Raw genomic sequence first — 45,964 nt, 5'->3', positions numbered from 1 at the left:
ACAATAAATATTCCTTACATGTCAAGTGCAGTAAGGCTTATAAAAATAATTTGATACACTTAATTACATTTTTTAATCTTTAAATTTAATAGTTTAGCATAACAGGTACTGAAGAACCAAACACAATTAGAAAAATCAGAAATATGATTTCATATAATTGTGTAGGATGGCGACTAATCCCATCGCCAAAATCGACACCCCAAGGTAATGTAGTGGCGATTCCATAAGTGCGATCGCTTAACCCCGTCAGAAAGCAACCAATCCGGCCAACCGCTGTCCCCACAATCAACGGATAAACAAACACATCACCAGTAGACTGACGAACACCAATGATTTTTTTGGTGATTTCCACACCAATCAACCCACCCAACAGCGCCCCAACTACAGTTTTCCCTTGCAGGAATAATAATAGTAATTGCTGGGGATTTTGCCAGATTAAATCAAGATGTTGCAGCCCCACCAACACCTTAGCACCAATTAAAGCGCCCACCATCCCGCCAACCATCACAGAACTGCGTTGACTGGGTGCAATTAAATCTTTTTTACCAACATTACGCAATAATAAACGCAAGGCGACAGTATAAGCCAAAGACTCAAATAAGATATGCGGATGAATTCGCCAGGAACCCAACCAAAAATAAAGGGGAAAATTCACAAGTTCCTTAGTTTCAGCTACTAGTGTTGATTTCTCAGCTATAAACCAGAAGTTTAACTCAAAATTAAACTGCAAAATTAAACCCCTTAACATAACTATTTAGCGGACTTGATATTATTCCACTTCCTCACAGCGAATCAACAGTTTTTCCATCGCCTCAGCTAAAGAAATCAACTCTGTCCAAGAAGAACCACTCACTAAATTTTGAGCGTGAGCTAATTGGTTTCGCAAGTGTTCCGCCAACTTGAGAAAACGTTCACCAGAGCGCTTTGACTTTAGTCCTAATTGCTGGAAAAGTTCAGGTTGATTTAAAACTAAATCGCGCTTATCACAAAATTGTAGATAATCTAACAAATCTGTAGCTTCGTTTCTTTCTCTACTTTCTCGCCATAACTTTTGAGCAGCTTCTAAACGTTCCGGTTTCAGGACTTTTTGCCAACAATCTTGGGGATAATAAAGCCTTACCAGTCGTAAGAGATTCATCTCTAGTAACGTCACCAAGCCAAACAGCAGCATTCGTACTGGTGCTTTTTGCAAATCACCACAGGTAATAATGCCAGTCACCTGATTACAATCTAAAACAAATAATCGCGGAGTTTGTTGCAAGATGGGTAACAACTTAATCAGTGGCGTAGAAATGGCAACGAGTTCTTTAGTATTAAACACCCGTTGATAGTCGCTGCACTTGCCAGAGTTGGCTAGCATCAAAGTAGAGCGTTCTACATAACCGCTGATACTATCTCCCGACTCCACACCAACAACATCAAAATCTTGTAGCTGCATCCAAGAGAGTACCTCTGTTACCTGTGCATCAGCTGACACAGCTTTTAGGGGTTCGGCCACATATTCAATTGTGATATTGTTCTCGAACAGGCTTCGCAAATCTTGAGAACGGGATTTTAGCTGTTTCATCTGCCCTTAGATATAAAATACAGCAGAATTAGTATTTCATAGAAGCCTGATTTGTGGCTGTGCAAGCTTTGTACTTCTAAAAGAAAATTAATACTTGATTAATTGGTTATAAAACTTCAAACGCCCGGACTCTAGGAGCCTGGGCGCTTGAATATTAGGTTGCAGAAAAACTTCTGCTGGTTAATGAAATTAAACAGGCATCATTTGCATAGCTCTACAAGATTCTGCACAATTGCGGCAGGCGGCAGCACATTGCATCATTTTGGCGTCATCGCTCATTTGTTCACAAGCCATCGCACAGCGATCGCACATTTCAGCACAAAGCATACAAGTGCGTCCCATGAACTCAGAACCACCCATCATCATGCTCATGCACATCATGCACATTTCTGAGCAATCGCGCATCATGCTCATCATGCTCATGTCCATCTGCTTACCGCCTTTGCTCATGCAGTAAGTCATGGTTTCCAGGCACATCTTGTGACACTCCATGCAAGCATTCATACAAGTTTGCATTTCAGTGGTCATGGTTTCAGTCATCATCATCATCATAGGAATTACCTCTTGATTTTCTGATGTGTAGATGGTGTCCTTGGCAGGACTACTTATAACAGTAATCATATCTTTTTAAAGAGTCAATGTCATTTTTTTCTTGGCAATTTATAAGCCAACAATTCCGATATATTTACCGTAAATTGGTTGGTGTTAATTCCACATAATTTAGTGCGATTTTTGGAGAAATCATTGCTAATTAAGGGCTAAAATATCCCCTAGGGAGGTGGGTATTTTTCAAACCTGTAAGTTTTGGGATTAAAGTCCAAAATCCAGGCTGATATTTGCTAAAAAGACAATGTTATGATTTGCTGACAAATGCCTCATGAATAACATTTATGAAGTTCTATTAAGACATTATTGGTTAACTTCTATCAAACTTCTTGAAAAAATATATTTATCTACCATTCCCAGCGATGTGTAGACGCGATTGGCTCATTGATGGCTTTTGCTTATATGCTAATTTTTGAGGATAATTCCGGCTTTTTGGAGAGATTATAGGTTTAGTTAAGTCTAAACTCAACTTTTGAGATGAGTTATTCCTCTAGCGCCCGAATTTATCTGTTTTCTAAATAAACCTCAAATAGGGTTGTGGCAAAAACAGTCTTTTCTGCGTTTTGTGTCTTAGTTATTCAACTCATTCAGAAAATCAAATAACACTCTATGATGGTAGTTAGTAGCAGAACTTGACCTTTCCCCCATCCAGTCTTTGGTGAAATAGCTCATGTTCACGCCCATCGATTAAATAAAATTAAGCCTTAAGCAAGTAAGAACAACCTTCTGGTGCGTCCGCTAGGCGAACGGCGCGAAAAACTACCCTAGTACAGAGCAATCCCGCCATTGTCGTGATATCCGCCAGTTGTGCGGAACACTTAAAGGGCAAATAATGGCAGGATGGGGAGCCAAGAAGGACTCAAAAAGCGCGATTTCAGCGAGAACTGTTTGAGTGGGTAGAGGCATTTTTGATTATGCCGTTGTCACCTGAAAAGGTTGGCAATAATCCCCGTCTCTTTAGGGCTGGGGAGTATCAATGATTAACCTAGTTGGAGAACGCTCATGTCGAAGGAACAAAAAGGTAATAGAGAAACTAAAAAACCTAAAAAAGATGCCAAGGATAAAAAGGAGAAAAAAGATCCAAACAGATATGACGGTTTAGGTAAATAACTGTAGCAATCCGTAACTCTTCCATTCCCCTAAGCAAGGTGCTTTCGGTGCGTTAGCGACAGCGTAACGCACCCTAACAAACACAGTCCTTTTAATGGTTCGCCTATCTACTAAGGCGGTAAAAGATAAGCCACACAGGAATGTACGGTAAAACAATCAAACTGCCTATGGAAGATGGGCGGCTGCCTGTGGATGCGGTGTAAGACCATGATCGGGTTTAGTCCCGAACTCCTAGCAATAGGAATCCCTAACGTGGCAACAGCGGATGAGACGGGAAACCCGAAAGACGAATAAGACCGTCATTGTTGTAGTTGAAATTGGAAGCCCCTTTTTCAGCGAAGCAAAAAGGGGTACTTCACGACAGAGCATTTTCTAAATCAGCTTGCAAATCTAGGGAATGCTCAATTCCTACGGAAAGACGAACTAAATTATCCTTAATTCCGCGTTTTAGTCTTTCTGTTGGCGGTAGAGAACCGTGAGTCATTTTGGCGGGATAGCAAAGCAGCGATTCCACCCCTCCTAAACTCTCCGCTAATAAAAATAGCTGGATGCGGGATGCAAAGCGTTCCACTTCAGCGAAACCACCTTTTAATTCCAAACTAATCATCCCCCCAAAGCCAGACATTTGCTCTTTTGCTAGTTGATGTTGTTCATGACTAGGCAAACCTGGATAATAAATTTTCTCTACTTTGGGATGCTTGGCTAAAAATTCTGCCAAAAACAAAGCATTTTTTTCGTGTTCGCGCATTCTCACGGCTAAGGTTTTAATACCTCGCAGAACCAACCAACTATCAAAAGGACTGGGAACCGCTCCAATGGCATTTTGATAAAACTTGAGTTCTGTGTATAGTTGTTCATTAGAGGTAACAACTGCGCCGCCAATAACATCGCTATGTCCCCCTAGATATTTGGTGGTGCTGTGAACCACAATATCAGCACCTAATTCTAATGGTTTTTGAAAGTAAGGGCTAGCAAAGGTATTATCAACCACTAGAATAATATTGTTTTTCCGGGCAAGATTCGCCAGGGAGACAATATCAATAATTTTCAACAGTGGATTTGTAGGAGTTTCAATCCAAATCAACTTGGTATTGGGTTGAATGGCTGTTTCAAATTCAGGGATATTATCTATATCTATGTATGTTGTCTTCACACCCCAATTATTTACCACCTTTTCTAATAAGCGATAAGTCCCACCATACAAATCATCACCAGCAACAATATGATCGCCAGTTTTAAGTAAACTTAATACAGTAGTTGTGGCAGCTAACCCAGAGGCAAATGCTAAACCAAATTTACCGTTTTCAATAGAGGCTAAAGATTGTTCTAGGGCATTGCGGGTGGGGTTCCCTGTGCGGGAATATTCATAACCTTTGTGTTGCCCTATTGCTTCTTGTTGATATGTAGAAGTTAAGTAAATCGGTACAATTACAGCGCCTGTTTGGGGGTCTGGTTGTTGTCCTTCATGAATTGCTCTAGTTTCAAATTGCATTTTCTTCCTGGTTTGAACTAATCCAATATCTGATTAAATCGGCTCTGGTAATTAAGCCTATGGGGACTTTGTGCCGTGTGATAATAATTCCTGTTGTGCCTGATAATAGCACTCGATAAGCTTCGGAAATATCGACTTCTTCATCAAGACTCGGCAAGGGTTTACCCATGACTGCGGAAACTTCTTGATTAGAAAAGTTGATGCCATCATGGAGGAATTTCATTAAAGATGCTTCGTTGAGGCTGCCTAGTACATGGTTGTTATCTATTACTGGTAGCTGGGAAATATTTAACTTTTGCAGTAAGTTTGTGGCTTTGCTTAGGGTGTCACGGGGACTAACAGCAATCAGAGAGGGAAAATCTGTTTTCTGTAGTAGAATTTCACCAATTTTTATTGGTCTGACGGTTGTCCCTTCCCAAAACCCGGTTTCTTGCATCCAGGCATCGGAATAGATTTTATTGATGTAGTTTCTGCCTGTATCTGGTAACAGCACAACTATATATTTAGGTTGTGATAATCGGGCTGTATACTTGAGGGCTGCGGCTACTGCTGTACCACAGGAACTTCCCACTAATAAGCCTTCTTCTCGTGCGAGGCGGCGAGCCATGTTAAAGGATTCTTTATCACTAACGCGAACCATTTCATCGACTAGTTGCCGATTAAATGTTTTAGGGATAAAGTCTTCGCCAATTCCTTCAACTTTGTAAGATTTAGGACTATCGCCGGAAAGAATTGAACCTTCTGGGTCTGCACCAACAATTATAATATTTGGGTTTTGTTCTTTGAGATATTTGGCTACTCCGGAGATTGTGCCACCTGTGCCCATACCAGCTACAAATACATCTATTTTTCCCTGACTATCTGACCAAATTTCTGGGCCTGTGGTGAGGTAATGGGCTAAGGGATTATTTGGGTTTTCAAATTGATTTGGTCTGTATGCACCGGGGATTTCTTTGGCTAGTCTTTCGGCTACGCCGTTATAACTTTCTGGTGCGTCTGGTGCTACTGATGTGGGAGTGACTACTACTTCGGCTCCATAAGCTTTGAGTAGGTTGATTTTATCTTGGCTCATTTTATCGGGCATGACGAAGATACACCGATATTTTTTGACTGCGGCAATTAGTGCTAGTCCGACTCCTGTATTGCCTGCGGTGGCTTCGATGATGGTGCCACCAGGTTGCAAGTGTCCTGCTGCTTCTGCGGCTTCTATCATGGAGAGGGCTATTCTATCTTTGGTGCTGCCGCCAGGATTAAGATATTCTACTTTGGTATAGATGCTGGAGGGGATGTTTTCGGTAATGCGGTTGAGTCTGACTAATGGTGTTCTGCCGATTGTTTGCAAAATGTTGTTGTAGGTTGCCATGGTTCCGCTGGGGGTTTTTCATTTTGGGATGTTGAAGTGAAGAGGAAGGAACCGCAAAGGACGCTGCATAGAGCGAAGGGAAGAGGGAAGAGAAGAAATTACTATATGTTGATTGGTTAACCGTAGTATATTTGTCAGTCGCAAATCTACAGTAAATTCCACATTTGTTTGGATGTAGAATTATTGATATTGATACAAAATAATTGAAGGTATTAAGCCAGAATTGCTATGAAATCTCTGCACCGTCTTGATCTCTACGGCTGGTCTACTTTCAATCCTGCAAGAAATATTGATTTTAATGGTGTTGCCTGGATTCGTCCAGAGGGCAATATCTTGATTGACCCAGTAGCTTTATCAAATCATGATTGGAATCATCTGAAATCCCTCGGCGGTGTGGTTTGGATTGTGCTGACTAATTCTGATCATCTGCGGGCGGCTAAGGAAATTGCTGATCAAACTTATGCGAAGATAGCGGCGCCGGCGGCGGAAAAGGAATCTTTCCCTCTATTTTGCGATCGGTGGTTGGCTGATGGTGATGAGTTGGTTCCAGGACTGAAAACTATTGAACTCAAAGGCTCAAAAACTCCGGGTGAATTGGCGCTGCTGCTGGAAGAGACGACTTTGATTGTCGGAGATTTGGTGCGGGCATATCAAGCGGGGAAGTTGACAATATTGCCAGATGAAAAGCTGTGGAATCGGGAAGAGGCGATCGCATCTGTTCGCAGATTAGCGGAGTTGGAGAAGGTTGAGGCGTTACTGCTGGGTGATGGTTGGTCTGTTTTTCGTGATGGATGCGATCGCTTAAAGGAGCTTGTGGCGAGTTTGGGTTGATTGACTCGCTGGAGTGTTAAAAAATTGAGGCATTTATGACGATGAAAACTAAAGCTCCTTTACCCCACGATTTTCTCAAAAACCAAAAAGTATCAGCCATTGTTGAAGCGTATTTTGAGTTCAATCATCTCAAACAACTCTATCGCCAAGGTTGGTTGCAACGTGGTCTTCCCTCTCAGAATTGCGAGAGTGTTGCTGAACATTCATTTTGCGTCACCCTATTGGCACTATTTTTGGTGGAGTCTTACTTTCCTGAATTGGATAAGTGGAAAGTGATTTGCATGGCGTTATTACATGACCTTGGAGAAATCCATGCAGGCGACTTTACGCCTCTAGATAATGTGGAGGCATCAGAAAAACACCGTCTCGAATATCAATCTGTGGAAAAAGTTCTATCAAAACTGCCTGGTGGTTCAACTCACTTAGCGTTGTGGAAAGAGTATGAAGCAGGGACATCACCAGAAGCTCGCTTTATCCATGAGATTGATTGTTTAGAGATGGGTTTGCAAGCCAGTGTTTATAAGCAACAAAATCTGGTTGATCCAAAAAGCTTCTTTGCCTCAGCCCAGAAGGTTCTTTGTGACTCCAGGCTTCTACAGATATTGAAAGAATTAGAGTTTATCCTAAGTTGACAATTTACTAGACAAACCTGTACAGTCGTGGTCATATACTGACAAATGTCTGATGTATAAACAAGAGTGAATTTGCCAAAAAAATAGGGATCTCTGAACTACAGTTTGGAGACAGCAGATTATTAACTCAGAGGAATCGTCACCACAAACTCTGCACCCTCTCCTGGTGCTGAAAAACACTGCAATTGCCCTTTGTGTTTTTCTACAACAATTTGGTAGCTAATGGATAGCCCTATACCAGTTCCTTTACCCACAGGTTTTGTAGTGAAGAAGGGGTCAAATAGGCGGCTTTGGACTTGTGGACTCATCCCGTGACCGTTGTCAGCTATGCTGATTATGAGGCGATCGCCATTTTCGATCAGAGTGCGAATGCGAATTTTGGGTTTTTCAGTCATTTTGCCCATGACAAATGACTCCTCCAAGGCATCGATGGCATTAACCAACAGATTCATAAACACTTGATTCAACTGTGCGGCATAACAATTGACCGCTGGTAGGTTGCCGTATTCTTTGCTGACCTTGATTTCCGAACATCCTACTTTAGCTTTGAGGCGATTTTGCAACAGCAGTAAGGTATTATCAAGTCCTTCATGGATATCAACTGGCTTCATCCCAGCTTCATCCAGGCGGGAGAAGTTGCGTAAAGATAGAACAATCTGCCGAATACGTTCGGCACCTATATTCATCGACTCCAGGATTTTCGGTAAATCTTCGCTGAGAAAATCTAAATCAATCGCTTTGATTTGCTTTTCAACTTCTGGTACTGGTAAATAGTGCCGTTGATAGAGTTTAATCAAGTGCAGTAAATCGCTAATATATTCACTGGCATGGCTAATATTGCCGTAGATGAAATTGACTGGATTATTGATTTCGTGAGCAACACCCGCCACCAAATGTCCCAAACTAGACATTTTTTCAGTTTGAATTAGTTGCGCTTGAGTAGAAGAAAGTTCCTGTAAAGCTGCTTCTAGCTGCTTTGCTTTCTCTTGGGCAATTTGAGCAGCCGTGCGACTTTGTTGATAGAGTTTGGCTTGGTCAATGGCGATCGCTAGTTGAACTATAACCGCTTCTAGCAATTCCACTTCACTTTCTTCCCAAGGTCGGAAGCCGCTACAATAACTACATGTAAATGCACCAATTTCACCACATTGAGTATGTACAGGTAGTGACATAAAAGCAGTGAAGCCAAGTTCAGTAAAAAACTTCCGTGCGATGGAATCATTCTCAGTAGCAACATTATCAATCTGAATAATTTCTTTATTCAAGGATTTTGTGGCTATTGGCCCAATTTCACTACTAGTCGGTTTGAAACCTAGCAGACTGTTTAGGTGGGGATATTTAGCCTCCGAGACAACCTCCCAGTAGGGTACATCAGTGTTTTGTCGATACCAAACAAAGCCGCAGTGATCAATATTGAATATTTTGTGGATCTCTTGGACAGCAGTTTCTAAAATCGAATTAAGTTCCAAGGAAGCTCGGATCTGATTGGCAATACGATTAATCAGTGCTTCCCTTTGGGCCAGGATTTGAAATTTGGCTACTGATGCTTGTGTACTTTCGTTCAGATCACGAATAAGAACGATGATTTGTTCCCATGGCAATGGTGATAAACTGGCTTGAAAATGACTATTGTCAAATGGCAGCGGTAAGACATAGTCAAAACTGACTGAAGATTTAGTCACCAGTACTTGAGTTATTGCTTTTTGAAAGCGAATTGCCACCGCAGGCGGTAGGTATTCCAGTATCTGCTGGACTTGAACAACTTCTGAGAGGCTGGGTAGATTATGCGTCTTTCCCGCCTTGAAATCTAGGACAGTACCATCAGCATCAAGACGAAAGTATAAATCGGGCAGCACCTGTAAAATTGCCGCCAGTTCTGAAGTTTTTTGGCGTAACTGTTCTTCAACTTGGCAGCGTTGTGCGATTTCACCTTGCAGTTGTTCAAATACTGTTTCTAACTCTATTGCCTGTTTCTCGACAGTCACTTTTAGGTTTTGATTTTCTACTTCTAGTGCAATTTGTGCCAATTTTCGCTCAGTACTAACTTCACTATCGTGAGTTGGTATTTTTTCTATTTCAACATCTGTAACATCCACAAGATAACCTATATAACCAAGAAAGCTACCATCCGTTGCAAACCGTGGGGCAGCCGTATCTAAAATCCAGCGATACTTACCATCGGCACGGCGTAGGCGATATTGCCTCTGAAAAGAATCATGCAACGGAAATGCGCTGTAATATATATCTTCACACCCCTTTATATCTTCTGGATGGACGCTACTAGCCCAAGTGTTGCGGTTATCCTCTACTGAAGCACTTCCATTGCGATCTGTTTTCAGACATTGCCCCGTAAATTCCCACCAAACTGCATTGAAATATTGGTAAAGTGTATCGCTTCCAGCTATCCAAATCATCAGAGGTTGTGTATCTGCCTGTTGGCAAAGTAGTTGCTCCGACCGTTGTATTTCTGCCCCTACAACCAAAATTTGGTCGATCAAGTCTGACACTATTTCCGTAAACACTTTTACCTGCCTGTTTTGCAGAAGTTTTTAATGGAAGTTTCAATAATTGTCTAAAGAAATATATAGAGGTAAATTCTTTACTTAATTCTCATTAAGTAGAGAAGTTCTTTACATAATTACAACTAGATTATTTTGTTTTCTCTTCTAGAGAAATGGTGAAATTACTGAAGTTAGAATTACTTATAACTCCCCAGCTATGGATATCTGAATAGTCTTTTAGAATACTTTAGATAGATGCAAAATCAGGAAATTAGTGCTGCTACCTGTCCGAAAGAAACTTATAGCTATGTCTGCCTCAAAAATTACAGCACTCAGTGATCTAAAATACATCATGAATTTGATTCTCTAACACATTTAAACTATAAGAGTATGAAATTATGGCAAAATTTACTAATAAATTATAAACTTATTGTGAAGTAAAAAATATATAAATTAAATAAAATGAGACTGAAAAAATATAAACAATAACTTACTGAGAAGTTCATCCTAATTCTGGGGCTTCATTAAAGTTATCCTTTCATTGGTGGTTCCTGATCCAAAATCTACTCGTTAGATGGGTAAACTCAGTGCGCAGCGAGGCATCACCCAAGATTTTGGGTGAAAACGAGATTCTCCAAGCTGCCTTCCTTGCATTGGCTGACCAATTTTGGATAGGTTTTTCCCAAGGGTTATGCTTACCGAATCTGATTTACCTTTACGGGTAAATATTGACTGATTTTTGACCTTTGCCCCTGAAACTATCTTTTTGAGGGTGCTATCAGCTCTTAAAACTCACTCAACCTAAAATAGCAAATAGCCCCAGAGCGATAGAAGATGGGCTATCTACTGTTGCATGACTAGTAGTTGTTCGCATTTTTTATGTTATAAAACTCACAGAAAATTATCTGAGGGAGAAAACTACTTTATGGAAATAGAAAAACTGGGCCGTTTTCAGGAGTACGGCGAATTCATTCTCCGAAAAATAGACTCAGTACCCCAACAGCCTTCTCAACAAGAAGACTGGGTTCCTACTAGCCTTGATAACTGCCTAGTTCGCCTGCGGGAAACTGCCGAGAAAACTGTAGAACTTGCCACTTCACCAGTCAAAATTGGCGTGATGGGAGAATTCAGTAGCGGTAAAACTTTGCTTTTAGGTAGCCTGATTGGCTATGCAGACGCCTTACCAGTTAGTGAAAATCCCACTACAGGTAACGTCACCGCCATTCATATCCGACTGCAAGAAGGCTTTGCGACTACACAAGTAGACAATTACACTGTAGATTATTTGTCTCATGAAGGGGTGAAAGATTGCCTCAATTTCATGTTAGAGGAAGCTAACCGACGGACAATAGCGGCTGGACTCCCCCCCCTACCACAGGCATTGATCAAAACTGGGCAAGATATTCTCAACTGGTGTGAGGAAGCATGGAAAAGCAGTAATAATTTAGAGCTACGTTATCTACTGCGGGAGTTGGTGTTGTTTCTGCGCGCTTATCAGGCCTATGGGGAAGCTATGTGCGGGAACAGCTATGAAATTGATGCTACTACTGCCCGTGAAGGATTACAGCTAGCCGAAATGCCTGCTGCTATTCAAACTCTCAATTTTGAGGATCTCCCACCAGCCCATATCCGGTTACCAAGTGCACCCCAGCAATTAGCGACTAAGTTATTGCAAAAGAGCTTTTTACTCATCCGTCGGGTTGATATTGAGGTAAAAGTATCACGAGAAATTTGGGATGTGGCGGGTATTTCTGAATTTATGCTCTTAGACTTTCCCGGTTTGGGGGCGGCGAATTCCAGCGCACGGGATACATTTTTATCTCTGCGGGAATTGGTAGAAGTGCAAACAATTCTCGTGCTGCTCAATGGTAAATCGCCGGGAAGCGATCGCGCCAATAAAATTTTTACGATGATGCAGCAGCAGCGGCCAGGACAAGACCTCAAGGATCTGATTCTCGTTGGTGTCGGTCGCTTTGATCAACTACCCCTAGAAAATGAGGGCGGTGAAAAAGAACTTGATCACCTGATTGAGGATAATGTCACTCCCAATGCTTTGCAGGTGAACACTGTTTTCCAAAAACTCAAAGTGCTGCAAACTATTATTGATGGGGCTGAAGCTTTTACCACCAAAAAAGAGCGGATTGTTCTGCTGTCGCCGCTGTTAGGATTAGCTGAGTTGGCAAAGCGTTCGAGTACAATTAAAGCAGGCTCACCAGAGTTTTTGGCTAATTTAGATTATCCTAATTACTTGGAACAATCTAAACGACTGCAACAAAAATGGGGACGGTTAAGCGAACTGTTGCAAGAGTCTGATGCCCGCAACTATCTTGGTAGACAACTAGGTTACTTTGCTCAAGATGGGGGTATTGGCAAACTGCGAGAATTGATTCAAACTCACGTCGCTACTCATGGTCTCAAGCAATTGCATGAAGATACTCGTAGGTCTGCTGATGCGGTGCGTCAACAACAAGATCACCTGAAGCAGATTTTAGAAGAAATTCACGAGCAAGGGATACCCACGGCAGACAGTCCAGCTTTAAGCGAATTGCGCTTGGTAATTGAAAGCTTGGATAAAACTTACAGAAATTTTCAAAAAGATTTAGGCAAAGAACCACTCAAAGACCGGCGGGGATTGGTGGTCAGCGATGTGGTCAAAGATGAACTAACATTTAGAATACTTAACTGGAGCCAGTGGACTTTGCTTTTCAATAAAGCCAACAATGGCACAATTGCTTTAGCAGAATCTAAAGGTGCAGCGGGGAAACTATTTGACCGGGGCAAAAGAGTTAATAATTCTCTGCCGACAAAGAGCGATGATTTTTATCCAATTTTTGAAAAAACTGTTCAGGAATTAGAAAATTTTGCCCGTGACCTCATGGGGCAGGCAGTTACAGATTGGTTGAGCAAATTATCAACTCAAGTAGTTGTAGAACGGGAACATTTGCAGACTCTGCTTAACCCAGAAATGGAACCAGATATTGAATCTAAATTTGGTTTAGAAGCAGCCGACCTTTTTTATAAACTGCTGTTGGGATGTGATCCTCACCAATGGCAAGCAGCAATCATCTCAGAAATTAGTAGCAAAGATCAAGGTATTTCTCCAGGAATTATGTTTCCCTTGGCTCGTCAAGACGATAAACACAACATTGGTCAAATCTTTGATTGGGCACCAGAGAGAAACCAAAATTTACCCAGATCCGCCAATCACCAACTTTTTGTACTGCGACTGCGAGATGAAATTACTGCTAGCGCTAGTCTGCACCTTGTCCAGTATGTTAGTGAAGTTAATCAGCAGGTGAATTCCGAACTAGAAGGGATTTTGGATCAAATTATTCCCAGTCTGCAAAACCTCTCTAAACAAGAAGCTTTGCTCAGGTACATTGCTGCTGGAGACTCACCAAATAAGTTAGAAGTTCCGGCTTGGTTACAGATTCTTTCAGAATTAGCTACCATTTCTTATTCAGAGATTTAGGCGTTATTTGTCAGTGGTGATCGAAAAAAATACAGGACAAATTTAGGATAAATTTTGGACTTAAGGAAAATCTAAAATGTCTGTGGAAATTCGGCTTCCACCTCGCTACCAAATGCGGGTAAAAGAAAATAATAACTTGGATATTCCTGCTATTGAAATTTTGGCTTTTGGCAGTAATATTCCCCATATTTCGCGGATTGTCTGCACTGTTAGAGGTACGCCAATAGAACTGGCAGTACAAATTCAAAAAGCCTATAAACCTTTCAGCTTTTTCATACCGCTGGAAATGTCTAATTTGTGGCAATTAGAACAATACCCTTGTAAACTAGAGCAACCTTTAATAGAACCTGTTAATTGCACTTTGCAGGTGATGGTTGAATATTTTGATGCTGATGCAGCGGGAAATCCGCTATTGTCTGTACAAAAGCATATCGGGGCTTCCTGTTATCTGTGGTTTCTACCAGATTCTCAGCAGTTGCCAATTAAGCCAATAACAGAAATGGATACTGCAATGAACCCTTTTCAACTCAATCTTCATAACTCTAGTGAGCAACAAACAAGGGAGATAGAACCAAGCCAGAAGCAACAAAAAAGATTTCCTGGATGGTTCGCGTTAGATTTTGGAACTTCTAACTCTACTGTGACGCTTTTCGATCCGATTGAAGTACCGATCGCCGAAATCTTACCCAGAGAGCAAGAATTACGGTTACGCGATCGCTTGGGCCAATGGCTGAGTTCTCCGGCTTCGGTGGCTTTACCAGATGTAAGTGCGATTGAATGGGAAAAGTTTTTGGCGGATATTAGCAAAAATCTGGAGATTGAACCGCACCGCTTAAGTGAAGTTTTTGAGAGCGATCGCAAAGAGCAATTTTTGGAAGCTGTTCGCCAAATCGAGTTGTGTTTGGGAAATAGCGATCGCTTCCGTCGGGCTGTGAGCAAAAAGCTTTACCAGATATATCACGACGTTTTCCGCGTTCCTACCCTAGAGTCACAAAACCTCATCCCGGTGGTGTTAGATATTGATCGCCGCGACACCGAAATTAAGAGTGAGTTGGAAATTTCCCAATTGACCCCCCTACAACTGCGGATGGGTAGGGAAGCTAGCGACAACAGAAAAAAAGCGATCGCCCAAGGAACAAGCAGTTCTTTAAAAGAAATTATCAGCCGCTTTCACCACTCCCCTAAGCGTTACTTTGGTCAAGAGCGGTCTTTTCCAGTCATCTTGGATGGACAAGAAGAAACAATCAACGTCAAAGAGTTAATTCAAGCAGCTTGGGGAAATCTGATCCAATTAACCGAAGATTACCGCCAACAAGCCAGACGCAGATTTTCCGAAGGTGAGTTCTTAACAGCAGTCGTCACTTACCCCACAGTCGCCCCCCCAATGGTTCGCAAGGAAGTTAAAGAACTCGTTGAACAGTTGGGGATTGAAGATGTGCAAACTGCCTACGATGAAGCTGTGGCGGTGGCGATATTCTTTTTGTGGCGCGAATTTGGCGGTAATCTCAACATCGGGATTGAGTCATTTAAAACCCGTTGTCGCCAATCAGGGAATAAATGGTCACAAAACGTCCTCGTCTTGGATATTGGCGGTGGCACCACAGACTTAGCCTTAATTGAACTCACTTTAGAAGATAAAACCCCCTACTTTGCCGACCATGAAGACCGAGGTTTGGGAGGACGTTACTATAAACTTACCCCAAAACTTCTAGGTTCCTCTGGACATCTACAGTTAGGCGGCGAGTTAATCACCTTGCGAATTTTTAGATTATTGAAAATTGCGATCGCCGATTTTCTGTTAACAGCAGTCACCAAAGGTGATTTAGAAAGCGATAAGCTCGAAGATTTAATTAACTCTGAATTAAACGAGCGCTTCTTAGAACAAGGTAAATTCAAAAGCGGCAGTCTTTTGAAATGTATAGACAAAGAAAACCCTGAAGGTGATGTGGCTTCTAAAGATGCCCTCGATACAGCTGAGAAAGTTTTACCCACCCGTTGGCAACAAGCACCCCAACGCCTGCAAACCTTTTATACCCTCTGGGAACATAGCGAAACCGCCAAACTCAAATTGGGACAAAAGCCACTAGGCGATAATTCTCAGCTAACTTTCACCCTTTCTGAACAGCAAATTGGGGAACTACTTACCCAAAGCGGCGTCAAATTCTTAGTTAGAGATCCAAATACCATTTCCCTCACCCTAGAGTGCCAGCAATTTGAACGCGCTGCCATTTCCCCAATTAAAGAAGCGATCGGCATTGCCCAAGGACTGATGGAGAGCCGCTTACATACAAAAGATATCACTAAAGAATCTGCCAGTACCCATAAAGTTGATTGGTTGATTCTCTCAGGCAAAACTTGCAATCTTGACCTTGTACAGCAGCAAATTTACCAAGAATTTAGCAAATCTCCATATTTCGTCTGGAATCCAGAACGCATCACCTTTGTACTGGAATTTACCAAACTCGCCACCTCCGCCGGTGCTTGTTATGCCGAGAAATTGCGAAGACTGAGATTTGACCCAGAGGAGTCTAAAGAATTACTGCGTAAAGGAGCCAACCAATTAGAAATAGATGTCAAAAACCTATTCTATTATTTGCCCTGTAACTTCAAACGCAAAACCCAAAGTAACGACCTGCTGCCAATATTTAATGCTGGACAAGAACTCTATCAACTCGCCCCCTGGGATAGTGTCGCCAAAGTTCGCACCGGGTGGCAAGGTATACAATTAACTAACATCATCTATCGGCAAGACTACGAAGATGGAGATTTACGGCTCTGGGGCAGCTTCGACGGCAAAAGCCTGATGGATAAACTACAGATGGAAGAAAGGGAGTTTCTCACAAAAATCAAAGTTCAATTTGAGATTGACCAAACCCTACAATTTACCGTCCTGCTGTGTCAGGGAAATCCCCATTATTTGATTGATATTTCTGGCATTGATCTAAATTCAGCAATATCTTCAGCATCCGTTACAGCAGAAAATTTAGATTTGTTTGCTGATGGTAAGTTGAAATGGAATATCGCCGTAGAAGGCCCCAATAAAGAACTCAATGATGGTGATATTGCTATCAATGTTTTAGAATCAGCAACAGTTGATCAACCAGATGCCTATCATTTAGTATTTGAAGTTGGCAAGGATGAAAGTAAATCACTGCTAACATTTCACTATCTGCTCGATGGCGTCACCCAACCAGGAAGCGGGTTAATTAGCAACCCCTTGCCCCCCTTTCCCCAAGCTGGCCAGCACACCTTTTATATTTATCAAACAGACGCTGAAACCAACAGCAAAAAATGGCTCAGAATAGGCGCACTCAGCAAACCAGATGTAACCACAGATTACCCTTGTCAATATCGTGTTTCTCTCGATGATAAAGGCATACTGCGAATGCACGCTGGTGAAGTCCCCTACTGGACATCGACAAATCAAGAATGCCTTCAGGAATCAGGATGCATTTTTTGTGCTGAACTAGAATTACAACCCAACGAAGTCGATAAAGAACGCGATCCCTTTTGCGGTATCCATTAATTAAAAAACATCAAATCTACCTAACCCCCATTCTCTTGTAGGAAATGGGGGAAAATTCCCACAATTCAGGGCGCACTAGATCAAAAAACAACCTTCTATGCAGCACTTCAAAAAGCTATTAGAGATAGAAAACTCAGAGTTAGCCCAGTTACTGCGGTTTAGCCTGTACGGACTAGAGGCTTCTCTGAAAAAAGCTCAGGCAGAATTACCGCTAGATCCTGGTGCTAATGTATGTGACGAAGTGCTGCAAGAACTCCACAGCCTGCTGCAAAAAGCAACTATCACACCCCCAGAGGTAGACTGCGGAAGCGAGTTAAAACTGAATCGTCTGCGAGAGGCTTTTAATTCTGATCAAGAATTGAGTTTATATCTAGGGAATTCCCCACTACAAAGCCAAAAAGACGCAGATTTGTGGAACGAAGTTCAACGCAGGTTACTGCGAGTACCAGAGGATTTGGCCACATCTTGGCGACAGCGTGCTTTGGAATTCGCTCAAGAATCTGGTGCGATCGCAGATAATATACATCTCTACAAACTTCCCTTCATCCGGGATCAAGTTATCTACCCTGGACTTAGTGGCAGTGTCAAGGCTAAAGGGTTGTGTTTATCCCAAAAAGCACTTTTAAAGACCGAATTTCCCCAAATTTACGAATCTGAGGATCTGCATTTACTCGCAGGTTTTTTGTACTTGTATATCAAATTTATGGAAATAGAACCAGATTTCCATCATGCTTTAAAGAGCATTTTTAGCTTTGATGTCATCTCCTTGCAGTCCAAACCAGAACAGCGACATCAATATATTGATGTTTTAGGCGATCGCTTCCAACGCACCCAAAAGACTGAAGAAAATGCTGATCCAATTTTAAATCTACGGGCTTGGATTGACATGGATGAGGCAATACATTCCCTCATATTCATTCCCCCAGCCGAGCGCTATTCTTGGTGGGGCAAGCTGCAACAAGAATCGCGGCGCATCCTCAAAAAAGTAGCCGATAAGGCAACTAATGCAGGTAATAATGTGCGGATTCGCCAATTATCAGGACTTTATGCAGATATTTGTACTTTGTCTAAAGATGACTTGCAACTAGACTATGGTGGTAACCCTGGGGAAGTATTAACTTGTCTCCGGGTGTATGCGCGAATTAATCAAGAAGACTGTCCGGGACGGGTAATATTTCGCTCTTTACGATGAAAAAGGAAGACTATAATTTTGTATTACAGCCTTCCTTCATAATTTGCATATTACCCAGAAATATTAGGTTTTTGTTGAAGAATAAGTCTAGGCAGATTTCTGCAACTGTTTGCGTTTGTGGTACCAACCCATACCAAAGGGACTCAATCCCATAATAAGACCCATCATTGAAGCAGGTTCAGGCACTTCTTCTGCAACTTGTCCAACTGTAAACCCTGCAGTTGAAGGTGTACTACCGCCGCCAGTACCAGTACTTGTGAAGCTGAAGCCATTTGTAAAACTCCCTGCAATGCTTACAGCAAACCCATCATTAAATCCGTTGTTAGCAGCGCCAACGGTAACAGTTGAACCACTCAATGAGGCATTCTGGAAATCCAACAAGGTTATTCCATTAGTAGCAATACTGGAGAAATCAAAGGACGTGTTAGCGTCTGTATAATTGAAGAGCAGTATGGGGTTTACTATGGTGCCGGTGAAGGAAATAGTTTGGGTTGTAGTCCCATTCGATGCAGTACCTAAAGCAACCCCCTCAAGAAAAGTGCCGCCGTATGCATTATTGGTTGCAGTTGATGCACTCCAATCGTTAGTGAAGCTGGTTCCTGCGTTACTACCATTAGCAGGGCTTGTGGTGTAGCTGATAGCACCAACGCCATCTAATGTTCCAGAACCGGAACCGTTCGCTGAGTTATCTGCGTCCCAATTAACAGTGTTAAGGGTAACACTGAATGCTTGTTGGTTAAATAAACCAACAAAAGCTGGTATCAACAACAGGTGTAATGTAATAAAACCGTGTTTCATCTTACTTAAATTTTGCTACGAATGCATGTATTTACAGCGTAAAGTATATCACAAAGATTCCCATTTATCATGTAAACTTTTCATCAGTAACAAGCGGTATATTTAACCAAATTTTTAAAGTTAATATAATTGTTCATCTGGTGAAAGCCTGGGCGTGAAAATACATAAGTAAATTATCAGGAACTTATCAGGAACTTAGCTTTAGAGATTTTATTAACCATCGGATAATTTATTCTTTATAAATTCTTTAGTTGCTGGCTAGCGTCTGGTGATTTTAACATCCGCAGCATTTTGCATTACTAAATGGCTATATATGCATAAAGCAATTAAGCAATCACAAAAGAATCGCTTCCCTATCCTGGTGGTTAGTCAAAAGCGATTAAATAATTGAATAATTGCCAGCCAGCCTGTCTGAATCTAGAGAATCTTTTCTGGATGGTGGTTTTGTATTGACTTACAGCACAATTTTCCTGACTGATTTGAAGATTTGGCTTAATGATTTAAACCCTGAATTATATTTTTTATTTTCGTTAATCACCCTAGGGTTGGGTAGATTTTGGCAAAGGTTTATGCCATGGAGTGAGATATCCAGAGAAAATTTTATGAATTATTGCTAGGTAACAATAGGGGTAATAAAAATGCGGCAATAATTCCACCCAGAACAATCACTTCAATAATTCTCAGAGAGAGATTATTCTGCATCCAATTATTTATACCTACACCAAAACTAGCTGGCAAACTGCTCAACCATTCACGGCAACGAATATACCAACGGCTAGGGTTTTCTTCTGGGCGAAATGTCCAAGAAAACATCGAGATTAACAGGGTTGCACCACCCACCTTAGTAGACATCAAAAGGTGAATCGCCAGACAACAAACCATCACCACCCAGGCAATTAGGTGGCAGGAGTACCAAATGTGGTAAAGTTCTCCCATGGGCAGCCACTCTTCCTTCATCATCTTGCCAGACATCACTGCAAAAACAGCGGCGATGAGCATAAAAGTGTTGGTAATTCGTTGCAGGCTAACCCACCAAATAGGCTTATTAACTTGGGTTAATTGCGATAAAGAATCCGGTTGAATCAAGCGTTTTTGTCCAGCATGAAAGCTATAGAGGGCAAAAGCTGGCAGCAACATCAAGAAGAACAGCCCCAAGGTACCATGAATATCCTGAATTGGCTCAATTTTCGGCAGTGGGATATTGCCAAATCGCCCGTCAAAGGTGTTGTAAACCAAAAAGCCGGTGATGATTGCCCCAATAGCTAAAATTCCACTTGCGCCATGAAGAATTCGCAATAACAAAGGTTGATAGGGTGCAGAACGAGACATACTAATGATCCTCTATAGCTGATTTGAGAAATATTTCTGAGAGAATGCTAGCTTTTGATGAGCTAACAAAATCGCTCTAGATATCCTGAAAAAGAATTATCAGTATATTTTAAAATATAATACTTCTGTTGTCACTTGCAGTATTCAATTCATATACTTTGCTTTCTGTCAATATGTAAGCTATAAGGCAATTTTAAAAGCAAATTTCCAAAAGCCTTGAACTAAAGTTCCGGCTAAAAGCACAAACCAGTTAAAACTGGTTAAAAGCATGATTATAGTTAGTTTTGACTAAAGGTTTCGGTGATAAATTTATTTAAGGGCTAATTGAGAATAGTGCAAGAGGTAACTTATGATGTAAAATTTTAAAGGAAATTAATATAAATAGTTTTGATGTAAATCAAGTAAATATCTTGTAAATGTTAAATCCCCTGCCAGAGAATAAATTATTTACTTGCTTAAAGCCGCTTGATGGAATATGCTCTATAATCTTTTTTAGAATAATTTGGCTATTGTCCCAGCAAATATAATTACTGGCGTGTAAGGTACATAGTATAAGATATACATTAAAATGATTTAACAATTTTTGTAAATGATGATCAAAAGCCCGCTCCGCTATCCTGGTGGTAAGTCAAAAGCAATAAAGCAAATAGTTGAATACTTGCCAGAAAGCTTTGCAGAATTTAGAGAACCTTTTGTTGGTGGTGGTTCTGTATTTATTTACTTAAAGCAAAAATTTCCTAATTTGAAAATTTGGATTAATGATTTAAATCCTGAGTTATATTTATTTTGGAAGGTTGCTCAGTCTGATATATCTAAGTTAGTTTCTGAAGTAATTCAGATAAAAAATAACTGCAAAGACGGTAAGTTTTTATTTAGAGAACTAACTAATTTAGATGTTAACAAACTTACGGATTCTGAAAGAGCAGTGCGCTTTTTTGTTCTTAATAGAATTACTTTTTCAGGAACTGTAGAATCAGGCGGTTTTTCTCAGCAAGCTTTTTATAAAAGGTTTACTGATTCGTCAATACAACGCCTGGAGAAATTAGGAGATATTTTATCAGAAAATGTACAAATTACCAATTTGGATTATAGCCATCTATTATATCCAGAAGGGGAAGATGTATTTATCTTCTTAGATCCACCGTATTTGAGGGCAACTTCATCAAGGTTATATGGTAAAAATGGTAATTTGCATACTTCTTTTGAACATCAAAAATTTGCTGAACTTTTAAAACAATGTCATCATAATTGGCTAATCACTTACGATAATTCGCCACAGATTCGAGAAAATTTTCAATCAGTTAATCTGGCTGAGTGGGAAATGCAGTATGGGATGAATAACTACAAACAAAGTGGGGCAGCTAAGGGGAAAGAGTTATTTATTAGTAATTATCAAGTTGAAGAAAATTTGGATAAAAATTTAACAATAAGTGAATTCCCAATTCAGCTTTGCAGTTAAGCCTTGATGTTTTCGCCTAACTTTGATAGGTGCTAATTTTTCGATAGGATAACTGGCAGATACTTAAACTGAGCTACACATACAAAGCTTAACTATGACTAATTCCCCCATCCTGGCTCAAGAATCCTCTGCTAGCTGGCATATTCTGCTACAACAATTATTAGATCGCCAATCCTTGTCCCGCTTCCAAGCTACGGAATTGATGCAAGGGTGGTTAAGCGAAACTGTTCCCCCAGAGTTATCGGGGGCGATTTTAACGGCGTTGCACTTCAAAGGCGTTTCGACTGACGAGTTGGTGGGGATGGCTGAAGTATTGCAATCTCAATCGATTTCTTCCCAATCCCCAATCCCTGTGATTGATACTTGTGGCACTGGTGGTGATGGGGCATCAACCTTTAATATTTCCACAGCGGTTGCTTTTGTGGCGGCTGCCTATGGTGTACCCGTGGCTAAACATGGTAGTCGTTCAGCGTCAAGTCTCACGGGGAGTGCAGATGTTTTGGAAGCTTTGGGAGTTAACTTGAGTGCCTCAAGCGAAAAGGTGCAAGCAGCAGTCCAAGAGGTGGGAATTACTTTCTTGTTTGCACCTGGTTGGCATCCAGCACTCAAGGCAGTTGGGCCGTTGCGGCGATCGCTAAAAGTACGGACGGTGTTTAATTTACTAGGGCCCTTAGTCAATCCCTTGCGTCCCACTGGGCAGGTCATGGGGGTATTTGATCCCAATCTGTTGGCAACAATTGCCCAAGCGTTACACCAGTTGGGTAAGTCCAAAGCGATCGCTTTACATGGTCGAGAAAGACTAGATGAAGCAGGTTTAGGGGATTTAACTGATTTGGCGGTGTTATCTGATGGTGAGGTGCAGTTAACTACCGTTAATCCCCTAGAGTTAGATATCACGCCTGCTCCCTTAGCAGCACTCAGGGGTGGGGATGTCCAAGAGAATAAGTCAATTCTCAAGGCGGTGCTGCAAGGTAAGGGAACTCAGGCACAACAGGACGTGGTGGCCTTAAATGCCTCCCTGGCGCTGCAAGTGGGGGGTGCAATACCCCTACTCAACCACGCCCAAGGTGTGAGTGTGGCCAAGGAAATCTTACAAAGCGGTAGCCCTTGGGCCAAGTTGGAACAGTTAATTCAGTTTCTGCGGGATTGATTTAGGGGCGGGATTGGGGGCGAAATTCTACGAAATTGCGCTTGATAGTGACATCGTAATTGCCAAAAAAGTCATGTCCTAAAAGTCCAGTTTCTAGTTCGGCTCCGGCGATCGCTACTGGTACTTGATTCGCCATCACCCCGCCAACTTCCATGGAGTTAACGTAGCCAACGGGAAATTCCACGGCTCTAGCACTAGCAGTATTTGCCTTCGCTTTCCCCACTGGCACTACTCCTAAGGCGATCGCCATTTTTTGGGTAATGACGGTTCCACTGGCTCCTGTATCCACAATCATGTCAAATCGCTGCTGACCATTGAAGGTAACTTCCACAATTGGCGTTCCACCCATTCGCCGTTTAATGGGGGCTGTAAATACCTCATTATCTTGGGTGAGGATTTCTGTTGAAGAGAAAACAGGCGCTGGTGGTGGCAGTTTTGTTTGCACAGGGGGGAAAAGGGGCCGGGTAGACGTTGGTGTTCTTGCTGGTTGGGGAACAATAACTACTACTCTCTTAGGTCGAGGAGGTGTGGCTGGCTCCTTGGGAGGATTTGCTCTTTGTTGGGCATACTTAATTTGGCGGCGGTATTCTGAGATTTGTGCTTGAGCAAAGGGAAAATTGGGACTTTGTCGCTGCACTTTTTTCATCAGGGCGATCGCATCCTGAAACTGACTCGCCACCAAATTCCAATCATCTGAAGATTGAGCAGATTTACTGATATTCAAAGCGCCAGTAGCTTTGTCTAGGGCCAGTTCCAAAGAACTTGGCTCATATTTGGGTTCTGCTTTTGGGCTAGCTGGTGGTAGTGTTGGTTTGGCAGGAGGCCGCACAAGAGCCAGATTGTCAGCGGGCTGTGGTTGCTGTTGACTACCAGTCGTTTGTTTGTCTTGACTACAGCCAACACTCAAAACCACTAGAGTGCTGGAGAGACAAATTAGGGCTGTGTGAGATAAAAAGGGCTGAAGCATAGTTGACTCAATTTTAACTGCCCTGGCTCTTTCCAATCTACATCCCACCCGCGAATTCCCCTGCAAATATTTTGAATAAATTGCTCTGAGAAATCGCAAGTCATAAACTCATGAGATAATTAGCGATCGCAGGACTAGGGTCTGGGGATAATTACCCATCACCCATTACCCATCACCCATTACCCATTACCTATTACCCATTACCTATGCCCCTGTCTGACACAATACCTGCTTTACTTGTTTTGGCAGATGGTACCACTTATCGCGGTTGGTCTTTCGGCGCTCTGGGAACCACGATTGGAGAAGTGGTGTTTAACACTGGCATGACCGGATATCAAGAAGTGTTGACCGACCCTAGTTATCGCGGTCAAATAGTGATTTTTACCTATCCTGAATTGGGTAACACTGGCGTCAATTCCGAAGATGAGGAATCAGCACGACCCCAAGTGCGGGGAGCGATCGCTCGGAATATTTGTCAACGCCCAAGTAATTGGCGATCAACACAATCCTTACCTGATTACCTCAAACAGCAGCAGATACCAGGTATATACGGCATCGATACCCGCTCCCTCACCCGTAAAATTCGGACTCTTGGAGCCATGAATGGTGGCATTTCCACAGCCATTCTTGATGAAGCCGAGTTACTAGAACAGGTGCAGGCAGCACCCAGCATGGCCGGATTAAATTTGGTGCGCGAAGTCACCACTTCCACAACTTATGAATGGTCAAATCCCACAGCCCCAGCTTGGGAATTCAACCAAGATGCTGCGGCTAATATTGGAGAATCATTCACCGTTGTCGCCCTTGACTTTGGTGTTAAACGTAATATTTTGCGTCGTTTGGCAAGTTATGGTTGTCGAGTAATCGTCGTTCCTGCTGATACGTCACCAGAAGAAATTCTCAACTACAACCCCGATGGGATCTTTCTTTCCAATGGCCCCGGAGATCCCTCTGCTGTCACTGAAGGTATTGAAACTGCTAAAGCACTGCTGTTGAGTCAAAAACCCATCTTTGGGATTTGTATGGGACACCAAATTTTAGGTCATGCTCTGGGAGCGGAAACCTTTAAACTCAAATTTGGTCATCGTGGTTTAAATCAGCCTGCGGGTTTACAGCAACGGATAGAAATTACCAGCCAAAACCACAGTTTTGCCATTGACCCAGATTCTCTACCTACAGCAGTAGTTGAAGTCAGTCACCTAAACTTAAACGATCTCACCGTTGCTGGAGTACGTCACAAGTCCCTGCCAATTTTTTCCGTTCAGTATCACCCAGAAGCCAGTCCTGGGCCCCATGATGCTGATTACCTGTTTGAGCAGTTTGTGCAATCAATGCAAACAGCACGTCAAGCAGCAATTGCAAAAGTTAAGTAAATATGATAGGTGGGGGACTTAGAGTTTGAAGTTTGAATTTTGAATTCCAATACCCCCCTATCCCAGCAGATTGTAGACAATTTGCTCAAAAAACATCTATACTTGAGCGTTCACTTTAACTTATGAGGATGAGGAGGGAATTATTGCTGAGCCATTGAACCTAACCGTAAGCCTGAGGGGCACTCGTGAAGTCCGGGATAACTGCCAGCTATTCCGCCTCACAGGTTTGTTAGACGCTTTTTCTGAGCCGACATTTCGCAAGGTACTTGGCAGCAAGATCGACGAGGGCCCAAAGCACATAATTCTGGATCTCTCACAAATTGACTTTGTTGATAGCTCCGGCTTGGGTGCGCTGGTGCAGCTAGCCAAGCAGGCTCAAAACGCCGATGGCACCTTACAAATCGTCACAAATGCCCGCGTAACTCAAACGGTCAAGCTTGTTCGCTTAGAGAAGTTTCTCTCCCTGCAAACATCAGTTGATGCAGCTCTAGAAAACATCAAGTCGCCTTAATTGCTTGAGATCCTGCGGATAAATTCAGCTATCCAGATTCAACATCAGATAGCTTGATTCTTAAACCTTCTGGCATATTACCTCTCTCCTTGTGGGAGAGGTAAAAACAAATCTTTGTACTATATCTCCAGGGAAGAAACAAAAAAATCCTACTTCATACTTTATCCTGAAGATAGCTTCCTAATCAAAAAAATCCCATTAGCCAGTATTCTTTTAGTGTTGAATATACTAAGCACAGCATTATGGCATACTTAGTAAAGTAGAAATTTTTGTAAAGCAGATTACCCAAATTATAGTCAGTCAAGGAATGTTGCACTTGTGAACCCAAAGGAGGAAGAGCGATTAGATCGAGAAGATGAAGCAGTGGAGCAGAATTCATCTTTGACCCCAGCGCTCTTGGCAATCACTGCACAATTACCCCTACCAATATCCCAATCACAAGTGCAACAAATTACTCCATCGGCTTTGGCATACTTGGGGGATGCAATTTATGAATTGTATGTTAGGATATTTTATCTGGTGCCACAGCAGCGGTCAGAAACTTACCATCGTCTGGTAGTGGCGCAGGTAAGAGCGGAAACACAAGCGCTTCATTTGCGATCGCTGACGCCGCACCTGAGGAGTAACGAATTAGAAATTGTCCGGCGCGGTCGAAACGCTGCCGCAAGACACCCTAAGCGAGTTGATCCCGGAATTTATCAACAGGCAACTAGTCTAGAAACTTTAATTGGCTACCTATATCTCACCGATTACCAACGCTTAACCGAACTGTTACAAAAAATCCATCTAGAGAAATAGCGGAAAACTCAATCTCCCGATAGGAAAATCAGTCGATCAAGTTCAGTAAATTCAGGTAATTGGGATGCCTATCAATACGCAATACCACAACCAAATACTCGTATGACAAGCAATAAACCTAGAAAAATCAAGACTTCTGGCGAACCTAATCGTGGGCAGCCCATAAAAATTAAGGGTAAGCGCATCCTCGCCAACCCAAATCGTAATCAAGGCAATGGGGAAGGTAAGCCCATCATCTCTAGTAGACCACGCCAAGGGGGCAATGCAGAAGTTAAGCCCATTATCTCTAGTAGAACACGCCAAGCCGACAATGGAGAAGTTAAGCCCATCATCCCTGGCAGAACACGCCAAGGGAGCAATGGAGAAGTTAAACCCATCATCTCTAGTAGACAACGCCAAGCCGACAACGGAGAAGGTAACCCCATCATCTCTGGTAGACCACGCCAACCCCGCCAATTCTCCACTCCATCCCCAGCGATCAAAGAAACAGAAGATAGCGATCTGATTTACGGCCGCCATCCAGTATTGAGCGCTTTAGAAAATGGACGCGGTTTGAACCGTATCTGGATAACTGCTCGTCTGCGCTACGATTCCCGCTTTCACCATCTGATTCTCCAAGCTAAAGATCATGGTGCGGTCATTGATGAAGTAGAACCCAAGCGCTTAGACCAAATCACAGAAGGGGCTAATCACCAAGGTATAGCAGCGCAAATTGCCCCCTACGCCTACATCGAATTACCTGAACTGATTGAACAGGCGAAATCTCTCATTGATCCCGTAATTGTAGTTGCTGACAGCATTACTGACCCTCACAACTTGGGAGCAATTATTCGCACTGCTGAAGCCATCGGCGCCCAGGGATTGGTGATCCCCCAAAGAAGAGCATCTGGGATCACTTCCACCGTGGTCAAAGTGGCAGCAGGTGCTTTAGAAAACTTCCCCGTAGCCAGAGTAGTCAACCTCGGCCGAGCCTTAGAAGAATTGAAAGAGGCTGGTTTTTGGATTTACGGCACCGCTGCCAGCGGGAGCGAACCTCTGCATACAGTGAATTTCAGAGGCCCTATCGTTTTGGTAGTTGGCGCTGAAGGCGAAGGTCTCAGTATGTTGACACAACGAGCCTGTGATATTTTGGTGTCAATTCCCCTACAAGGTAAGACTCCCAGCCTGAATGCCTCAGTGGCAGCGGGTATGGCGCTTTATGAAATTTATCGTCAACGGTCTCTAAATACCCTGTATCTTGATAAATTGCAAAAAATCTCTTTGAAAAAAGCAGAGTAAAAGAGTATAAAGAAATGTAAAACAGAATAAAAGCAACATATCGTTAGCAGTCTGTACTACGTTTATAAATTGGTGAAAACCATGAAAACTATTTGGCATATTTTCAAGGAAGCGTTGATTAATATACTCAACAATTTCGGACGTGCTTGGTGGGTAGAAATATTGACTCAGAATCCCCGTTGTACTTACTACTTTGGGCCATTTCTCAGTTCGTTTGATGCAAAATGGGCCAGCATTGGCTATGTAGAAGATTTAGAAATTGAAGGAGCCCAGGGAATCATTGTGAATGTTAAGCAATGTAAGCCTACTGCTTTGACAATTGCCGAAGACTTGGGGGAAAGGATTGACCGTAAAGTAAAGCCTGCCTTTAGCGGTCAAATTTAATACAATTTAATAGGCGATCATCGTTCCTAGGCTAAGTCTGGGAACGATGCCAACAATGCAAAATCTAAAATCTAAAATCTAAAATTTGATCAGGATGTTCGGGTCTAATACCCCTTTCCTACCGGAAGGTCAAGGGCGTAGGTCTACAGGTATCTTATTTTTCAGTCGGGGTTTTAATTTTTAATTTTTAATTGTTTAAGACTTCTGGGTGTTGTTCCAGCCACAGGTCAATATCCCTCAGTAATTGTTGGGGAATTTCCCAGGGGAAAAGATGGGCGGTATTGGGGTAACAATGCCACTGAGAATTTTTGAGGTGTTGAGCTGTTTCTAAGCTGGAATCAGCCGTGATATGCCGGTCTTCGGCGCCAGCAAGTACTAGGCTGGGACATTCAATTTGCTGAAGGTCTGGAAGTCGGTTGTACCCAGATTGAATCGCACTATAGAGAGCACGAGTAGCACCAGGGGAGGTTTGCAAATAAGCTTGTACGGCTTCCCTAGCTATGTAGCCGTAAGCGGTGGGTGTATGTTGTTGGATTAAGTAGCGGAATAGCGATCGCTTGCCAAAAGTCTCAATATTCCACTGCCAACTCGGTTTAATATAGTTCAATAGGGCCGCAACGCCAGTATAAACATTATCTGGCAAAGAGATGGGGGGATGATTTCCACGGGGTCTAGCTGCTGTCGCTACCAAAATCAGCCCACTAACCCGCTGTGGTAATCTTAGGGCCAATTCCATGGCTAAAATACCACCAAGTGACCATCCCAAGACTAGACATTTTTCAATCTCAAAGCGGTCTAGCAGCGCTTCTAAATCTGTCAAATGGTCGTCCATGGCAAAATTGCCCTGAAAGCGACTTTTGCCATATCCACGCAAATCTGGGGACAAAGTTTGGTAGCGTTTTGATAAATGGTTGGTGAAGACAGAAAGATTATGACCAGTACCAGGATGACCGTGTAAGCCCAGTATAGGGAATCCTTTACCCTGGACGTAGACGTTAAGATGTTGAGCACCGGTAGCCGTATGATTATGGCGATCGCCCATTAATTCCCGTTCTCTTGTTTATTCTTCTTTTAATTTTGACATTATTTTTCTCGATAACCTCCAGCGTAGGTAATCACGCACATCTGCCTATATTTAGCGTGAATGCCAAAAGCCACTCCTGTGACTTTAAAAGCAGGGTTAAAGATATTTTTACGATGGCCCCGTGATGGGACACCATCATCAATAACTAACTGCATCACGATATCTTGGGCTGTCTTTGGTCCATAACTAATATTTTCCCCTGCGGTGGTTTCCCATGCACCATAGCGATTGATGCGAATAAAGGGATCACTGCGATCGCTGCCATTATGACCTGTAGCGCCTTTTTTGCCTTGGTCTTTGACGTGATCTTTAGCGCCTAAAGACATACCCTTAGATGCACTCAACGCCCCTAGAGGACGGACAGACTTAAGAAAGGCGATCGCCTCATTAACTGGTTTGACTCCTTCCTGAGTCATCAAATAGGTCTTATTAGAGATTCTAACTTGATTGCCCTGGAAGCGTTTCTTGTAGTTTTCTAAGATAGGGATGTATGATCGGGGATTTGTCCGTATTTTGTTAGTTTCATCAATCACTCCTTGTTCCAACGCTGAGAGGTAACTGGCCTTTGCTAACAAAGTCGGACTCACATTTTCGACTACATCCGGCGCAAATTCTGCCATAGATTGTTTAGATTGCAGCAGTAGTTGGGCAAAACTGGCTACCAAGGTTAACGGGAACAATATCCAAAACCTAACGCGATGCATTTATTACCTCAAAATTTCCTTCTTACGGTTTATTCTAGTTACATAGATGTATCTGAGCTTGGTAAAGTTGCCTTTTAAGCTCAAGAAATAGACTAAATGCAGAATTCCCTAGAGTTAAGCCTAGAGTAGCCCAGACAAATTATAGGTAACTCTGCAAAACTCTGTTTTAAACTTCTACTTAGCAAAATAGTTACTCAATACCTGTTGTAACCTTTCCCACAACAAAATGTAAATAGTAATGTTATTTTTACAGAATTGCCAATTTCAATGGAATATAAAAATTACAGTAATGGGCTTCTGTCCGATTGAGATAAACCACGTCCATTTTGAAACTTGGAGTAGTGCGGGCAGCGTTCGACTGAGCGCTCACGCCGAAGTCTTTCCCGTTAGTACCAGATGGGAGCAAGATGATCCTACTACTATTAAAAAATATGGTTTTCAAAATAGATGTGGTGTAAGTATTTTTTTGGTAAGAAGCTAGCAGATATTTTAGTAGTAATAGGACTCAAGAATAAGAGGAGTGAGAAACCTTTATCGTTTTCACTCCTCATTACCTACTCCTTACACATGATTCAAGTACAGCAGTTTAACAGGGCATGAAACCTCTAACTAAAGATGCACATTGTGATGAAATAGTAGGGTGTTTGTCTATACAAATATTTTGCAGAGATGAAATGTTACCTTACAGCCTGCAAGATACCCTCGATTTCTGATAACTGCACCGCACCAGAAAAATTCTTGTTATTAATTACAAAAGAAGGTGTACCAGAAAGCCCTAAATTTTGAGCTAGCTGGAGGTCTTTTTGAATGGCGGTATCGGCAAGATTCCTGTCACTTTTAAAAGTTACCAAATCTAAATTGAGATTTTTAGCAATATCTAAATATAATGCTTCGCCAAGTTGCTTTTGATTAGTAAACAGAGCATCATGATATTCCCAGAATTTACCCTGCTGATTTGCTGCCCAAGCAGCTTTAGCAGCAGGTAATGCTTCAGCATGAATTTGACTTAGAGGAAAATGCTTATAAACCAATGTCAACTCATTGGGATACTTGGCTAACAACTGTTTCAGGGTTTTATTGGCTTCAGCACAGTAGGGACATTCAAAATCTGAGAATTCTATCACCACTGTTTTTAATGCAGTTCCCTTGGTGGGAGATTCACCAATCACCGCTTTGGTATTGGTTTTTAAATCCTGTAAAAATGCCTGCCGTCCTTGCTGTATTTTCTGTTGCTGTTGTTGCTGGTATGCCTGGACAGATTCAATAATTACCTCTGGGTGTGCCCGGAGAATTTGTAATACTTGCTGTTCTAGTTGGGAATCAATGGGACTAGCGGCTTGTGCAGGGAGTGACCAGCTTAAAAGTAGACAGAGGATGCTGAAGACTGCCCAGTTACGTAGATGCAGAAACAATTGGCGCATATCAAAATACTAGAGAGATGTCACACTATCCTAGTATTCCTTGAGATGGATAAGAGCGATCGCACTCTCAGAAGATTTAATTTAGTAGGATGGAAAACAGCACGGAAATTACCTAGACCCCTTCACTGGCTTAGATGACGCGGCTATCGATGGGAAGAGAGAAATCGCGAGACCATTCATTCCAGGAGCCGAAATAATTTCTAGCATTAATTCCAGCTTCTTGCATGGCTATAAGTGTATTAGCCGCCCTGGAACCCTTAAAGCAGTAAAGGTAGACAATAGAATTGGGGGTAATACCCACAGACTGACAAATTGTGAGGATTTCTGCTTTTGAGCGGAACATGGGGATTTGAGAGTCACAATTCATCAGCAAATGCCATTCCAGCCATACGGCGTTAGGGATTCTACCCTTGCGAGGACAAAAATCTGGAGCATAGGGAGAAGAGCTCAGTCCTTGCCATTCTATGCGATCGCGCACATCTAATTTAATAATCGCCGGATCATCAAGAGCCTGCAACATCTCGGCTTTAGAAACCATGATGTCAGGGTTGAGGTGCAATCTAAATATACTGCTTTCACTTTCAGGTACTTCATCGGTGGTAGGTAAACCAGCAGCCAGCCATGCTTGATATCCCCCGTGTAACACAGATACCTCAGCACAACCCAAATACTGGAGTAAAAAAGCCGCTCGACAAGATTGGCCGTAGCCTTTATTTAAAGTATCCTCATAGACTATTAACCTTTCTGTAGCAGATATTCCTACCTCGCTCATAATTTCAGCAAAATATGCTTGCAATTTCTTTAATCCTTCTGGAGAAGAGTTATCCAAAAGATAAGTGAAAAATGCGTGAATATTGATAGATTGAGGAAGGTGCGAAACAGCATATTCTTCTGGACTTCGCGTATCTATAATGACAGTTTGTGAGGATTTTTCTGCTAATAAAGAAGAGAGTTCTTTAGGGGAAATGAGGAGTTTTGTGTCCACGTTGGAATTCTTCTGTAACAGTGCCATTGGGCATTATCCCGCCCTAGACATTGGCACTTTGAAGTGAAAATTACAGAAGAATAATTCTTGAATGTTATGGAAGAACTTTTATAGAAGAAAGGACTTTTTTCCACACCTATTTTATCAAGTGCGATCGCGTTTAGCAGAACGGCGAGATCCAGAGGAACGAGGCCCGTTCGTCTTGCCACCGATAGCAGGTGGCGCTGCCTTCCGTTTAGCCGGTTTCTGTGGTGACGGTTTAGCAGTAGAGCTAGGCGTCCGCTTCTCACTTCTGGGTTTCTGCCTGTTTTGGCGTCCATTTGGGATGGGTTCCGGCTTAGTGTCGGGGTTGGGCCCAAAGCCAGGGACTATTTCCTTCGGCAACCGCTGCTGAATCAGTTTTTCAATATCTGCCAACAACTGGTATTCATCGACGCACACCAGGGATATAGCCTCACCTTCTGCACCCGCACGACCAGTGCGACCAATGCGATGAACATAATCCTCCGGTACATTGGGCAAATCGAAATTGACTACATGGGGCAGTTCGCTAATGTCAAGACCCCGCGCCGCAATATCCGTTGCCACCAGTACTTGTAGGCTGCCATTCTTGAACTTTGCCAAAGCGTGGGTACGGGCCGACTGGCTCTTATTACCGTGAATAGCCAACGCTTGAATTCGGTCTTCCCCCAACTGCTTCACCAGACGGTCAGCGCCAAACTTGGTACGAGAGAACACCAGCACTTGATACCAATTGTGTTGCCGAATCAGGTGAGCTAGTAATTGGCGCTTCTTGTCCCGGTCTACCTGGTACACCTTCTGTACCACCGTGTCGGCAGTAACGTTGCGCCGTGCCACCTCAATCATTGTCGGGCGATTGAGCAGCCCTGCGGCCAGTGCCTTGATGTTGTCTGAGAAGGTGGCGAAAAATAGCAAATTCTGTCGCTGTTTAGGCAAAAGCGAGAGGATGCGGCGGATATCATGAATAAAGCCCATATCCAGCATTCGGTCTGCTTCATCCAGCACCAAAACCTCAATCTGCGACAGTTTCACCGTGCCTTGCTGTACATGGTCTAACAGTCGTCCTGGGGTAGCAACCAGAATATCTACGCGGTTCTTCAACCGCTGTTTTTGCAAATTAATACCGACTCCACCGAACATCACCATTGAGTTCAGCTTCAAGTATTTGCCGTAATCACGCACGCTTTCCTCTACCTGTGCAGCAAGTTCGCGAGTAGGGGTGAGAATTAGCGCCCGAATCGGTGGGTGTCCATTAGGGGTAGTTTTAACGTTCTTGTCCAATGACAACCGATGCAGTAGCGGCAGAGTGAAGCTTGCGGTTTTTCCCGTACCGGTTTGGGCACCAGCTAGCAGATCACCCCCCGACAACACCGCAGGGATGGCCTGCATTTGGATTGGTGTGGGTTTGGTGTATCCCCGTTCAGTGACGGCACGGATAATTTCATTGGACAAGCCGAGAGTAGAAAAAGACATAGGATTCCGGTAATAACATCGGCCTGTCGCCAATGACGGCGCCAGTCTTAGGCGGACGGGTGGTTTGAAGGTCTGCATGGGCAGTAGCGCTAAGACTGAGAGCAAATGCCGCAGTCCGCATTCTAACAGAGTGCAGTCTGTTATGTCGTTAAAGTTCTTTTAGTTAGGCCATTAGGCGATCGCATTTCACACATATTTTATCGAGTAGCATAGAAGACAGCGTCTATCTTTCCCCCCTCAATTTGATAGCGCAGACAATTGAGCCAAGACAACAGCAAGCAAGCTGAATAAATTTAATTAGCAGCAGGCGGTTAGAAACCGCGGCTACACGAGACTTTACCCACACTTCGGCAGGCTCAGTGACCGCCTCCGTGGGTTTCAATTCTATTTAGTCCGCGCAGGACGTTCGGCGAAGCTCAGTCGAGCCGCAGACTTTGTTTGTGTAGCCGCGTACCCTGCGGGCGCCGGAGGCTCTATTCTATTCGCCAGGGCTATATTTTCCGGTATAACCTAGAAAATAGAATTATCCCCCGCCAAATCGACTAAAGCCATGATAAGTAACCTTGTACAGCAACCAGACAACAGCACAGAGGAACAACGCCTCATACTAAATAATGTTAGTTGGGAACAATACGAAACCCTGCGAGCAACCTTAGATGATATCCCCGGCTTGCGGATGACTTACCTAGAAGGAACCCTAGAAATTATGAGTCCATCCCTACAACACGAATTAGACAAAAAAGCAATTGCTCGTTTAATTGAAATTTACGCCTTAGAGACAGATATTGATTTAACAGGCTACGGTTCCACCACCTTTCGTAAACAAATCAAAGCCAGAGGTTTAGAACCAGATGAATGTTACTGTTTTGGACAACTTAAAGAAGTTCCCGATATTGCTATCGAAGTTATTCTCTCCAGTGGTGGAATTGATAAACTATCCGTTTATAAAGGATTAGGAATACCAGAAGTTTGGTTTTGGCAAAATAATAAATTTACTGTTTATCGCTTACGTCAACAAGGATATGAATTAATTAACTGCAGTGAATTCCTGCCAAAATTAGATTTATCTGTTTTAGCTCAATATGTAAAATCTCCTAGTCAAACTCAAGCCGTCAAAGCCTATCGCGACACTTTACGACAAAAATAATTATGTATATTGCCAGCGAGGAAATAATGAAGTAAAAAAGTCCCTCCAGGAAGCAGCGGTGTGGGGTTCTTAAATTGGCAAACCCTCAACCCTGAACAAATCTAAACCCCGCTCAAATATTTCATCAATCGGTAACATTTCCCTATCAGTTGTCATAAATTTATGGTCTTTTGTGGCGCGAATAGTTGAACCATCTTCTAAACAATATTCAAAAACTTCCTGCATTCCCCGGTTATGCCACTGCGCTATCGGTTGAGTGTAAACATTCCCATGATTATCAACACTGTAAACGCTGCATTCAATCATCTTTTCTACAATCTCCCCAATGGGAATAAAACCATATTCAACTGTTAAAATTTCTGTGTCATGGCTTAAGCAATATTCGGCAAACTTTAACATTTGCTCAAATAAGTCATCAGCTACCTTTTTCATTACCCCATTCTTCGCTGCACCATCAACAAATTTTTCTCGCTGCTTTTGCATTTCAGAAACTTTCTTTTTCCCCATTGCGCGACGCAGCAAGTCAGCTTGTCCTAGAGAATAACCAGCCAAATCTTGAGCAATTTTCATGATTTGCTCTTGATAGACCATAATTCCATAGGTTTCATTTAATATTGGTTCTAGAATCTTGTCTTCATATTCAATCTTCTCTCTTCCATGTTTGCGGTTAATAAATTTAGGAATTAATCCCGCATCTAATGGCCCCGGTCGATAAAGTGCCAAAATTGAAGAAATATCTTCGATATTAGAAGGCTTCAAATCTCTAACTACCTGAAGCATTCCCGAAGATTCTAATTGAAAAATTCCTTCTAATTTACCTGCTTCTAATAGTGCATAAGCTTTTTGCACATCTTTGGGTAAACTGCTATGTTCACCTTTAGCTAATATCTTCTGAGCTTTTCTTTCCTGTCCTGTGATTTCATCAGGGTCAATGCGATAGCCATTAGTTTCTTCAATCAAATCAATGGTTTTTTGAATTAGCGTTAGGTTCCGCAAACCGAGAAAATCCATTTTTAACAAACCTAGTGATTCCAAATCTTCCATGAAATATTGGGTAATCACTGAGCCGTCATTATTGCGCTGTAGTGGGACAATTTCATCAAGTGGGTCAGCAGAAATCACCACACCGGCTGCGTGAACACCAAAGGTTTTGTTAGTGCCTTCAATTCGCATTGCCATATCAAGCCAATGGCGAACTTTCGGATCATTATCATATTTATTTTTAAACTCTTGTTCTGGTGTTGCATCAGAAATCATCACCTTGAGTTTAGTAGGTTTACCCCGCACTACAGGAATTAATTTCGCCATTTTGTCAGCTTCCCCATAGGGAATATCTAACACTCTGGCAACATCTTTTAAGACAGCTTTAGAAGTGAGGCGGTTAAAAGTTATAATTTGGGCAACTCTATCTGGGCCATATTTATTAGTTACATAATCAATCACTTTATCCCGTTGTTCAATGCAGAAATCTGTATCAATATCAGGCATTGATTTTCGTTCGGGATTTAAAAAGCGCTCAAATAGTAAGCCGTGGTGCACTGGGTCAATGTTAGTAATTTTCATGGCATAGGCAACCAAAGAACCAGCCGCCGAACCCCGACCAGGCCCCACGGGAATATTATTATCTCTCGCAAATTTGATGTAATCCCACACGACTAAAAAGTATGTGGAAAACCCCATCTGTTGAATCATTTTAAGTTCATATTCCAACCTTTCTTTGTAGGTTGGATCTACTTCGTTGCGAGATTTGCGATTTAACCGATTTAACAGTCCTAGCCAAGCAACTTCTTCAGCATAAGTATCAGGAGTATGACCGGGGGGAATAGGAGGGCTAGGAATTTTCGGGTCATCCATGATATCGTAACGCTCGACTTTATCGGCAACTTCTTCGGTGGTTGCTATAGCTTCAGCAATGATATCATCAGGCAAATGATCACGAAATAGGGCTTTCATTTCGTCGGCAGATTTAAGATATTCTGTGCCGCTATAACGCATCCGTTTATCTTCACTGATTAGTTTTTGTGTTTGAATACACAGCAATGCATCATGTGCTTCTACATCAAAACAAGAAATATAGTGGGAATCATTGGTGGCAATAATTTTAATGCCTAATTCCCGCGCAATTTTGACGATTTCAACGTTAACAATTCTGTCTTCTTGGGAGCCGTGGTCTTGAATTTCTAAATAATAATCTTCGCCAAATACATCTTTATACCATTGGGCAACTTTCCGGGCTGCATCTGGTCTATTGCTGAGGATTGCTTGGGGAACTTCTCCACCTAAACAAGCGCTAGTGACAATCAAACCTTCGTGATATTTTTTTAATAAATCTTTATTGATGCAAGGACGGGAGAAAATACCTTTACCTTGTACGCCTTGGAGGTGAGAAATTGTGGTTATTTTGACTAAGTTTTTATAGCCTTTAGTATTTTTAGCTAAGACTACTTGATGATATTTGGGACGGTGACGTTCTTGTTTTTCAAGATCGCCGTTTAGAATATACATTTCGTTGCCAATTATTGGCTTAATGTTCTTGGTGCGGCAGATTTTGATCAGTTCAATGGCTCCATACATGACACCATGATCTGTGAGGGCGATCGCTTTCATCCCCAGTGCGATCGCATGATCAACCAACTCTGGTAGCTGACTTGCTCCATCCAGCAAACTATAATCACTGTGAATATGCAAAGGGACGAACGACATAAGCCTCTCCAAAAAAAGCCAACAACATCTCTCAGGGCCTCCTGGTGGCATACCCTTGATAGTATGATGCAAGCAAAGCAACGGGATCTTAGACTAACAGTTTTTACTCAAAATTCAAGCTGGGCTGATTCCGGAATTTTTACTGTCACAGGTGGTGTTTTAATAGTGACAACCATTAACAGCATATCTAATGAGCCAAACCGAGAGCAATAATTCGCCTGAAACCAAAGCTAGCCCTTGGTGGCAGCGTATCCCTCTCACGTTGCAAATTATCATCGCCCTAGTATTTGCCATCAGTGTCGGACTAGCTTTGGGAGCGGGCAATCCCAGCCCCAGCAACGCCACCTTAATCACTAATTTAGCAATTCCTGCTGAGTTGGTGCTGAAGGCTCTCCGCGCCCTGGCAACGCCACTAATTTTGGTAGCGGTATTGCATACCTTCATGACTACCAATATCCCCGGTACAGCCGGCAGGCGTCTAGCAGGGCTACTTTTAACTAACACTACGGTAGCTATAGTAGTAGGACTTTTAGTAGCTAACATCTTGCGTCCGGGGACTTGGGGGAATTTGGTAGACCCAGGAACAGTAACTACAGAAATTCCCGCTCAAAGTTTTGACCCTTGGGGACTGTTCAGAGATGCTGTACCAGAATCTGTCCTCAAACCGCTGGTTGATAATAATGTCATCCAACTAATCGTGATTGCCCTGAGTTTTGGTATCGTCCTGCGGGGATTAAAATCGGAACAAATCGCTCAAGGTAAGAAAGGATACCAGCCCGTTGAAGATGTCATTGGGACTCTGTTTGAGTCGGTGATCCGCATTCTCAACTGGGTAATTGCTTTAGTGCCCATAGCAGTTTTTGGAATTGTGGCGAAAATCATTGCCGAAAGAGGCTTTGCGCCCTTTAAATCTTTAGCAGCGTTTATCATCTCGGTGCTGTTGGCGCTGTTTTTGCAAGCTTGCTATTATCTCACCAGAGTCAAATTAGGTTCTTGGGTAGATCCGCTCAAGTTCTTGGTTGGCGGTGCTGATGCCTTTTTGACAGCTTTCTCAACTTCTTCTTCAACGGTGGCAATGCCTATCACCTTTGAAGTTTTGCAAACAAAAATCGGCTTAAGAGAATCTTCCGCGTCTTTGGGAGCGTTAGTCGGGGCAAATTTTAATAATGATGGTACTGCCCTCTATGAGGCGATGTCTGCACTGTATATTTCCCAAGTGTTGGGGCAACATTTGAGTTTAGGACAGCAGTTAGTTGTGGTTCTGACATCCATTTTTGCATCAGTGGGTGCAGCGGGTATTCCCAATGCTGGATTGGTGACGATGACTTTGGTGTTTAGTTCTGTTGGCTTACCCACCCAGTATATAGCTTTGCTAGTAACTGTAGATTGGTTTTTAGATCGTTGCCGCACGGCGATTAATGTTATGGGAGATATGACTGTTAGTGCTTTGCTTGACGGCAAAAAACCTCGTGCTGTGGACGAGGCAAAAGACTAGCAAATTTATATTGAGTTCCCAGTTAGGGCAGACGTTCGGGCTGTCCTACAAATTAATTTCCATTCGTTAATTTTTGAGTTATTTGGGCTGTTTTTGTAGTAATTAATGCTGTTGAGGGCCTTTAGCGTCACATTCTTTAGTCCAACACCGTTCTAAAAGTCGAATTCGCCAGATAAATGCGAAGCGATGAGGATTCCATACCAATTTAGAATCGCGATTAAATACGGGCTGTTTTAAATACTGCCAAAGAGGAAATTTAATTTTTGTGTATTTTGGAGTCATAGGAGCAACAAAGTACTATAAAACTGTTGTGGTATGAGTTGGCATTTTGTGTGGGGCCAACTACTAAGTATATAGTTATATATTGCACAATATTTTGGCGATTGTCTTGGTGAAAATTACGGAATTTCAGTAAAGATTAATTTCGCAGTTTTTAAATAATTAAATCTTTTTCATAATAAGATTCCCGACCTCCTAGAGAAGTCGGGAACCTCAAGGGATTCGATAGCAGAATGAGAACTGCTACATCTGTTTAATAATGTGTGCCTGATTTGCGATGGTTGATGGCAGTTACAGCATCAGGTTTGATTAATTTACCGTTATCAACGGTTGCATAAACCACCCAATGATCGCCACATTCTAGGCGTTGGCTAACTGAGCATTCTAGATAGGCTAGGGCGTCGTTGAGAACGGTACAACCGTTATCGGCAACTCCTGTGGGGAAATTAGCAAATCGGTCTTCTCCTGGGGCAAAAGATTTGCGGAAATGCTTCATGTAGTCTACATGAGTGCCTTCAGGTAGAATATTTAGGGCAAATTTACCCCCTGGATACATGAGGGATTCAATTGCTCGTTCTTTGGCGATCGCAATTGTCAATCCAGGAGGATTGAAAGTGGCTTGAGAAACCCAAGCACCTAGCATCCCTGTTGAGACTTCTCCTTGGTTGGCACTAATCACGCAAACGGAACCAACAATTCGACCAACAGCTTGTTCTACAGCGGTTGCAGCTTGTTGAGGTACGCGCACTTTCTTGGCTTTTTTCAACGATTGGGCAAAATCTGTACCGATTTCTTCACACAGCTTGAGAGTGACTTCATCGGGTTTAAATTTGACCTTCAAGGTATCAAAGCCAAATTTAAATCCAGCATCCCGGAGTTTACCTTCAATTAATTCAACGGCTTCACCACTCCAGCCGTAGGAACCAAATACTCCAGCAAGTTTGCTGTTGTCACCGATGGTGAGAACTATACCCAAAGCGGTATGAATTGGGGTGGGTGCATGGCCTCCGATGGTGGGAGAACCGATGAGAAAGCCATCGGATTGTTCTAGAACAGTGCGAATTTCGTCAGGTGTGGCAAATTCACAGTTGATGGTGTTGACTGCAACTCCACCTTTGGTTAGTCCCAGTGCGATCGCCTGGGCGAGAATTGCTGTATTGCCATAAGCTGAGGCGTACAATAGCGCTACGGATATTTCGCGATCGCTTTGGGAACGACTCCATTCACCATAACATTTGGTCAATTCGATTAAGCTGGAGCGCACCAAAGGCCCGTGACCAACAGCATACATCCTCACTTGCAAATCGGAGATTTTCTCCAAAGCTGCTTCGACGTGGGGCGCATGGGGAGCCATCAAGCAATTAAAATAGTAGCGCTGGTCTTCCTTAAACGCTTCTGAGTTATCATCAAACACTTCATCACCACAGATATGTGCTCCAAATAGCTTATCTGTGTAAAGAACTTGGGTTTGCTGGTCGTAGGTACAAAGTCCTTCTGGCCAACGGGGACTAGGAATAGGCAAGAATTTTAAAACATGACCCTTACCTAAATCTAGAGTTTCTTTCCCCCGCATTGTCAAAATTTTGATATCTTGATCTGGAAAAGCAGCACGTAGATTAGCTGTACTGGGAAGAGAACAGACAAATGTAATCTGCGGCGCCAGTTCCAAAATCGCCTTTAATGTTGCCACGCGGGTGGGATTAAAATGACCGAGGATCACATAATCCAACCGTCTTAAATCTAGGGTTTTTTGCAATGCCTCTAGATAAATCTCTGTGAAGCTTTCCGGAGCCGGGTCAATTAGTGCGGTTTTATCGGCTTCAATTAAATAGCAATTGGCGGTAGTACCTCTTAAGAGTGCATATTCAATTTCAAACCGCAGACGTGATTTACTACGCGCTCTGAGAACCTTAGTATTTGTCGCAATCGGGAGAACTTGGACGTCGCGTGGCAAAGATTCGGTCATAGATTTTGGGTGGAGTTGAGAAAACCAGTTTTTAGCGCATTTAATGAAGCTGGACAGGGAATCTGGGATTTTCATAGGAATTGTGAAATATTGGGCATTGGTAATGGGGAAAAAGATAATTGATAATTGGGGATTTTCTGTTTATTACCCATTACCCATTACCCATTACCCATCACCCATTACCCAGCTTTAGTAATAGTTGCCAACTTTGCGATGACGAACGGCTGTAAGTCCATCGGGATTGGAAACACGTCCGTCTTGCACGGTGCAGTATAAAATCCAGTGGTCGCTACATTCCATGCTGCTGGTGACTTCACATTCCATATATGCCAGAGCATCAGTGAGAATGGGAGAACCGTTTTTCGCAGTTTGGGTTTTCACTCCAGCAAATCTGTCACCACCAGGAGCCAAGCGCTTGAGGAAGTGTTTCTTGAGTTCTTGGAAATTTCCTTCTCCCAGAACGTTGAGGACAAACTGATCGCCTACTCGGACTAAGGAATCAATAGCGCGGTCTTTAGCAACAGCAATTGTAAATCCTAGGGGTTGTAAACTCGCTTGAGTTACCCAAGAAGCTAACATTGCACTGCTGACATCACCTTTTTTAGCGGTGATGATATACAGTCCATTGCTAATGCGACCTAAGGCTTTTTCCATGTTGACATCGAGAGATTTGATCTGCTTGATGTTGCGATCGCGCACTAACAATTGTCCCAAGTCTGTACCCGCTTCTTCACACAGCTGGAAGGTAGATGCACTGGGAACATCTTTAATCCGAATCGCTGGGAAAGCTTCTTTCACTCCCAAGTCGATAAATTTGCGCCGCAGGGTATCAATGGGTTCATCATCCCCACCGTAAGATTCAAATAAACCGACCACTTGCTTGTCTTTGGTGACGGCTAGCAGGGAACTGATCCCAGCTTGAGCAGCTACTGCGGTAGTTGGGGGCATGCCGATAATAATACCCGCTGCTCTACCTGCAAGTTCTTGAATTTCTTGGATTCCCGCTGAACCCAGATCCATCATTTCGATCGCAACGCCGGTTTTTTGGATGCCTTCACCAATTGCATGGACGAGGCGATCGCTATGTCCATATTCTGAGACATAAAATAAGGCGGCGGTGGTTTCTGATTTGGCTTGTCTTTGGCTCCAACTTTGGTAGCACTCAGTTAGAACGTCTAGATTGTGATATAGTAGCGGGCCGTGTCCGTTGGCAATAATTTTAATTTTGCCGAGTTCACTCATGCGCTTCATCGCATTCAACAGCGACCGAGCATTGGGGCCCATTAAGCAATCGTAGTAAAATCTAAAGTCAGCTTCAATCGCCTCTAAATCTTCGTCGAAAGTGCGATCGTCACAGAAGTGCATCCCAAAGGCATCGCAGGTGAAGAGAGTTTGGGTTTTGCGGTCAAAGCTGAAGATGGTGTCTGGCCAGTGCAAGTTAGGCGCACTTACGAATTCGAGTTCGTGTCCTTTACCAATATCAATGCGATCGCCACTTTTGACAATCCGCTTGGAAAAAGGATCGTGTACCAAGCCTTCTAGAAACTGCAAGGCAATTTTTGAAGCTAAAACAGTAGCTCTAGGCGCTAACTGGAGGACATCTTCCACCAAACCACTATGATCTGGCTCTGTATGGCTGACAATTATGTAATCAATTGTCTTAGGGTTGACAATACTTTTGAGAGTCTCTAAATACAGCTGACGAAACTTCTGGTGAGAAGTATCAATCAAAACTGTTTGCTCGCCCCTAATTAAATATGAATTGTAGGTCGTGCCATTTTGCAGCCCGAATTCGATATCGAAGCGATCGCGATCCCAATCAAGAGAGCGAATCGCCGTTGTGTTAGGAGCAATTTCTACAGTTTGTATAGTTAACCGATGCTGAACGTTCTCTGCGATCGCTACCATCATTCGTCTCCGAGCGCAAATAAACAGTATTTTTTTCTGCTCCCATTCTCCCAATAATTTATTTTTAAAGTTGTAATGAAGAATATATTTTGCCAAAATCAAGTTGTATCAATTGTTGCCCTTTTTCAGCATATTTTTTAACTCGAAAAATATACTAAACATAAATTTTGTTAAAAGTAATACGACTTAAATATTGATATTTCTTGATCTAATTTAAAATCTCTAAAATCATCATACATATCATCTCTTTTTAGACAACTAATTCGTAACAAAAAGCATAGTTTTTGCAGCTTGAGGATTTATTGTTTGTTTTTAACATGAGACCACACCGGGCATAGTTCTAAGTATTTAGCTTGTGAACCAAAACCCGCCAAAATGCAACGGTTGTCTAGTTTTGTCCAGATTTACCCAAACCCCATGCCGGCATTGGAACTATAGCCCTTGCTCGAGCCGGAGATGACTGTACGACTCTTTCCCAGGGCATTAATCTATCAGTTCCCGTGAAAATATCTCTTAAAGATTCTATAAAATACCCACAAATACCAGTACAAATACCATTAATTAGTTAGAATATAATGCCACAGCCTTTCCATGCCTATTTTAGGAATTACTCAGGAAAAAGCTGAAAAGGTCTAGTCAGAATAGCTATCTGCATAAGCGCTTGTCTATTCAGGCTACACCTACTTATTTGGGCTGAGATGGTTGATTGTGTGATTAATTTTGCACATAAACCAGCTTCAGGTTTTACCTTTTTCAGGGATGGTTTAGTGTCTAAAGGAACACTGAGAACAAAATAACCGTCAAAATAAACACAATTGCATCTACTGGAGTTTAGACAATGAAAAACATCTCCACCAAAATTGCTGCTAAGGTAGCTGCTGGTGCAGTCACGCTGATCACAACCGGACAAAGTTGTTTTAGTAGACCTTTCCTAGACAACTGATAAATCGCTACCTTGATATACAAGTCTTTTTCAAGCTAATACTTTTTGCGTAGCAGACATCAGGCTAGTGTTCGGCATATTTAATTCTTGTAATTAAGTTTAAAATAGTGTGTTTGTTATACACTTACGTGTAAGTATATGAGCGTGAATAGACATAGCTATGCCAACAACTCTGTAAAAGACGATCACTTATGGGATGTCGATTGAGGATTGTTTTAACTGAAGAAGAAAAGCAGACTCTGGAAGAGTTGAGGAGAGCCAAAGATGTTCCTCAACGCACTAGGGATCGCGCTCAGGTTTTACTGTTGAACGCTCGTGGTTTAAAAAACGAGCAAATTGCTCAAGGCTTAAATTGGGCGATTTCTACAGTACGTCAAACCCTTCATCGCTGGGGAAAAATGGGGTTAGCAGGACTATGGGATGCTCCTGGTCGAGGAGGAAAACCCCGTTATGCAGAATCTGACTTGCTTTATCTAGAAAATTGCCTAGCTCAAGAGCCACAGGCTTATAACTCTAAACAGCTAGCCACAAAACTGGCATCTGAGCGGCAAGTTTACTTGAGTCCCGACCGACTACGACGGGTACTCAAAAAAAGAGGCAGGTTAGAAAACCCACAGACAAAACCCCAGATCCATGACATTGGCTAATTGCCAAAGATTAAATCTTTCCTGGAAAAGAGTTAAGGGGAAAAAAGAAACATCCATTTCCTTCCCCTAAATCCTGCTTTGTAGGGGAATCTCACCTCCCCAACTTCTGCAATAAGTCTTCTATCCAGCTATCGGAGTTAATTTAGGAATTTATGCAAGTTCGACAACAAATTTACACTTCTTTACAGATATATAAGGGAATCTCACCTCCCTCGCTTCTGTAATCAGCCTTCTATCCAGCTATCGGAGTTAATTTAGGAATTTATGCAAGTTCGACAACAAATTTACACTTCTTTACAAAAGTAATATTTGAGAGCGAGCATGATTCATTCGGGGGATGAGATTAATCTCTTCCCCTACTTCCGCAACACTGAATTTTACCTTTGTAGTTAAATCGCACCAACTCTAAATTCTGAGAGCAAATTATACTCAGCCATTGAATAAGCAAGCTAAAATGGGGGTTTAAGCAACTTTGAAGCCAGATATCTGGAGTTACCTTGCTGTTACTTCCCAAAACTCAGCCAAACTCGATTCTGTATGTACCCACAATCTATGACGAAGCCAGATATTTTGATAAGCTATTTAGCCTCTGGTCTGAAATTCAACAGCTACCCGAAAATCGCTTAGACGTTACGATTGATGTCTTCAAGCCGCACACTCGTGACTTCCAGTCATGAGTTAGGCGCTCCATATTTGCATATTTTTCTTCTTATGGTCATGCAAATGGTAAGATAAAGTATGGAAGTAAAACACGGCAGAGGGTACGTTTATGCAATTGAGTATCATATCGTATGGTGTGTTAAGTATAGACACAAGGTACTGAAGGATGAAATAGCTGAGTTCCTGAAA

32 protein-coding genes and 1 pseudogene are annotated in these 45,964 nt (G+C 42.5%); 16 read left to right on the top strand and 17 right to left on the bottom strand.

The annotated features are described in order from the left end of the window. Positions 1-118 precede the first annotated feature (118 nt). The 5 genes and pseudogenes from H6G32_RS21435 to H6G32_RS21415 all read right to left on the bottom strand — a co-directional run. Positions 119-655 (bottom strand): annotated as a pseudogene (locus tag H6G32_RS21435) (prolipoprotein diacylglyceryl transferase); the annotation flags it as partial. Between the two features lie 114 nt (positions 656-769). Then, complete coding sequence (locus H6G32_RS21430; RefSeq protein ID WP_190461914.1) at positions 770-1,567, bottom strand: hypothetical protein; 798 nt, start codon at positions 1,565-1,567, stop codon at positions 770-772. Between the two features lie 189 nt (positions 1,568-1,756). Further along, the gene (locus H6G32_RS21425) at positions 1,757-2,119 is read right to left on the bottom strand and encodes a four-helix bundle copper-binding protein (protein ID WP_190461925.1); all 363 of its coding nucleotides are present in this window, start codon (positions 2,117-2,119) and stop codon (positions 1,757-1,759) included. Between the two features lie 1,519 nt (positions 2,120-3,638). Continuing rightward, positions 3,639-4,775, bottom strand: a complete 1,137-nt coding sequence (locus H6G32_RS21420; RefSeq protein WP_190461912.1) for a cystathionine gamma-synthase — start codon at positions 4,773-4,775, stop codon at positions 3,639-3,641. Next, entirely contained in the window at positions 4,765-6,138 is a 1,374-nt protein-coding gene (locus H6G32_RS21415; RefSeq protein WP_190461910.1) for a cystathionine beta-synthase, read from the bottom strand. Before H6G32_RS21415 ends, H6G32_RS21420 begins: the two co-directional genes overlap by 11 nt. A 228-nt stretch (positions 6,139-6,366) precedes the next feature. On the opposite strand from H6G32_RS21415, the gene H6G32_RS21410 reads away from it, so the two are divergent. Together H6G32_RS21410 and H6G32_RS21405 are read left to right on the top strand one after the other, a co-directional pair. Continuing rightward, on the top strand, positions 6,367-6,969 hold the full coding sequence (locus tag H6G32_RS21410) for an MBL fold metallo-hydrolase (RefSeq protein ID WP_190461908.1): 603 nt from the start codon (positions 6,367-6,369) through the stop codon (positions 6,967-6,969). A 35-nt stretch (positions 6,970-7,004) separates the two neighbouring features. Then, entirely contained in the window at positions 7,005-7,601 is a 597-nt protein-coding gene (locus H6G32_RS21405; RefSeq protein WP_242046673.1) for an HD domain-containing protein, read from the top strand. 122 nt (positions 7,602-7,723) lie between these two features. Here the strand turns inward: H6G32_RS21405 and H6G32_RS21400 are convergent, their stop codons facing one another. Continuing rightward, the gene (locus H6G32_RS21400; protein ID WP_309232617.1) at positions 7,724-10,108 is read right to left on the bottom strand and encodes an ATP-binding protein; all 2,385 of its coding nucleotides are present in this window, start codon (positions 10,106-10,108) and stop codon (positions 7,724-7,726) included. Between the two features lie 919 nt (positions 10,109-11,027). Between H6G32_RS21400 and H6G32_RS21395 the strand changes: the two genes are divergently transcribed. The 3 genes from H6G32_RS21395 (at position 11,028) to H6G32_RS21385 (ending at position 18,292) form a co-directional block, all read left to right on the top strand. Further along, entirely contained in the window at positions 11,028-13,574 is a 2,547-nt protein-coding gene (locus H6G32_RS21395) for a proteasome protein (protein WP_190461905.1), read from the top strand. A gap of 76 nt (positions 13,575-13,650) precedes the next feature. Further along, positions 13,651-17,100 carry a virulence factor SrfB gene (locus H6G32_RS21390; RefSeq protein WP_190461903.1) on the top strand — a complete coding sequence of 1,150 codons (3,450 nt, stop codon included), beginning with the start codon at positions 13,651-13,653 and terminating at the stop codon, positions 17,098-17,100. A 97-nt stretch (positions 17,101-17,197) separates the two neighbouring features. Next, on the top strand, positions 17,198-18,292 hold the full coding sequence (locus tag H6G32_RS21385) for a hypothetical protein (RefSeq protein WP_190461901.1): 1,095 nt from the start codon (positions 17,198-17,200) through the stop codon (positions 18,290-18,292). Between the two features lie 87 nt (positions 18,293-18,379). Here H6G32_RS21385 and H6G32_RS21380 read toward each other — a convergent pair whose 3' ends face one another. Together H6G32_RS21380 and H6G32_RS21375 are read right to left on the bottom strand one after the other, a co-directional pair. Then, entirely contained in the window at positions 18,380-19,090 is a 711-nt protein-coding gene (locus H6G32_RS21380) for a PEP-CTERM sorting domain-containing protein (RefSeq protein WP_190461899.1), read from the bottom strand. A 600-nt stretch (positions 19,091-19,690) separates the two neighbouring features. After that, complete coding sequence (locus H6G32_RS21375; protein WP_190461897.1) at positions 19,691-20,419, bottom strand: cytochrome b/b6 domain-containing protein; 729 nt, start codon at positions 20,417-20,419, stop codon at positions 19,691-19,693. Positions 20,420-21,011: 592 nt separating this feature from the next. Here H6G32_RS21375 and H6G32_RS21370 point away from each other — a divergent pair. Next, a complete protein-coding gene (locus H6G32_RS21370) occupies positions 21,012-21,878 on the top strand; it encodes a DNA adenine methylase (protein ID WP_190461922.1) in 867 nt (288 codons plus the stop codon). 94 nt (positions 21,879-21,972) lie between these two features. Continuing rightward, a complete protein-coding gene (gene trpD, locus H6G32_RS21365) occupies positions 21,973-23,028 on the top strand; it encodes an anthranilate phosphoribosyltransferase (protein ID WP_190461895.1) in 1,056 nt (351 codons plus the stop codon). A gap of 1 nt (position 23,029) precedes the next feature. On the opposite strand, the gene H6G32_RS21360 is transcribed toward trpD, so the two are convergent. Then, positions 23,030-23,995, bottom strand: coding sequence for a retropepsin-like aspartic protease family protein (locus H6G32_RS21360; protein ID WP_190461893.1), 966 nt, complete (start codon positions 23,993-23,995; stop codon positions 23,030-23,032). Positions 23,996-24,201: 206 nt separating this feature from the next. Between H6G32_RS21360 and carA the strand changes: the two genes are divergently transcribed. From carA to H6G32_RS21330, 5 genes are all read left to right on the top strand, one after another. Continuing rightward, the gene (carA, locus tag H6G32_RS21355; RefSeq protein WP_190461891.1) at positions 24,202-25,368 is read left to right on the top strand and encodes a glutamine-hydrolyzing carbamoyl-phosphate synthase small subunit; all 1,167 of its coding nucleotides are present in this window, start codon (positions 24,202-24,204) and stop codon (positions 25,366-25,368) included. Between the two features lie 154 nt (positions 25,369-25,522). Continuing rightward, positions 25,523-25,879 (top strand): STAS domain-containing protein, encoded by a 357-nt coding sequence (locus H6G32_RS21350; RefSeq protein ID WP_199328203.1) that lies wholly within the window; start codon positions 25,523-25,525, stop codon positions 25,877-25,879. Positions 25,880-26,197: 318 nt separating this feature from the next. After that, the gene (locus H6G32_RS21345) at positions 26,198-26,677 is read left to right on the top strand and encodes a Mini-ribonuclease 3 (protein WP_190461889.1); all 480 of its coding nucleotides are present in this window, start codon (positions 26,198-26,200) and stop codon (positions 26,675-26,677) included. A gap of 102 nt (positions 26,678-26,779) precedes the next feature. Next, positions 26,780-27,955, top strand: coding sequence for a 23S rRNA (guanosine(2251)-2'-O)-methyltransferase RlmB (gene rlmB, locus H6G32_RS21335; RefSeq protein ID WP_199328202.1), 1,176 nt, complete (start codon positions 26,780-26,782; stop codon positions 27,953-27,955). Positions 27,956-28,036: 81 nt separating this feature from the next. Beyond that, the gene (locus H6G32_RS21330; RefSeq protein WP_190461887.1) at positions 28,037-28,339 is read left to right on the top strand and encodes a DUF1816 domain-containing protein; all 303 of its coding nucleotides are present in this window, start codon (positions 28,037-28,039) and stop codon (positions 28,337-28,339) included. A gap of 187 nt (positions 28,340-28,526) precedes the next feature. On the opposite strand, the gene H6G32_RS21325 is transcribed toward H6G32_RS21330, so the two are convergent. The 5 genes from H6G32_RS21325 to H6G32_RS21305 all read right to left on the bottom strand — a co-directional run bounded on the left by H6G32_RS21325 (position 28,527) and on the right by H6G32_RS21305 (position 34,027). Next, the gene (locus tag H6G32_RS21325; protein WP_190461885.1) at positions 28,527-29,381 is read right to left on the bottom strand and encodes an alpha/beta fold hydrolase; all 855 of its coding nucleotides are present in this window, start codon (positions 29,379-29,381) and stop codon (positions 28,527-28,529) included. Between the two features lie 41 nt (positions 29,382-29,422). Next, positions 29,423-30,127, bottom strand: coding sequence for a CAP domain-containing protein (locus H6G32_RS21320; RefSeq protein ID WP_190461883.1), 705 nt, complete (start codon positions 30,125-30,127; stop codon positions 29,423-29,425). Between the two features lie 677 nt (positions 30,128-30,804). After that, positions 30,805-31,548: a DsbA family protein gene (locus tag H6G32_RS21315; protein WP_190461881.1), complete on the bottom strand. Its 744-nt coding sequence runs from the start codon at positions 31,546-31,548 to the stop codon at positions 30,805-30,807. A gap of 130 nt (positions 31,549-31,678) precedes the next feature. After that, positions 31,679-32,533, bottom strand: coding sequence for a sulfurtransferase (locus H6G32_RS21310; RefSeq protein WP_190461879.1), 855 nt, complete (start codon positions 32,531-32,533; stop codon positions 31,679-31,681). A 144-nt stretch (positions 32,534-32,677) separates the two neighbouring features. After that, positions 32,678-34,027 (bottom strand): DEAD/DEAH box helicase, encoded by a 1,350-nt coding sequence (locus H6G32_RS21305; protein WP_190461877.1) that lies wholly within the window; start codon positions 34,025-34,027, stop codon positions 32,678-32,680. 550 nt (positions 34,028-34,577) lie between these two features. Between H6G32_RS21305 and H6G32_RS21300 the strand changes: the two genes are divergently transcribed. Continuing rightward, positions 34,578-35,174 carry a Uma2 family endonuclease gene (locus tag H6G32_RS21300; protein ID WP_190461875.1) on the top strand — a complete coding sequence of 199 codons (597 nt, stop codon included), beginning with the start codon at positions 34,578-34,580 and terminating at the stop codon, positions 35,172-35,174. A 69-nt stretch (positions 35,175-35,243) separates the two neighbouring features. On the opposite strand, the gene H6G32_RS21295 is transcribed toward H6G32_RS21300, so the two are convergent. Beyond that, the gene (locus H6G32_RS21295) at positions 35,244-37,877 is read right to left on the bottom strand and encodes a DNA polymerase III subunit alpha (protein ID WP_190461873.1); all 2,634 of its coding nucleotides are present in this window, start codon (positions 37,875-37,877) and stop codon (positions 35,244-35,246) included. Positions 37,878-38,067: 190 nt separating this feature from the next. Here H6G32_RS21295 and H6G32_RS21290 point away from each other — a divergent pair, with 190 nt between their 5' ends. Continuing rightward, on the top strand, positions 38,068-39,372 hold the full coding sequence (locus H6G32_RS21290) for a dicarboxylate/amino acid:cation symporter (protein WP_190461871.1): 1,305 nt from the start codon (positions 38,068-38,070) through the stop codon (positions 39,370-39,372). A 532-nt stretch (positions 39,373-39,904) separates the two neighbouring features. On the opposite strand, the gene H6G32_RS21285 is transcribed toward H6G32_RS21290, so the two are convergent. Both H6G32_RS21285 and H6G32_RS21280 read right to left on the bottom strand, forming a co-directional pair. Then, entirely contained in the window at positions 39,905-41,617 is a 1,713-nt protein-coding gene (locus H6G32_RS21285) for a diflavin flavoprotein (protein ID WP_190461869.1), read from the bottom strand. A gap of 189 nt (positions 41,618-41,806) precedes the next feature. After that, a complete protein-coding gene (locus tag H6G32_RS21280; protein WP_190461916.1) occupies positions 41,807-43,525 on the bottom strand; it encodes a diflavin flavoprotein in 1,719 nt (572 codons plus the stop codon). 1,134 nt (positions 43,526-44,659) lie between these two features. Between H6G32_RS21280 and H6G32_RS21275 the strand changes: the two genes are divergently transcribed. Next, positions 44,660-45,115 carry a helix-turn-helix domain-containing protein gene (locus tag H6G32_RS21275; RefSeq protein ID WP_206757974.1) on the top strand — a complete coding sequence of 152 codons (456 nt, stop codon included), beginning with the start codon at positions 44,660-44,662 and terminating at the stop codon, positions 45,113-45,115. A gap of 738 nt (positions 45,116-45,853) precedes the next feature. Next, the coding region (locus H6G32_RS21265; RefSeq protein ID WP_190461862.1) for a transposase at positions 45,854-45,964 on the top strand (111 nt) is incomplete at its 3' end.

The sequence above is a fragment of the Cylindrospermum sp. FACHB-282 genome (assembly GCF_014697195.1).
GTDB lineage: Bacteria > Cyanobacteriota > Cyanobacteriia > Cyanobacteriales > Nostocaceae > Cylindrospermum.
The sequence above is the reverse complement of the archived record's forward strand: the minus strand, read 5'-3'. Positions and strand labels throughout refer to the sequence as shown.

Coding starts and splice junctions, on each gene's coding strand:
- H6G32_RS21285 (WP_190461869.1), bottom strand. CDS start 41,617: ATGACCGAATCTTTGCCACGCGACGTCCAAGTTCTCCCGATTGCGACA.
- H6G32_RS21430 (WP_190461914.1), bottom strand. CDS start 1,567: ATGAAACAGCTAAAATCCCGTTCTCAAGATTTGCGAAGCCTGTTCGAG.
- H6G32_RS21425 (WP_190461925.1), bottom strand. CDS start 2,119: ATGATGATGATGATGACTGAAACCATGACCACTGAAATGCAAACTTGT.
- rlmB (WP_199328202.1), top strand. CDS start 26,780: ATGACAAGCAATAAACCTAGAAAAATCAAGACTTCTGGCGAACCTAAT.
- carA (WP_190461891.1), top strand. CDS start 24,202: ATGCCCCTGTCTGACACAATACCTGCTTTACTTGTTTTGGCAGATGGT.
- H6G32_RS21275 (WP_206757974.1), top strand. CDS start 44,660: ATGGGATGTCGATTGAGGATTGTTTTAACTGAAGAAGAAAAGCAGACT.
- H6G32_RS21420 (WP_190461912.1), bottom strand. CDS start 4,775: ATGCAATTTGAAACTAGAGCAATTCATGAAGGACAACAACCAGACCCC.
- H6G32_RS21385 (WP_190461901.1), top strand. CDS start 17,198: ATGCAGCACTTCAAAAAGCTATTAGAGATAGAAAACTCAGAGTTAGCC.
- H6G32_RS21375 (WP_190461897.1), bottom strand. CDS start 20,419: ATGTCTCGTTCTGCACCCTATCAACCTTTGTTATTGCGAATTCTTCAT.
- H6G32_RS21370 (WP_190461922.1), top strand. CDS start 21,012: ATGATCAAAAGCCCGCTCCGCTATCCTGGTGGTAAGTCAAAAGCAATA.
- H6G32_RS21395 (WP_190461905.1), top strand. CDS start 11,028: ATGGAAATAGAAAAACTGGGCCGTTTTCAGGAGTACGGCGAATTCATT.
- H6G32_RS21410 (WP_190461908.1), top strand. CDS start 6,367: ATGAAATCTCTGCACCGTCTTGATCTCTACGGCTGGTCTACTTTCAAT.
- H6G32_RS21360 (WP_190461893.1), bottom strand. CDS start 23,995: ATGCTTCAGCCCTTTTTATCTCACACAGCCCTAATTTGTCTCTCCAGC.
- H6G32_RS21290 (WP_190461871.1), top strand. CDS start 38,068: ATGAGCCAAACCGAGAGCAATAATTCGCCTGAAACCAAAGCTAGCCCT.
- H6G32_RS21300 (WP_190461875.1), top strand. CDS start 34,578: ATGATAAGTAACCTTGTACAGCAACCAGACAACAGCACAGAGGAACAA.
- H6G32_RS21390 (WP_190461903.1), top strand. CDS start 13,651: ATGTCTGTGGAAATTCGGCTTCCACCTCGCTACCAAATGCGGGTAAAA.
- H6G32_RS21280 (WP_190461916.1), bottom strand. CDS start 43,525: ATGGTAGCGATCGCAGAGAACGTTCAGCATCGGTTAACTATACAAACT.
- H6G32_RS21325 (WP_190461885.1), bottom strand. CDS start 29,381: ATGGGCGATCGCCATAATCATACGGCTACCGGTGCTCAACATCTTAAC.
- H6G32_RS21330 (WP_190461887.1), top strand. CDS start 28,037: ATGAAAACTATTTGGCATATTTTCAAGGAAGCGTTGATTAATATACTC.
- trpD (WP_190461895.1), top strand. CDS start 21,973: ATGACTAATTCCCCCATCCTGGCTCAAGAATCCTCTGCTAGCTGGCAT.
- H6G32_RS21380 (WP_190461899.1), bottom strand. CDS start 19,090: ATGAAACACGGTTTTATTACATTACACCTGTTGTTGATACCAGCTTTT.
- H6G32_RS21295 (WP_190461873.1), bottom strand. CDS start 37,877: ATGTCGTTCGTCCCTTTGCATATTCACAGTGATTATAGTTTGCTGGAT.
- H6G32_RS21405 (WP_242046673.1), top strand. CDS start 7,005: ATGACGATGAAAACTAAAGCTCCTTTACCCCACGATTTTCTCAAAAAC.
- H6G32_RS21320 (WP_190461883.1), bottom strand. CDS start 30,127: ATGCATCGCGTTAGGTTTTGGATATTGTTCCCGTTAACCTTGGTAGCC.
- H6G32_RS21415 (WP_190461910.1), bottom strand. CDS start 6,138: ATGGCAACCTACAACAACATTTTGCAAACAATCGGCAGAACACCATTA.
- H6G32_RS21305 (WP_190461877.1), bottom strand. CDS start 34,027: ATGTCTTTTTCTACTCTCGGCTTGTCCAATGAAATTATCCGTGCCGTC.
- H6G32_RS21315 (WP_190461881.1), bottom strand. CDS start 31,548: ATGCGCCAATTGTTTCTGCATCTACGTAACTGGGCAGTCTTCAGCATC.